This is a genomic window from Janthinobacterium longum, from assembly GCF_051380735.1.
In the GTDB taxonomy this organism is placed as follows: Bacteria; Pseudomonadota; Gammaproteobacteria; order Burkholderiales; family Burkholderiaceae_D; genus Janthinobacterium.
The window spans coordinates 1-57437 of record NZ_JBNYXQ010000003.1 but is presented as its reverse complement, the minus strand read 5'-3'; the positions used below and the strand labels follow the sequence as shown (position 1 = coordinate 57437).

Sequence of the window (57437 nt, the reverse complement as noted above, 5' to 3'; positions counted from 1 at the left end):
GTCAGCCCTCAAAGCTGCTAACTCAGAAGCTTGCGCTAACGGGCGAGGGGGCCTGACCCCGGCCGTTGCTTGCTTTACCAATGGTCTGCCCCCCCCCGGCCGTTACGCTGCCTGGCCAAACCTGAAACTGGAAACCGCCAGCGCGCCAAAAAAATCATCCTCGTGGTACACCACCTGTGCTATCTCGTGCTCGGCCGCGCCCAGCGCCACCATCAAGGGCAGCAGATGGTCTTCGCGCGGATGGGCCTGACGCGCGGCGGGAGCCTGGTCCCAGGCCAGCAATTGCGCCAGCCGTTCGGCCGGCGGCAAGGCCATGGCGTGGCGCAGCCAGGCGTCGAACTGCTGCGAGGCAACCGCGCCTGCCGGGCCGAACTGGCGCAGATTATGGTAAGACAAGCCGCTACCCAGTATCAGCACGCCCTGCTGGCGCAGGCTGGCCAGGGCGCGCCCCACCTCGACGTGGGTCAGCACGTCGTAGCCGTGCTTCAGCGACAGTTGCACCAGAGGCATGTCGGCTTGCGGGTAGATCGGGAACAGGGCGCTGAAAGTGCCATGATCAAAACCACGTTCATGGTCGAGGCGGGCCGGGTGGCCGGCAGCGTCGAGCAGGGTTTTCACCTGCGCCGCCAGTTCGGGCGCGCCGGGCGCCGGATACCGGATCTGATAGGTGTGCGCCGGAAAGCCCGAGTAATCGTAGATCATGCCGGGCTGAGGGCTGGCCGAGACCAGAAATTGCGGTCCTTCCCAGTGCGCCGTCACCACCAGCACGGCTTTGGGACGTGTGCCGAGCTGGCGCGGAATATCCTGCAGCGACGCTTCGAGCACATCGTAGCACCCGCCGAACTGATCTTTCATGAACGGCCACGGGCCGCCGCCGTGCGACAAAAAATAAGTGGGGAAAGCAGGGCTGGTCATGGCGGCTCCGATAACAGTGGCAGGGACAGGCTCTCACTATAGTCATGCGCCGGAAGTTGATCAAGACGCCAAATATTGATATATCATTGCCGTTTTGTTGATGATGGATGCCGATGGATACCTTGCGCAGCATGCGCGTGTTTCGCGCCGTGGTGGAACTGGACAGTTTCGTGCGCGCCAGCGAGCGCCTAGGGCTCTCGCCGGCGATGGTCAGCAAGCACGTGATGCACCTGGAACGCCACCTTGACGCGCGCCTGCTGAACCGCAGCAGCCGCCACCTGAGCCTGACGGAAATCGGCAAGGTGTATTTCGAGCAGTGCCGCGAGATGCTGGACAATCTCGACGAAGTGGAAGCGACCGTCGGCCGCACGACAGTGGTGCCGCGCGGCATGCTGCGCCTGAGCGCGCCCGTCTGGTTCGCCAACCCCATCTTTACGCGCACCCTGGCCGCCTACCGCGAGCGCTTTCCGGAAGTCACCTTCGATATCGACCTCAGCGGCCGGGTGGTGAACCTGGTGGAAGAGGGTTTCGACCTGGCCCTGCGCGTCGGCCAGGCGCCATCGCCGGCCCTGATCGCCCGGCCGGTCGGCAAGGTGGTATTTTACCTGGTGGCGGCGCCGGCCTATCTGGCCCGTGCTGGCACGCCGCGCCTGCCGCTGGAGCTGGCCGCGCACGCCATGATCAGTTATTCGTTGATGGCGAGCGGCAATGAACTGCGCTTCGACGGGCCGCAGGGCAGCGTCAGCGTCAAATTCCAGCCGGTCTTGCAATCGAATAATGAAAGCCTGCTGCATGCGGCCGCGCTCGACGCCATGGGTATCGCACTGCTGCCGTCGTGGCAGGCCGATGCCGACCTGGCGGCCGGCCGCCTGGTGCGCCTGTTCGATGATTACCCCCTGATCGGCGGCAAGGTGCATGCCGTCTACACCAGCCGCCGCTACCTATCGTCCAAGGTGCGCACCTTTATCGATTTCCTGGCGGATGAAGGAGGCCTTGGTGATTAAGCACGCTTTATTCCCGATACCGTTGCTTTCCGTGCTTTCCGTGCTGTCCATGCCGGCGCTGGCACAGCAGGCACCGCAGGATGGTGCGCCTGCCACTCTTGCCGCGCCGGCCACCTCGGGCGAGTTGTCGGCCGAAGTGGGCGAACATGGCCAGCGCAGCGGGCATGCCAGCGTGGCACGCGACCAGCAGGGCTGGTCGCTCGATGCCGCGCTGGACCTGGTGCGCAATGGTAACTACCGCGATGGCAGCGTGTTTCTTGAACGGGGTGCCAGCCTCGGCGCGGAATGGAAGTCGCGCCAGGGCCGCTTCGGCTTCAGCGCCGATAAAGTCGAACAGGAAACCCGCTACCCTGCGCCGTTCAGCACGTTCAAGGCACAGGCCTGGCCGCTGGCCGCCTGGCCGGACGACCGCTACCGCTACGACGTGGCGCGCGCCAGTACTTTCGTGCAGCGCTATATCGGCAATATCGAGCTGGGCGTGGAAGCGACCTTGCGCGAAAAACGCGCGCAAGCCATTTATGCGGGCGACACCGGCAGCGATGTATCGTCGTACCGCAGCCGCCAGTTGCAACTGGCGCCGCGCCTGCGCCACTATGGCAAGCTGGGCACGGTCGGCACCGATACTGAACTGGGCGTCGACCTGATGCAATGGGAGCGCCGCACGGCGCGTTCGAACGAAGACAGCGCCAGCGACCTGACGCGCCGCCAGCATGCACGCGCGCTGCTGCTGCGCGAAGAACTGGCGTTTGGCGGCGTGCATGCGCCGCGCCTGCTGCTGGGCCTGCGCCGGGAACAGTTTCACCTCGACCCGTCGGACTTGCCGGCCGGTGGCAGCGACTGGGAAAACCAGCGTGCCTGGGACCTGCAGGGCAGCTTTCTGCTGCGTCCCGATACCAGCGTGTATGCCAAGACCGCGCGCAGCTACCGTATCGATGACGATGGCTATACCAGCGCCGGCTACCGGCCGCTGGCGGGGCAGTTGCGCTACCAGCGAGAAGTGGGGGTGAACTGGACCGGCAAGGACCGCAGCGCATCGCTGCGCCTGTTCAGCGAACGCCTGCTGACCAGTATCGTGTTCGACCAGAGCCTGGTGGAGCTGAACCAGCAGGGCTTTGCGGGCAACCTGGAACCGGCCCGGCGCGACGGCATGGCCATCGAGGCGAGCATGGTGCTGTCGCCGGCCTGGCGCGTCGAGGGCCAGCTGCAGCAGGCGCATGCGCGCTATGAAAACTATCCGTACGACGGCGCCGACATCGCACTGGTGCCCAAGACCCTGGCCGCCGCCCGGCTGTACTGGACGCCACCAGGGCGCAGCAGTGCCGACCTGGGCGTGCAGTGGCTGCGTGCCCTGCGCTATGGCAATGACTTCGACAACAGCTGCCTGGCGCAGGTGCCGGCGTTTGCCACGGTGGATGGCCACTATGGCTACAAGGCCGGCGCCTGGCAGCTGGAACTGTCGGTCAGCAACCTGACCGACCGCCGCCATTATGGCGATGCGCGCTCTTGCCGCTCGAGCATTTACCAGAACGATACGCGCCAGTTGCGCCTGTCGGCACGCTACCAGTTCTGACGCTGGCGTGCAGCGGGGCTTAAATGGGGCTTAATTGGGGCTCAAGCAGCATGGCGTACTGGCTGCTGCCGGCCTTTTTTGACAGCTGCCCTCGATGCAGGCGCGCAAAAAATGGTAACCTCGCACTGTTCACGACCACTATGATGAAGGATTTGACTATGCGTTTCCCGCGCTTCCTGCGTTCCCTGCTGCGCCCGGTGCTTGCCGCCACTTTCCTGCTCGCTGCCACCGGTGGCGCCATGGCTGCCGATACGGGCTTTACCACGCTGGCCACGCCGCAGCGTACCGACACCGGCAAGAAAGTGGAAGTGGTCGAGTATTTCATGTACTCGTGCCCGCACTGCAATGCGCTCGATCCGCTGATGCACGACTGGGTCAAGAAGCAGGGCGACAAGATCGCTTTCCGCCGCATCCACCTGGCCTTCTCGGGTCCGAAAGACCCGCAGGCGCATGCCTACGTCACGCTCGAAGCGATGGGCGTGCTGGAGCAGTACCACGACAAGATCTTCCGCACCATCCACGTCGAGCGCAACCGCCTGATGACCGACGGCGCGATTCTCGACCTGCTGGTCAAGAACGGCATCGACAAGGCAAAATACCTGGAAATGTTCAACTCCTTCGGCGTCCAGACCAAGCTCAAACGCAACGAGCAGCTGATCGCCGCCAGCAAGATCGACAGTGCGCCGACCATCGTCATCGACGGCCGTTTCGTGACCTCGCCGGCGCAGCTGTCGCGTCCCGGCCAGTCCGAGCCACAAACCCAGCAGGCGACCTTGCGCGTGATGGATGAACTGGTGGCGCGCGTGCTGAAAGAGCGCGGTACTGTGCCTGCGCCGGCGAAGAAGTAAGCGCCATGAAACAGCTGCCCTGGATCTTGTGCGTAGCCGCGCTGGCGCTTGTCGCCTGGCTGGCGCTGGCTGTCGTCAATGTGGAAAACCAGCGCAACGCACTGGCCAGCAAGGCCTGTGCCGAAGCCGACGTGCAGTGCCTGGCCGCTGCCCATACGCGCGCACACTGGTGGCAGCACCTCACTTATGCGCTCACGCATGTGCGGCCTTGACCGTAACAGCAACACCCCACCAGCCCGCCCAGTGCGGGCTTTTTAACATTCTGGAGCAATCATGAAAGAAGTCATCCTGATCACCGGCAGCAGCCGCGGTATCGGCGCGGCGACGGCCTTGCTGGCGGCACGCCAGGGCTACGCCGTCTGCATCAACTATGTACGCGACAAGGAAGCGGCCGAACTGCTGTGTGCGCGCATCAACGGCGAGGGCGGCCAGGCAATCGCGGTGCAGGCCGATGTCGGCCATGAAGCGGACGTGGAACGGCTGTTTGGCGAGGTCGATGCGCGCTTGGGCACGATCACCGCGCTGGTCAACAATGTCGGCGTGCTGGAGCAGAAGTGCCGGCTGGTCGACATGTCGGTGCAGCGCATGGAGCGCGTGCTGCGTACCAATGTGATCAGTTACTTCCTGTGCAGCCAGCAGGCGGTGCGGCGCATGTCAACCGCAACGGGCGGGCAGGGTGGTCGTATCGTGAATGTGTCGTCGGTGGCCGCGCGCCTCGGTGGCAGCGCCGAATACGTCGACTATGCGGCCTCGAAAGGCGCGATTGACACCTTGACCGTCGGCCTGGCGAAAGAGGTGGCGCTCGATGGCATCCGCGTCAACGGCGTGCGCCCTGGCCTGATCTACACCGAGATCCATGCCTCGGGTGGCGAGGCGGGCCGGGTCGACCGCCTGGCCTCCGGCGTGCCGATGCAGCGCGGCGGCCAGAGCGAGGAAGTGGCGGACGCCATCCTGTACCTGCTCAGCCCTGCCGCCAGTTATGTGACGGGGGTGTTGCTGGACGTGTCCGGCGGCCGCTAGACTGCCTTTGAGTGCGGCGTGATCACCACCGTGCAGGTGGTGCCGGCGACCAGCACCTGGCCCTTGGGCTGCTGGTCGATATGGATGCGCACCGGCACGCGCTGGGCCAGGCGTACCCAGTTGAAGGTGGGGTTCACGTCGGCCAGCAGTTCGCGGCCGGTGGCGGCGTCGCGGTCGGTAATGCCGCGCGCGACGCTTTCGATATGGCCGTGCAGGGTGCCGCCGCTCATCAGCCGCATTTCCGCCTGGTCGTCCTGCGCCAGCATGGCCAGTTTGGTCTCTTCAAAATAACCGACCACGTAATACGAGGCGCTGTCGATCACTGCCAGCTTGGGTGCGCCGACGGCGGCAAAGTCACCGGTATGCACGTTCAAGTTGGTGACGTAGCCATCGACCGGGGCGCGCACGGTGGTGCGCTCGAGGTTCAGTTGCGCCAGCGTGCGTGCGGCCAGTGCGCCCTGCACCTGCGAGGTGGCCGAGCTGGCGGCAAACGCCGCCGTTTCGCGGCTTTCGGTCGAGATGATGCTGGCGTCCAGGCTGGCGCGGCGCTGTGCTTCCTTGCTGCGGCGGCCCTGTTCCGTGCGCTGCGCGGCCAGGGTGGCGTCGGCCTGCGCCAGCGCGCTGGCATAGCGCTGCTTGTCGACGACGAACAGCACGTCACCCTTGTGCACGACCTGGTTGTCGCGCACCAGCACCTGCGTCACGGTGCCGGCCACGTCGGCGCTGATATTGATCACGTCGGCCTTGATGCGGCCGTCGCGTGTCCACGGCGACTCCATGTAGCGGTCCCAGACAGTCTTGCCGATCCAGAGTGCGGCGGCGAGCAGCAGCAGCGTGATTGCGTAGCGGGTCAGTTTGGTTACCATCGAGGTACCCCTTCTTTGATCAGGTTGAACAGTTTTTTTTATTTGTACAGCGATAAAGACAGCGCGCCAAAGATGGCGATGAAAATGCACAGCCGCGCCAGCGACGGATGCCACACCATCCGGTACACGCCCAGCCAGCCGAACAGGCGGTCAAGCACGGTTTGCAGCGCGATGCTGAGGATAAACAGGGGCAGCAGGGTGGGCAGCAATACCCCGAACAGGGCGAATTCACGCGGCATGGGAGTCTCCGGCGGCAGGCGCCATATGGTCGAGTAAAGAGGTGTACAGCGAGTGCAGGTCGGCCAGCGCCGTTTGCAGTCGCACGTGGCGTTCGGCGCCGGCGCCACTTTGCGCTTCACGCACGCAGGCGCCGGCTTGCAGGGTCGCATTGATGGCCACCTGCAGATCGGCATCGTGGCGCGTGCGCAGCCAGGCGGCGATGCTGGCTACGCAGCGGCCCAGTGCACGGGTGGCGGCGCCCGGCGCTTTGGACGTGGCAACGAGTTCGCGCACTTCGATCACCGAGTGGCCGATCTCCAGCAGGGTCAGTGCCTCTCGCACGACGGCGCGTGTTTCTTCGCCCGGCGCCGGGCCGGCCGCCGCATTGAGCTGGCTCAGCAGGTCGCGCATGCGATTGTCGAAACGGTGCTTGTTGGCGGACCCTTGCGCCAGGCGCGTGGTGCAGGCACGTAGCGTTTCGCGCCACAGGGCCGGCCCCACATGGTCCTTGTGACCCATGGTGTGCTCTGGCAGGATGACGGCAAATACCAGGCCGGCCAGCGCCAGGCCGACGATCAGCGCCATGCTTGTATTGAGAAACGCGGCGCCGTCGACATGCATCAGATTGGTCGGCGCCATCTGGGTGATGAAGGTGCCCACGCCCAGCCCGATGCCGAGTTTGGCCGGATTGCTCATCAAATACAGGGCGACGGCCAGGAAGGGCGCAAAGCTCAGCACCAGCATCGGAAAGCCGTCGCCATGCACCAGCACGAAGTACACGCAGACCAGCGACAGCGGCAGGGCGATGAAAAACCCCGTCAGCACCTGGCGTATCATCGCGATCGGGCGCGGCGACGACGAAGCCAGCGCGCAGAACACCGCTGCCATCAGCATGGCCGTGCTGGCCGAGGGCCAGGCCAGGAACCAGGCGCCCAGCGCCAGCAGGGCCAGACTGATGGCCGCGCGCGCGCCGCTGGCAATCACCAGCGCTGGCGGGGTTTTCGGCGCATACGCTTGCGCCGTGCTGACGTCGAGCGGCGTGTCGTGGACCAGGCTGAAATACACCTCGTGATAGCGGCTCATGTCGCGTGCAAAGCGTTCCAGCAGCTCGCAGACGGTATCGAAATCGATGCGCTGGGCATGCTCGATGCTGGCCTTGTCGATCTGCACGCGGGCCTGCGCCAGCGCCGCCTGCAGATGCAGCTGCATGGTATCGAGCGAGTCCTGCGACGGCCGCGAGTGCAGCGCTTCGGCAATGATGTCGAGCAGCGGGGCGCAGGCCTCGACGATCTGCGTCTGGCCATCGCGCTGCAGCCGCTCGAACAGGCGGTGAAAGGTATAGAAGGTGGTCAGCGCCGTCATGAAGGTGGCATTGAAGGCGCGCAGTTTGCGGTTTTGCGCGCGTACATGGCTGACCGCGTCGCTCACTTCGAACAGCGCCGCCGAGCGGCCCAGTTCCAGCGCGGCGACATCGGCCGCAAAGCGCAGGTGCGTCACTTCCACCTCGGCGGCCGACAGTTTTTGCTGCAGCACGTCCTGGCAAAAGCCGAGGAATTTTTCGTAGCGCGCCTCGACCGCACGCATCACCTGCGTGCCCTGGTGGCGCGGCAGCAGCACGCTGGACACCACCGCCGAGCAGATAATGCCCAGGCTCACTTCAGCCACGCGGGTAACGGCCAGCGCAAACACCTGCATCGGCTGCTCGATGGCCGGCAGCACGATCATGCAGGCGGTATAGCCGGACAGCACATACACATACGACTGGGCGTTGCGGTGCAGTGCTGCGCCGCTCGTGCACAGGCCCACCCACAGTGCCAGGCCGGCAAACAGCAGCACCGGCTGCTGCGGGAAAAAGCCGATCAGGCACAACGCCGCAGTGCAGCCAAGCAGGGTGCCGCACAGGCGGTAAAAGCTTTTTTCCAGCACCATGCCGCTGCTGGGCATGGCCAGGATGATGGTAGTGGTCATGGCCGTGCTGGGCGAGTCGAGGCCCAGCCGGTAGGCCAGCCACAGCGCGCAGAAGGCGGCCATCAGGTTCTTGGCGACATAGATCCAGCGTTCGCCTTCGGTCACGCGCCAGTCTTGCAGTGCTTGCACCAGCCAACGTGCGGCCCGTGGCAGGGGGCCTGTATGTGAGGGTACTGTGGCTGGCGTCATCGATAGCGTTGTTAGTCCGGGTGGTTGAGATTGTTCAGGTTGCGCAACTGGCGCGCATACAGTTTGTCGAGCACCTGCAGTTCTTCCGCAGTAAAACCTTCATACAACGACGAGGTTTCGGCGTACACATCCGGCAGCGCCGTTTCGATCAGGGCGCGGCCCTTGTCGGTCAGCGAAATCATCACCGAGCGGCGGTCGCCGGGGCGCGTGCCGCGATGGATCAGGCCGCGCGTTTCCAGGTCGTTGCAGACGCGCGTCAGGTTGGCCGGCTTTTCATGGCAGGCCATGCCCAGCACGGCGGCGCTCGAGGTTTCGTCTTCGGTGCCATACAACACGGCCAGCACCATATAGCTGGCGTCGACCAGATCGTGCTTTTTCAACGCCGCATTGGTCAGGTCCTTCATGCCTTTCTGGATGTGATACGTCATGCGCAGCAAGCGCATCAGTTCCAGGGGGAACGCCGGCATGCGCGTGCGGATATGCTGCAGCCGCTTCGAGGTGGCATCAAATGCTGTCATGTCGTGTACCTTTGCGTATGAATAAAGCGCTGATTGTATCTTGCCGTGTTATGGCAACGCTAATATTTTGGCCTGCGTTCGCCAGGCTCAGATTCCGCCTCCCAGTGCATTCATCAGGGAAACATAGAGATCGAGTTCGCTGGCGCCGTTCTGTGCCTGCTGCTGTTGTTCCGCCAGCAGCGCCACTTGCGTGTTGAGCATATTGATGGCGTCGCTCATGCCAGCCTTGTAGGCCTGCTCGGCCAGGTCGCGCGCCCGTTGCGCCGTGGCCAGTGCCTGCTGCGTCAGTTCGTGCTGCTTGCGCAGCGACTGCGCTTTCGTCACCGCATTGGCGACGTCCATCATGGCGTTGATCACGGTGGCGTTGTACTGCTCGACGGCGCCGTCATACACTGCCGTCTGGCTGCCCAGCTGGGCGCGCAAGCGGGCGCCGGCAAAGATCGGCAGGCTCAGTGCGGGCGAGGCGCCGCGCAGCTGCGAATTGGCGTCCAGGAAATGGCTGAAACCGAATGCCTGGAAACCGGCAAACGCCACCAGATTCACGTTCGGATAAAACTCTGCCTTGGCCGCATCGATGCGTTTGGCGGCCGCTTCCACGCGCCAGCGCTGGGCGGCGATATCGGGACGGCGGCCGATCAGCTCGGCCGGCAGGGCTGCGGGAATCGCCAGCGGATGCTCCAGCCGCAGCACCGGGCGCGTGAGCGCGATTCCTGCCGACGGACCCTTGCCCGACAGCGCGGCCAGCTGGTTGCGCAGCAGCGCCAGCGCTTCATTGGTCTGTTCCAGCTGGCGCCGGCCGGCAGGCAAGGTGGTTTTGATCTGTTCCACATCGACGTCGGTACCGATGCCGGCCTGGCGGCGGCGCTGGGTAATGTCGAGGATGCGTGCGCGCTGCGCCAGGCTGTTTTGTATCACGTCCTGCAAAGTAAATTCATACGACAGCTGGATGTAGGTGCGCACCAGCGCCGTTTCCAGCGCCAGGCGCGCCATCTGTGATTCGGCCGACGCCAGTTGCACGTCGCCGAGAGCGGCCGCCAGTGCGGCGCGGTTGCGGCCCCACAGGTCCAGGTCATACGAGGCGGTGACGGTGGCCTGGTTGCGCCACGCGTAGTTGCCGGCCAGCGGCGCTGGCGTGCTGCCATGCTGCGAATACAGTTCGCGGTTGATCGACACGCTCGTATCAAGCTGCGGGCGGGTTTTGTCTTCGGCCGCGCCGGCCAGCGCTTCGGCCTGGCGCACGCGCGCCTGGGCGCCGCGCAGGGTCGGGCTGTCGGCCAGTGCCTGTTCCATCAGGCGATCGAGTTGCGGGTCCTGCAATGCTTGCCACCACTGGGCGCGCGGCCAGTCTATGGTGGCGCTGGCGCCGTCATTCGTCCTGCCGCCGTCCAGCGCGTGGGCATCGGCCAGCGTCGCCTGCGGCGCAATATGGCCCATGTCGGCGCAAGCGGCAAGGGCAAGGGCCAGGCTGGCGGCGAGCAGACGGCGGGGCAGGAACATGCGCAGAACTCCAGGGAAAATAATCGGTAACAAGGTAAAACTCGCCGCGGTGAGCTTGCCAGGAGTGGCCTGGGCATGCTGCGCCGCAACGACGGTGGTACTAAAAACCGGCTGGGCGATTTTTATTTGACGACATGGTGACGGGTCTGCGCGATATCGAAATCGGCTTCCGTCTGTGGAATTTCGCCAGCCTTGCGGGCGGCGTAGAACTCGCTCATGACCTGTTCGTGCGTTACGGTGCTGGCGGCGGTAACAGGGGTTTTCGGATAGTCGACTTCGCTGGTGGCGATTTCGCCGGCGTTGCGGGCGCGGATATATTCGGCTGTGACCTCGGCGCGCGTCTGTTGCGTGCTGGTGGCTGGCGCTGTGCTCTGGGCAAAAGCCGACGAGGCGGCAAGAACGAGCAATGCTGCTGCGATTGATTTGACTTGCATGATGAACTCCTGTTTGGGCATGGCTGGGTGGATGGGCCGGATCGCCACGTACCGGTCGGCTCGGCGGCACGGCGCGGGTGGGGCCTTGCTGCCGATAAAACATGTTTCTGGATCAGAAGCGTGCTTACTTGAATGAACTATATCACTGAATAGTACATTTGTGAAATATTATTTTCAAATCTGGCGCGTCGCAGCCGTGCGACGTTCTTGTGAAGGGTGGAGTACAGTAATATTTTATTAACAGGAGAACAGCATGAGCGCAAGCAGCCTCGATCCAGACAACCTGCCCGGCCTGCCGGACCGCGTGCTTGGCACGGGCCACGGCAAGGGCGCACTGGGCCCCAGCGACAGTTCCGACAGCGGCAGCGATGTGCAGGGCATACCCGGCCAGGACCAGGAAAGCCTGGACAGCGACAGCGATGCCGCGGGCACCGGTGAACGCGCCGGCGTGGAACCTGAAAACGCGGCACCAGACGGCGGCGATATCGATGTCGATCACATCGAGCGCATGGTACCTGACCGTGCCGTTGACGACGTCGAAGGCGAAGAAGACCCCGACCGTCCTGACTGAGCGTAAAATGGCGGCTAGTCCGTTCACCAGAAAGTCGCAGCGATGACGCAAGACAAGCAAGAGAAACAGAAAACCTTGATGTCGATGTACCGCGAGACGCGGCCGCGCGAGTTTATCGGCGAGAAAAGCACCACCAACCACCTGGCGTGGAGCTTGCTCGTTGTGTTGGTGGCGTTGGCCTTCTGGCTGGCGCTGGCGCTGGCGGCGGCAGAAAACCAGCGCTACGCCCTGCAGACGAAAGCCTGCCAGGACCGCGTGTTTCCCACTGAAATTGACACGGCTTGCCTGAAACAGATCAGGTCGCGTGAGCATTCGTGGCAGCACATAGGGCATGCGCTAGTGCATTTGGGTAGCTAATGCAGGAACGTAAAAAAATGGGCGTCGACCCGGCTAATGCCGTTCAGTTAGCGCCCATACGCTGCCAGTAAACCTGCAAAACGGATTAAAGCCCAAGTCGCCCGCAAAGGTGTACCGGGTCAAGCGGGTCCGAAAAATGTCGAGGGCAAGGCGCAGCGACGACGACAGTACGCTAGTACGGCTAGGAGCTGCAACGCCGCCATCGGCATTTTCTCGGGCCCGCGTCTCCGGCCCGCCTTTGTTATGTTTTTTAGCCTTTCAATGCCTCGGACAGCTTAAATGAACGGCATTACACCGGTCTGCCGCCCGTTTTTTCAAGGCTTTACTTTCTTATTTGGCCCGCGACGGCCCTTCCCACAGATTGATATGCCCTTCGCGCGCCTGCACATCGATTGCGCGCAGCTCTTCTTCCGTAAAGCCCAGCTGCTGCAGCGCCGCCACGTTTTCACGGATCTGCGCGCTGCTGCTCGCACCGATCAGGGTGGTGGTGACGCGCGGATCGCGCAGCACCCAGGCCAGCGCCATCTGCGCCAGGCTCTGGCCGCGGGCTGCCGCGATCTGGTTCAGGCCGCGCACCCTGGCCAGGTTTTCCGCGCTCAGGTGTTCCTTGGTCATCGAGCCGCCGCCGGGGCGGTTGATGCGCGCATCCTGCGGCACGCCGTCCAGGTATTTGTCGCTCAGCAGGCCTTGCGCCAGCGCCGTGAAGGTGATGCAGCCCATGCCTTCCTGTTCAAGCGTGTCGAGCAGGCCGTCGTCCTCGATCCAGCGGTTGAGCATGTTGTACGACGGCTGGTGGATCAGACACGGCACTTTCCAGTCGCGCAGCAGGGCCGCCGCTTCGGCCGTTTTTTGCGGCGAATACGAGGACAGGCCCACATACAGCGCCTTGCCCTGCTGCACGGCGGTGGCCAGCGCGCCCATGGCTTCTTCCAGCGGCGTGTCGGGATCGAAACGGTGCGAATAGAAGATGTCGACATAGTCCAGGCCCATGCGCTTGAGGCTCTGGTCCAGGCTGGCCAGCACGTATTTGCGCGAGCCGCCGCCCTGGCCGTAAGGGCCGGGCCACATGTCCCAGCCGGCCTTGGTGGAAATGATCAGCTCATCACGGTACGGCAGAAAGTCGTCGCGCAGCAGCTTGCCGAAATTGCTTTCCGCGCTGCCGTAAGGCGGACCGTAATTGTTGGCCAGGTCGAAATGGGTAATGCCGAGGTCAAATGCGGTACGCAGCATGTCGCGCTGGACGGCCAGGCTGGTGCTGTCGCCGAAGTTGTGCCACAGGCCCAGCGACAGCAGCGGCAGTTTCAGTCCACTGCGCCCGCAGGTACGATATTGCATCTGTTCATAACGGTTCTCGGCGGCGTGATAGGTCATGGTGTCTCCTCTGGTAATGAAGCGCTTATTCTCGCGCAAATCGGCCAAGCGTGCGCACTCGTTTCCAGCCTTACAATGGTTCTTTTCCTGACCACGGAGCCACGCCATGGAAGTCGAACTCAAACTCCTGCTTGACCCGCAGCACGCCGCGCGGGTGCGCGAGCATCGCTTGCTGGCGCAATATGCGACGCAGCAACCAAGGCTGCTGTCCATGCACGACGTCTATGTCGATACGCCTGATTTGCAGCTGTGCCGCCACCATGCCGGCCTGCGCGTGCGTCACATCGATGGTGCCTGGGTGCAGACACTGAAAGCGGGCGGCAGCGTGAGTGGCGGCCTGCACAGCCGTCATGAATGGGAGAGCGAGGTAGCGGGCCCGGTACCGGAACTCGATGCGCTCGACGCACTGACAGGTCGCAAGCAGCCGGTGCGCGCGCTGCTGCGCAAGGACGCCATCCGCGCCAATCTTCACACGGTATTTACTACGCGCATCGAGCGCACGGTGTGGCAACTGGCCACGCCTCAGGGGGATTTGGTTGAGTGCGTGCTGGATCAGGGCGTGATCGAACACGGCGACAATAGCGTGCCGGTGAGCGAGATCGAACTGGAACTCAAATCGGGCCGTCCGGCCGCCCTGTTCGAGATCGCGCTGGCGCTGCAGCCCGAGGTGCCGCTGTGGATAGGCCAGACCAGCAAGGCCGAACGCGGTTATCGCCTTGCTGCCGGGTTGCCGGTGAAAGCCGTCAAGGCGCAGCCACTTGTGCTGGGCGATGTGCTGTCGGTGCAGCAGGGTTTCCAGGCGATTGCCGCCAATTGCCTGGAACAGGTCAGCGCCAACCAGGACGGCGTGGCAAGCAGCGAGGATGTGGAAAGCCTGCACCAGATGCGCGTCGGTTTGCGCCGGCTGCGCTCGGCCTTGTCGCTGTTCAAGCCGCTGCTGGCCTTGCCCGAAGACCTGCAGGCCGACCTGGACTGGCTGGCGCTCAAACTGGGCGCCGCGCGCGACTGGGATGTGCTGGCCCTGGACACGCTGGCGCCGTGCCAGGGCGAACTTGATGCCGACATCCTGTCGCCCTTGACCGGGGCGGCGCGCGAGCAAGCCCGCACCGCCCATGCGCTGGCGGCCGAAGCGCTGGCCGATACACGCTACACGCGGCTGATGCTGGGATTGCAGCACTGGTTGCTGGCGTGTGGCTGGCGCGAGGGAAGCACGCCGCGCCAGCGCCGCGCACTGGATGGGCCGCTGCTGCGTTTTGCGCGCGTAGCCCTGCAGCGGCGCCAGCGCCGCCTGCGCAAGCGCGGCAAGCTGCTGTTCAAAGGCACGCCCGATGAACGCCACCAAATCAGGATAGCGGCCAAGAAGGCGCGCTATGCGGCTGAATTTTTTGCCTCGCTGTTCAAGGCCGGCAAGGTGCGTGCGTACGTGCAAGCGCTTTCAAAGCTGCAGGACGTGCTGGGCATGCTCAATGACCTGCAGGTGGCCGACACCTTGCTGAATACGCTGGCGAGCCAGCAGCCGCAGGTGCAATCGCAGGCGGCTTTCGTGCGCGGCTATCTGGCGGCGCGCGCCCAAGAACGGCTGGGCGACGCGCGCGGCATGGAGCAGGCCTGGCGGCGCTTCAAGGCGGCGCGCCTGCCAGGCTGAATCGGACTACGATTATTGCAGCTTGCTGTTCTGGCAGCCCGAGCTTGAGCATTCGCGGAAGCGGTCTTGCAGGAATTGTGCGCGCTTGATGGTGGTGCTGGTGGCGCAATCGAGGTTCACATAGAAGCCGGAGCTGTCTTTTTTCGAGCAGCTCTGGTTGCGCTCGTTGATCCACGACAGCTGGCCCGACTTCAGGGTCTGCTTGCCATTGGCGTCGAGCTTGGCGGCCAGTTTCTTGTAGTTGTCGTTCAGTTCCTTGTCCGCTTCCTGGTACACCTTGTTCAGGCAATACAGGCCGTCGAAATCGTTGCGCGGCGTATCGCAGGCGGAGTTGGCAAAGGCGGAGCCGGAAGCACACAGCATCAGGGCAAGCATGAGTTTTTTCATGGCGTTCTTTCGTAAGAGGAGGGTGACTGCAGCGAGCAAAGCTGGCTCTTGCGCATCCTATAATATTTCCCGGTTGCACAGTGTACGTTAGGCCATATTCAATAGGCCAGCTGGCCCGGCACGCTCACTTCGATCTCGGTACCGGCACCAGGCCGGCTGCTGACGGTCAGGGTCGCGCCGATGCTGTCGGCGCGCTCGCGCATGCCGACCAGGCCCCAGTGACCGGGCCGCCCCGCTTGCGCCACGGCTTCATCGAGGCCGCAACCGTCGTCGCGCACGCGCAAGGCAAACGCCTGCCCGGCGTAATCGAGCTCCAGCACGATATTTGCCGCTTCGGCATAGCGCGAGGCGTTGAACAGCGCTTCACGCGCGATCGCGTAGATTTCATCATGCACGCAGGGCAGCAAGCGTCGGCAAATACCGCTCACGCGCACCGTGAATGTGTGGGCGCGATGCTCGGACAGGCCCTTGCCGAATTGCTGCAGCGCCAGCGGCAGTTCGTCGGGCGGCGCGACGGCGCGCAAGTCCATGATCTGGTCGCGCCCTTCGATCAGCAACTGGTCGGCCAGGTTCAGGGTGCCGTCCAGGCGCGCCCGTTCGCGCGTGCCCTGCGGCAGCATGTGCGCATGCGCGTGAAACGACAGGATCAGCCCCTGCACGCTCTGCAGCAGGGTGTCATGCAGCGAGCGGGCGATGCGCGAGCGCTCGGCCAGGCGTTCCTGCAAGCGCTCCTGCAGCCGTTCGTGCATGCCGCGCTTCAGGCGGCGGATGCGCAGCACATAGAGTCCATACAGCAGCAGCGCGCCGCCCAGCGCCAGCAGCACCTTGAACCACGGCGTTTGCACGAAAGTGGGCGCGATCACGATATCGAGCGTTGCGCCTTGCGTGTTCCAGACGCCGTCTTCGTTGGCCGCCGTCACCGCGAAGCGGTAGCTGCCTGGCGCCAGGTTGGTGTAATACGCCTCGCGCCGGCCCACCGGCTCCTGCCAGCCGGTGTCCACGCCGGTGAGGCGGTAGCGCAGGCGCACGCGCTCCGGCATCGACAGGCTCAGCGCCGTAAAACCGATCTGCAGGTTGCGGCTGCCCTGTGGCAGTTGCAGCGGCTTGCCTGCGTCGGGCCGATAGGGTGCGCCGTCGGCCAGCACGGTAACGATCTGCACCGGCGGGGGCAGGGGGTTGCGGCGGATATGCGCCGGGTCGATGGTGGCGATGGTGGCGGCGGTAGAAAACCACAGCTTGCCGTCAAGCGAGCGTACCAGCGTGGGCAGGGGGCGCAACTGGGCGGCATGGCCCTGCAGGCCGTCGAGCGCGTCGAAGCGCTCGAATTCCACGGCCGTGGCGGTGTCGGCCAGCCAGGCGGCCACGCTGCTTGCCGTGAGGTGATAGATGGCGTCGGCGCCGTGCAGCCACAGGTCGCCACCAGGCAGGCGCAGCATGCCCGACACGCCTCGAAAGGACTCGCCGCGTGCACCGCGCAGGCTGTGAAAGCGGCCGCCGCGGTACAGCGCGACGCCGTGCTCGCCGCCGGTCCACATGGCGTCGCCATCGCGGTACAGCTGCAGCACGGCGCCCACTTGCAGGCCGTCGCGCGCCCCCAGCCGTTTGACGGCGCCGTCGTGCTGGCCGTCGCCAATCAGGCTGATGCTGTTGTCGGCGTGGCCGAGCCAGACGGTGCCTTGCCCATCCATCGCCATGGTCGTGGCCTGCGCCGTGGGCAGGCCGGACATGCCGCCATTCCTGATCCAAATTCCTTTCGTGCGGCGAAACAGCCCGCCACCCGAAAACGAGGCCCACAAGTCGCCCGCGCGGTCCTGCTGCAGCGCCTGCGGATCGAGGCCGGTGACACCAGGCGGCAGGGCGACGCGGGTAAAACCGCCATTGACGGCGCGGTGATGCAGGCCCAGTTCATTGCCCAGCCATAAAGTGCCGTCGGCTGCCCAGTGGCTGGCCGCCAGATGTTCCTTCAACTCGACCTTTTTCACGCCATCGGCCGTAAAACTGCGGATGTCGCCCACGTAGTCGCCGATCCAGACATCGCTGTTCGGCCCCGGCAGCATGCCCGGATGATCGAAGGGCACGTCGACCGGCAAGGTCTTCAGGCGGTTCGGCCGCAAGCGGTCCAGCCCGGCCGAGGTACCGAACCACAGATTGCCTTCGCGGTCCTGGAAGCTCGATTGCGGCAGCGGGCCGCTGATGCCGTTCTGCCGCGTCAATCGCTGCGCCGGCAGGCTGGGCCCGCCCGGCACGAACTTGCGCTCGATGCCGTCGGGTTTGAACAGCCACATGGTGCCGTCGCGGTCGAAACGCATGCCGTTGCCGAGGGCGTCGGGCTGCAACGGCCCTTTGCCTGGCGGCTCGCTGGTGCGCACGCGATAATAATGATCCTGGTTGTCGACCGCCCAGATGGCGCCGTCTGGCGCCTCGGCCATGCTGGTGAGCATGGTGCGCGGCCAGGCGTGCGAAAAACGCGCCTGGCCCGGCTTGCGAAAAAACACACCATACATGGTGCCCATCCACTGCGTGCCGTCGCGGCCGAACAGCACCTGATACACGCGCCGCGTCGGCAGCCCGACGTTCTCGCCTTGCGCTTCGAAGCGCTGCGCCCCCGGCGCCAGCCGCGCCGCACCGTCGCGCGTGCCGACCCAGATAGCGCCGTCCGGTGCCCGCTCGATATGCAGCACCGCGCCCGTCGGCAGCCCTTCCGCCTGGCCATAGTTGCGCGCACCCTCCGGGCGAAACACCGTCACGCCACCCAGCCGGTAGCCGATCCAGATGGCGCCGTCCGGTGCGATCGCCAGCCCCAGCACATTCGACGACGGCAGCCGGTGGCCATACACGCTGTCGGTACGCTCGAAACGCACGCCGTCATAGCGGTACAAGCCGGTAGCGGTGGCGATCCACAGCCAGCCGTCCTTGCCCTGGGCGAACTTCAGCACATCGACCGGCGCACCCTGCACGGCGCCCCAGGCGCTATGGGTGTAGTCGGACAGCAGCGGCGCGGGCTGGGCTGCGGCACAGAACAGATGCAGCGCCGCCAGAGGGATGGCAAGCAGGCAGCGCAGGCGATAAAGCAGGGAAGGGCGCAGCATGGACGGGCGCCGTAGCGCAAAGCGGTTGAACGCGAGATTATAGACGAGTAAAAAGATGCTGGCGCCTTGCCATTGCCGGGCATGCAGGGACTTGTTCGCATTTCCAGAACGCAATATCATGCACGTATGACAAGGCACGTGGCCTTGTGTCACTGCCTACCGTTGAAGGAACCGACATGACGCTTTTCTGGACCATCTGGGCCTGCGTGGTTGTCGCCATGCTGTTGCTGGCGAGCGTCATCGAAATCAGCGGCGCACGCAGCGGTTTCCTGGGCGCGAACGGGTTTATCCTGTTTACCTGTGGCTGCATGACGGTACTGACCAGCCCCATTTTGTTTATCGTTACCTGGATATGGGTCGATCTGCTTACGGCCTTTATCGTATGGGGCACAGGCGCCGCCGTCTATGCAGCCCTGTTTTACGGCATGCTGCGGTTGATCGACAAGCTGTTGCGCAAGCCTTCCTGACGCCGATGGACTACTTGCGCCGGCCAGCTCCGCTGATCCGGGTGCTGGCCTGCCTGGCGCGTATTTGTCTGTAACTTTCAAGGATGATCAATCAATGAAACTGCCAACACTCTCACCATCCCGACTACAGCGTGCATGGCAATGCGCGGCCCGGTGTGACGCCACGCTAACGTCGGAAGACTGGCTGCGGGCATTCTGGTATGAATCTGGCTGGCTGGACGGCATTGCGATGGCGAAATATGACAACGGCGCCGGAGACCATGTCTTCGGCTTCTTCGGCGCGGACGGGAAAGCGGTGCTCAAAGGATTTGATCACGAATCAGGCGTCAGCCCCCATGCACGCGAAGAGTACGGCATCTGGCCCGGAATCTACGATGGCCTGCCGCCGGACCTGCTGCGTTTGCTGCAGGATGAAGCAGTTGAATGCGAGCACGTGACGTTTTGCTGCTGGAGCGTCGACGGCCTATCCTGGCAGGCCGGACGCGCGCTTATCCCTGAACACATGGATGACGGCTCCGCCTGGCTGCTGGGCATGGTGCAGATGAACGCGCAAGAGTTTATTGAGTGGGCAAAATCCTACTATGAAGAAAATTTTGACCGGATCGGAGAAAGCGGCGTCTGCGCGCAATTTGATGCTGGAGGCGGTGGCGTTGCCTGAGGCTTTCCTGGATTAAAAAGAAGTCTGTACAACAGAAACTGAACGGTTGATGCTCTACCATACGCCTGAGAAATTTTGACCTTCCCTGGCTACAAGCTGACAAAAATTTTGAGGTCTCAATGCGTTCTATATCTGTTGCTTCCCAGCTGGGCGAAGTCAAAATTGTCGATGAGCCTGATTACACCTTTGATTCTGCGGACAATGCTCGGCGGTATATGCAGGAAATGGACCTGAAATCGGGATATACGCCCACATCCGTTCATGGAGTATTTCTGAACGGCACCTCCGTCGTCGTTTTCAGTGCGCCAGGAGGATGCAGCACCGTCCATAAAAATTCTGCACTGGTGCTCGGTTCAAAGCTCTTTTTGGCAGTTGGCGACAGTGTCGTGTGCTTTGATTTAACCGACCTTAAGCTTATGTGGGTGACTGTGGTAGACCAGGCGACCTGCTTTGGTATTTACTACGAACCGAAACGAGGGCATTTAATTTCGCACGGAGAGTTGGGCGTTGCTCGTCTCGACGAAAATGGGAAGATATTATGGAGCAGTTCTGGTGCTGATATATTTTCGGAAGGTTTCAAGCTTGAAGAAGAATATATTGTAGTGACCGATTTCAATCATCGCAACTACCGCCTTGACTATGAAACCGGCGTCTCGGTTTGATGTGCGAAGGTTCTGGGCGGTTGGCTTGCTGTCGTCGCCCTGTTCTTGAGTGTCTGTTTGCTCGGCCATTTCGAGCGTACGGCCGAGCAATGTATGTACCGCAAGGAAACCGCGACGCCGCCCTCGACATTTTTCAGGCTCAGTCGGCCGGGAGCCTGGGCTCGCGACTTGGGCATTGACGTACGTTGCTGGTTTGCCGATGAATCAGGAAAACGCCCTGGCTGATCATCGAGCAGCAGTTTCAGGACATGAGCAGAAAGCCATGTGCTGCTGATGTCTGGCCATAGAAAGGATACTCTTGAAGACGAATGCGATTGTTGTCAGTGACAGTGCAGAACCTGATTTTGAACGCGTCATTGCTCAAGGTTTGGATGAGTTCAACGAACAGGTCGCAGGCTTGAGTGACCGGCGCCCCCTGAACATCATAGTAAGAGATGCCGACAGCAACGAAGTGCTGGGCGGAGCTGTTGGACGAACTTCTCTTGGCCTTGCTTTTCTGGATCGGTTTCACCTGCCGAGCCAGATGCGTGGCTCCGGTTTGGGAACGAAAATTCTTGAGGCATTTGAAGACGAAGCACGCCAGCGAGGTTGCAGTTCGGCGGTGCTTTACACCATCAGCTTCCAGGCGCCTGGCTTTTACGAGAAAAATGGGTGGACAAGTTTTGGTGAAATACGTTCAGAACGGGAAGGCATTAGCCGCGTATTCATGTCCAAGAAACTATAGCAGTATGGCTTCCGCTTTCGGCGACAGTACCGGCCAGTAGCGACGGCACGAAATTTCAATACCCGGAGACATTGAACATGAAATTCGACTGGCATGGTGGAGAAATTTCCCGCGCAACGGAAATCGATTCCGCGTACAGGAACACGCAAAATGTTCGCCGTTTCCTCTGCCACCAGTGCGGACCAGATTTCAAGTTCGACCGTGAATTCATGGCGTGGGTGCGCAATGGCAATGCGAAGAACATGGGCGACGTGGCGGACGAGTGGATGCGTCGTGTAAAGCGAACCTGATTTCGGCCCGGGCCAAAAGCAGACCATCCGAGCAACAGACGGCTGATGCATTGTGCGAAGGAAGTGATGGGCCGGTTATTTTTGGACCATCTGGAATCGCATTCCCCAGAGAATGCGAAGGCGGCGGAATTGTCTGACATTCTGTATGCAGTTGGACGCGACAACGACATGGAATACCTGGTCGCCACGCTGTCAGCTAAGAGCGACTGGTTCTTGTTCCTGCTTCCCTATGCGCTTCGGGTCATATCGTTCAGCACACAGGCTCGGCATGTTATGCATTTGCTTGTGCACCGTTTTGGAGGATGACTTTGCGCTGCGCACTGCCGCCCCAAATTGGCACCGTGCATCATCCCGTTTTCGTTGCGTCCGGATGCGGCTGCTTATATCAATTATTTGAAGTTAACGGTGTAAAATATAAAATAACTTCATTTATATGAATTTATAAGAAATTTTAATTGGTTTAAATATACTTAAATGCTAAAATAGTGAAGTTACTTCTCATTAAGCCAGATAACTTCATTATGTTAGATTTTACATTCGCTACGCCCACCGAATTGTGCATGGAGATAGCGCGGCGGCTCAAAGCACAACGCATGCGCCTGGAACTGTCTCAGCCCGAACTGGCGCAGCGCGCGGGTGTTGCTTTGGGCACGGTGTCAGGTTTTGAAAAGACGGGGAAGGCCACGCTCGAAACGTCGTTGCGCCTTGTTGTCGCCTTGGGCCTGACAAAAGAACTCGAATCGCTCTTTTTACAGAAGCCTGCGTCAATCAAGGAACTGGAAGAGGCCAGCAGGCCGGCTCGGCAACGTGTCCCCCGGAAAAATAAAAGGGTGTCATGAAAAAGCTCAACGTCAATTTTTGCGGATGGGGTCAACACTGGCAGCTCGGCACGCTTGCGCACGAAGGCCGTGCTCTCCTGTTCGAATACTCCGAGGAAGCACTGCAGCGGGGTATCGAACTGTCGCCAATTTACCTGAAACTGCGCAAAGTAGCCTATTCGGATTTTCCGAACAGCCAAGATAAACTTGCCGGGGTTGATTGCCGATTCCTTGCCTGACGGCTGGGGTCGGCTCCTCATGGACCGATGTTTCCAAAAGGATGGGCGCGACCCGGCCGGCATTTCACCGTTGGAACGACTGGCGTTCATCAATGATCGTGCGATGGGTGCGCTGATATTTACCCCGCCCGACGCGTTGAGCCATGATCCGGAATATCAGGAATTGCGCGTACTGGCCGAAGGCGCGCAGGCGGTACTGGCAGGCCAGGATACGGCAACCCTGGAACAGCTGGCACTGACTGGCGGCTCGCCGCACGGCGCACGGCCAAAGGTTCTGGTTCAGCACCACGCAGTTACGGGACAGGTCAGTACCGACCGCGCTGCGCCTGGCGCGCCATGGCTGGTGAAATTCCAGGCCCAAGGTGAAGCCAAGGAAGTCTGTGCTATCGAGACGTTGTACGCCAGCATGGCGCGGAAGTGCGCGCTGGACATGCCCGCCACGAAATACTTCGACCTGACCCCGAAGTTGGCTGGCTTCGGAATCGAACGCTTTGATCGTCAACGCGGCATGCGGGTACCGACCCTGAGCCTGGCTGCTTTGTTAGACGACAATTTCCGCTTGCCGACACGAGACTATACGGTGTTTTTGAAAGCGACAAGAACCCTGAGCCGGGACGAGCGTCAGGTGAAAAAGGCTTTCGAACGATGCGTATTCAATGTCGTCTTCCACAACCGTGACGACCACACCAGGAATTTCGCCTACGTGATGAACGAATCGATGCAGTGGGAGCTGGCGCCGTGTTACGACCTGACGTACAACGTCGGCGTTGGCGGTGAGCACCAGATGACGGTCAGTGGGGAAGGTCGTCACCCGGGACGCCAACACCTGCTCAAGCTGGCGGCCGCAGCCGACCTGCCTGAGACATGGGCTCGCCAAACGATTGAACGCATCACGACCGTGGCGGGCCAGTTCGCCACTGATGCGAAGGGGAGCGGCATCAAGGTCGCCACGCGGACCAGCATCAACAACGCCATCGAAGCGAACCGGAAGAGAATGGTTTAATACGATTCTTTATTGCTGCGAAGCAACTAGGCGTGAAGAGCTGACGGCCTGGTCTGCGCTGCATGCTGTCGCCCTTGCCCTGGTTGACGCTGGTCAGTGCTCGTTGACGTCATAGGCAAACGTGGCATTGAACTTCTGCGTCATCGTTGCCTCTCGCTAATTAACGCTACCGGATCGGTCTTGCCTGCAGCATTGACACACAACACCTTTCCATTGCTCCATCTCACCCCTGCGCACCGGTCATACCAGGATAGTTGCCGACTGCTGCGCTGAATTCATTAATGAACAAGCGCACCTTGGATGGCAAATGCTGGCGGTCGCGGTAGCACAAGAAAAAATCCAGCGGTTCCGACACTGCCTGGGCGCCATCTTTATAGCCATCCTCGCCACCGGCAAATAACTGCACCAGCTGGCCGGCATCGATGAATGGCTGCGCGACAAAGGCGCCTAGACGGGCGATGCCGCCACCGTCGCAGCAAATGCGCGCCAGCGCGTCGACATCGCTGCTGACCAGGCTCGGCTCGATAACTGCCTCGACCCGCTCGCCGCCGCGCAGAAACGGCCAGCTCATCACCCTGCCGTCAATGGCCATCCGATATCCCAGGCATTTGTGCCGCGCCAGCTCTTCCGGCAGGATCGGCGTGCCATGCGCTGCCAGATAAGCCGGCGCGGCGCAATACACGATCGGCGCGGTGGCGATGCGCCGCGCTACCAGACCCGGCTCCAGCATTTGCCGGTAGCGGATACTGGCGTCGATGTTCTCGAGTTGGAAATCGACAGGCCGGTCTACCAACAGCAATTCCACCAGCAGGCGTGGGTAGCGCTCGATGAATTCACGTATCCACGGCGCCAGCACATGGCGCCCGAAGGTGACCACGCAAGCGAGCTTGAGGCGCCCCTGCGGCTCGCCGCGCGCGGCGCCGATCTCGGCGTGCGCCTCGTCCAGGCCCATGAGCAGAGGCCGCACTCGGGTGTAGTAGCGCTCGCCCTCATCTGTCAGCGATAGCGAGCGCGTGCTACGGCGCAGCAGGCGCGTGCCTACCTCTTCTTCCAGGCGCGCGATGGCCTGGCTGGCCGCAGCCGCGCTGATGCCCAATTGGCGGGCACCACTGGCGATGCTGCCACCGTCGACGGCTTTAACGAAAGCCTCTATACAGCGCAGTGATGGCATATAAACTTCGAATAGTTTGGTCAGTCATAATATTGTATTTAAACTGTCCGAGCAAGGCACCGTCTTCCGCCAGGTCCGCTCCACGCCTACCATGGGGACTCACACACCTCACAAAGGACAGTCCCCATGAGCATTCTTAACTACCCAGTAGGCCCCATCAAAGCAGAGGCCGCCTTCACCTCCGATTTCCCCGTCGCTGCCCAAGTCGAGATTCAGAAGCTGGTTAACATGCAGGAAATCGAGCGGCGCAGCATGGATGTGCGCCCCGGCATGCGTCACAAGTATATGCCGCTCGGCTACGACCGCGTGACCGGCGCCCTGCTCACCGGCGGCCGCTATCTGTTCGACACTTGGGAGAACGTGCTTGATTACAACCGCTTCACCAGCGAGGAACTGGAGTTCGAGCCGGGCGTAAAATTCTGGGACCGTCCGTTCTTCATCAACGTCGACCGCCACATCTGGCGTGTAGCCGGCGCGCATGACTTTACACCGCTGGCCAGCTCCCACCACGTCAACCGCTTCGAGCGTTTCAGCGTTGAAGGCGACAATGTCGAGCAGGTGCTCAAGCAAGCCTGGCCTGCCATACGCGATCAGGCCGAGGCGAGCGGATTGTCCAGCGCATGGCTGATGTTCCAGCCAGAAGAACGCCAGGTGGCCATCGTCACCGTTGCTGCTAAGCATGAAGCGGCGGATCCGGCCGAAGGCGTCAACCTGGCCCTCAACGCCCTGCAAGGCCAGCCGTCGCTGGCCGAGCTGCTTCCGTCGGGACTCAAACTGGTCAAGTTGTTCGACCGGACGAATCCTATCCTGGCGCTGTGGTTGCCCCAGTCGCGTCTGCTCGGTGGCGATCCATCCGCCCATCCGGTCTCGCCACCGCTGCCGGCGCCGACCGTCGCGCCTCAGCGTTGAACAAGGCACACGAGAGCCGTACTGCCTGATGCAGGCGTTGTATCAAATCAGGCAATTCCCGCGAGCAGACCCGCACGCCTGAATACACGGTATCAAGCATTTCTAGTGTTTATGCTCCTTCACCGGCCCGCCGCGGATCGGATCGCCGGTAGTGCCTGACCGCATCCGCTAATCCGACATCAACCCCGCAAGTTGATGGTTGCGACCTCGCCAGTTCCAGCAGGCTCACCCTGGCAGCCGGTCGGATTATGGGTAAAAAAGAAACTTCCGGCTCGCTATTTTCAATCTTGCAAGCTTTCAGCCATAAAAAAAGAAGCCAGTGCCAAAGGCAGTGACTTCTTTTTCCATTAACTCGGGCTTACGTTGACAGCAACAGTGCTTACGCAAAGTTCCCGGCAACGAATTCCCAGTTCACCAGGCCCCAGAACGTTTCCACGTATTTGGCGCGCAGGTTGCGGTAGTCGATGTAGTAAGCATGCTCCCACACGTCGCAGGTCAGCAGCGGCTTGTCGCCGGTGGTCAATGGGCAGCCGGCGTTCGAGGTATTGACGATGTCAACCGAGCCGTCGGCTTTTTGTACCAGCCAGGTCCAGCCGGAACCGAAGTTGCCGACGCAGGACTTGGTGAATTCTTCCTTGAATTTGTCGAACGACGACCATTTTGCGTTGATCGCGTCAGCCACGGCACCGGTAGGTGCGCCGCCGCCGGCTGGCTTCATGCCGTTCCAGTAGAAGGTGTGGTTCCATACTTGGGCTGCATTGTTGAAGATGCCGCCCGACGATTTCTTGATGATTTCTTCCAGCGACAGGTTCTCGAACTCGGTACCCTTGATCAGGTTGTTCAAGTTGGTGACATACGCCTGGTGGTGCTTGGCATAGTGGTATTCCAGCGTTTCTTTCGAAATGTGCGGCGCCAGGGCGTCCATTGCGTACGGCAGTGGTGGCAGGGTATGTTCCATGTGATGTCCTTTATGGTGGTTGTTCGAAGGTATCCGGCCGGAGCCGGACAGTCGAGCCGGTTATTCTTGCTGAACGAACCACCATTGTAAAGCGGATGCGCCTTTGCTGCTGCCGGCGAGGCGGTAAACGTGCGTCAGCGTACCCGGCGCGTGGTTTCGCGCACAACAAGTTCGAGGGGCGGAACGGCTGCCTGCACGGCTTCGCCATTGATCAGGCCCAGCAGCGATTCGGTGGCAATGCGGCCGATGTCGTAGAGCGGCTGGCGGATGGTGGTCAAAGGCGGCGTGGTGTAGGACGAACCAGGCAGGTCATCGAAGCCCACCAGCGAAATATCGTCGGGCACGCGGATGCCCTTGCGGTACAGGCACAGGCGCACGCCATAGGCAGACAGATCGTTGGCGGCAAACACGGCCGTGAATTGCTGCTGCGTGTCGAACAGGTGGTTGACCGCCAGCATGCCGCTCGCTTCGTGAAAATCGCCTTCTGCCATCAGTTTCGGGTCGAGCGCGATATCGGCTTCGCGCAACGCTCTTTCGTAGCCTGTCAGGCGTTCGCAAGCATCGCTGTTGTTGGCCGGGCCCGACACAAACGCGATGCGGCGGTGGCCCAGTTCGATCAGGTGGCGTACTGCCAGCCACGCGCCGTATTCGTTATCGAGCTTGAAGCTGATCGCATTGTGCGCGACGATCTGGCGGCCGGTCGAGACGATCGGGCGTTGCTGGGCAAAATCGAGTACGCTCTGGTCCGAAATGCGACCCGACAGCAGGATGATGCCGTCGACCTTGCGCGCCAGCAGCAGGCGGATACGATCCGCTTCTTCCTGCGCATTCCAGTGGCCGCTGACGATCACCGAGGCGTAGCCGGTGCCCTTCAGACCATCGTCGACGCCGCGCAGGCTCTCGTCGAAGAACGGACTGGAGATATCCTGCACCACGATGCCTATCGTCATCGAGCGGCCTTTTTTCAGGCCCTGCGCCATCTGGTTGGGGGCAAACTTCATGTGCGCGATCGCCGCCAGCACGGCGTCGCGCTTGTCGTCCGAGACCCTGGCCGTGCCGTTCAGGATGCGCGAAACGGTGCTGGGCGACACGCCGGCCTGGCGCGCCACGTCGAGCAAGGTGGAGGGAGGGGCGGCGTGGTAGGTGTCGTTCAAGGTCATTCCTGGATCAAAGATGCCGGCTTTCAGTGCTCTGAAAACCTTTTCAGCGAAAGATTACCATAAACCTGCGACCGGATTGCGGTCGGCATCTTGAAAACGTTTTCATAAAAAACCACAGTACCGATTGGCGCTGTTTTTTTGCAGCTTTTCATAGGGCGGGCGGGAGTGCCGGCGTCGCACTTGGCATTGAGCTTAAAATAATTGACAACTTTTTCGGTTGACTTCATTTTCTTTGCGGTGTTAAATGGATGCATGTTGTGAAAACGTTTTCAAGATAGAAGACGCTCAATAAACGGAGACGAAATAATGAAGTCAATCACCCTTGGCGTGGCCGCCCTGGCCGCGTCACTGTCGGCCACCTGCGCCATCGCGGCTGCCCCCGCAGCCCAGGCGGCTGCTGTGCCCGCGCTGGCACCCGCCACCATCACCGTCGCCTCGTTTCCCGACCTGGACCGCGCCGTGAAAACCGCCTTGCCGCTGTGGGAAAAACTGTACCCGCAAGTGAAGGTCAAGCTGGTCAGCCTGCAGATCGACGACCATCACAACTCGATGACGACGGCGCTTGCGGCCGGCGCGCGCCTGCCTGATGTAATGGCGATCGATTTTCGCTATGTGGGCAGCTTTGCCGAATCGAAAGGCATGGAAGACCTGTTGCAGCCGCCGTACGGGGCAGGACAGTACCGCAGCCAGTTCGTGCCGTTCACGTTTGTGCAGGCGACCAGTTCGCGAGGCACCCTGGGCGCCATGCCGGCCGACCTGGGGCCGGGCACGCTGTTCTACCGCAAGGACCTGATGGACAAGGCCGGCATCAAGGAAGCGGACCTGACGCAGTCGTGGGAGTCATATATTGCCGCAGGCAAGAAACTCAAGGCCGCCACCGGCACCTATCTGCTGGCCGGCGCCAGCGACCTGGCCGATATCTATATCCGCGCCAATTTGAAGGACGGCGAAGGCATTTATTTTGGCGACAAGGGCCAGGTACTGGTCGACTCGCCCCGTTTCGTCAGGGCCTTCGAGCTTGCCAAGGCGGCACGCGTGGCCGGCATCGATGCGCGCACCGTGGCCTGGACCGGCGAGTGGGCCGAAGGTTTCAAGCGCGACAAGGTGGCCAGCCAGATGATGGGTTCGTGGCTCAGCGGCCACCTGGCCAAGTGGCTGGCGCCTGCGTCGTCCGGCCAGTGGCGCGCGGCCAGCCTGCCGGCCGGCGCGCTGGCCTCCTACGGCGGCTCGTTCTACGGCATTCCGAAAAAAGCGGCGAATAAAACCCAGGCCTGGGAGTTCATCAAATTTCTAACGGTCAACAAGGATATCCAGCTGCATTCCCTGAAAGAGATCGGCGCCTTTCCGGCCCTCAAAGCAGCCTACCTTGATCCGATGATGGACGAACCGCAAGCGTATTTCGGCGGCCAGAAAACACGCTTGCTGGCGCGCGAGACGGCGGCCAAAATCCCCGTGATCCGGGTCGACAAGTTCGACGCCGTGGCGCGCGACATCGTCAACATGGAACTGGAAAGCGTGCTGGCGCAGAACAAGGATATCAAGACCGCGCTGGCCGACGCCAAGGCCCTGATCACGCACCGCGCGCGCCGCTAGGAAACCGCCATGAGCCTGCCTACTTCATCGGCCATGCCGGCGCACAATGCGCCGTCAGCGGCGCGGCCCGTGCATAAACGCTTCAACATGAAAAAGTGGGCGCCGTATATTTTCATCAGCCCCTTCTTTATTCTGTTCGCCATTTTCAGCCTGTTTCCGCTGCTGTTTTCCATCTACCTGTCGTTCAACCAGTGGGAAGCGGCCAGCGGTGTCGAGGCGATGGAGTGGGTCGGGCTGGACAACTACAAATACGCGCTGAGCGATCCGTGGTTTTTGCGCTCGCTGGGCAATACCGTGTGGCTGGCGCTGGCCTCCGGCGTGCCGCAGCATCTTGTGGCGATTCCGCTGGCGGCCTTTATCCACAACAGCTTCAAGCGCTCGCGCAACCTGGTGATCGGCATCTACTTTTTACCGTTCATTACCTCCAGCGTGGCCATTGCCATGGTGTTCAACACCCTGTTCTCGCGCGACTATGGCCAGATCAATGTGCTGATTCAATGGTGCGCCAGTTTGCCGCTGATCGGTGGTTTGTTCCCTGCCGAATCGATCGACTGGCTGGGCAGCTCGCTGTTCATCAAGCCAGCCGTCGCCTTTGTGATTTTCTGGCGCTATCTTGGCTGGAACCTGGTGCTGTACCTGTCGGCGCTGCAGGTGATACCGAAGGACCTGTACGAGGCGGCCACCATCGACGGCGCCTCGAAACGCCAGCAGTTCTGGTACATCACCTTGCCGCAGCTCAAACCCATGATCTACCTGGCCGTGACGCTCACCATCATGGGCAATCTGCAGTTGTTCGAGGAGCCCTTCGTGCTGGTGGCCGAATCGAGTGGCGTCAGCCAGTCGGTGATGACGACCGCCATCTTTGTCTACAAGACGGCGTTTTCCTCGGGCGACTTCGGCACGGCGTCGGCGATCTCCTGGCTGCTGTTTTTGATTATCGCCAGCACCACCTGGGTCAATAACCGCATCTTCAGCCGCAATGAACGCAAAGAGGCAAACCGATGAGCGCTACAGTCCATTCTGCCGCCACCAGTGCGCGCTGGTCGGCCTATGCCATGGTGGGTATCGGCGCCATGATCATGATCGCGCCGTTCTACTTCATGTTCGTGTTCGCCACGCATACCAGCGCCGAGATCTACAGCCTGCCGCCGCCGCGCTGGTTCGGCACGGCGCTGCTGAACAACCTGGACCTGCTGCAGCAGCGCCTGCCGTTCTGGCGCAATATCGGCATCAGCCTGTACGTGGCCCTGATGACCACCGCGCTGACCCTGTTTTTCTGTTCGCTGGCCGGCTATGCGTTTGCCATGTACGAGTTCCGCTTCAAGCGCCCGCTGTTCACGCTGGTGATGGCGTCGATGATCATTCCGTCGTTCATGAACATGATCCCGACCTTCATGCTGATGGATTTCCTCGGCTGGCTGGACCAGCCGCGCGCTCTGTACGTGCCCGGTGCGGCCGGCGCGCTGGGCATCTTCCTGATGCGCCAGTATATCGGCACGGCGATTCCGAAAGACCTGATCGAGGCGGCGCGCATCGACGGTTGCGGCGAATTCGCCATCTACTGGCGCGTGGTGCTGCCGCTGATCGGGCCGGCCATGGGCACCCTGGGCCTGATCACGTTTATCAATTCGTGGAACAACTTCATCACGCCGCTGGTGGTGATGCGCTCGGTCGAGAACTACACCATACCGCTCGCGCTGCGCAGCATGCAGGCGCCGAACAACACGGAGTGGGGCGCCCTGATGACGGGTGCGGCGATCGCCGTGCTGCCATTGCTGCTGATGTTCTTTGTCGCTTCAAAACGCCTGATCGAAGGCCTTACCCAGGGCGCCGTCAAAGGCTGATCCACACCTTCCACCACCACCAACAAGACACCAACGACCATGCATAACGACGACTTCGATACTACCTTCGACACCAACTTTCCTGCCACCTTTACCTGGGGCGTGGCCACCAGCGCCTACCAGATCGAGGGCGCTGCCGCCATCGATGGCCGCGGGCCGTCGATCTGGGATACCTTCAGCCACACCGAGGGCAAGATCACCGACGGCAGCAATGGCGACGTCGCTTGCGACCATTACCACCGCTATGCCGATGACGTCGAGCTGATCGCCAACCTGGGCGTCAATGCCTACCGTTTTTCGATGTCCTGGTCGCGCGTGCAGCCAACAGGTTCGGGTGCCTGGAACGAGGCCGGCTTCGATTTCTATGCACGCCTGCTCGATGCGCTGGCCACAAAAGGGCTAGACGCCCACCTGACCCTGTACCACTGGGATTTGCCGCAAGCCCTGCAGGACGAAGGCGGCTGGCTCAATCGCGCTACCTGCTACCACTTTGCCGCCTACGCCGCTGAAGTGGCGCGCCGCTTCGGCCACCGCGTGACCAGCATCGCCACCCATAACGAGCCATGGTGCACGGCGGTGCTGGGCCACGGCACGGGCCAGTTCGCGCCGGGCATGGCCGACCCTGCCGCCGCGGTGCAGGTATCGCACCATCTGCTGCTGTCGCACGGTCTGGCGATGCAGGCGATGCGCGCCGTGGCGCCGTCGGCAAAACTGGGCATCGTGCTCAATCAATGGACGGCCACGCCGGCCACCGACAGCGCCCGTGACAAGGAACTCGCCGAACTCGAATATGCGCGCTCGGTGCAGTGGTATATGGACGCCATTTTCAAGGGCCGCTATCCGGCACTGGCCCTGAAACACGTCGATGCTTCAGCTTTGTCGATCTTTGAAAACGATTTCATAGATATCAAGCAGCCCATCGATTTCCTCGGCGTGAACTATTACACGCGTGCTTTTGTCAGCGGCGAGACGCCGCCGCGCAAGCCCGAATGCAAGCTGGGCGTCAACGACATGGGCTGGGAAACCTATCCGCAGGGGCTGACGGAACTGCTGGTCGGCCTGCACCGCGAATACCCGCTGCCGCCGGTCTACATCACCGAAAACGGCATGGCAGTGGCCGACAAGCTCGATGGCGGCGCAGTCCATGACCAGCCGCGCATCGAGTATGTGCAGCTGCACCTGGACGCCTTGCGCGCCGTGATCGCCCAGGGTATCGATGTGCGCGGCTATTTTTACTGGAGCCTGATGGACAACTTCGAGTGGAATTCGGGCTATGCCAAGCGCTTCGGCATGGTGTATGTCGATTACGCCACCCAGCAGCGCAGCCTGAAAGACAGCGCCCTGTGGTACCGCGACTTTATCGCCGCCCAGCGCGCGCTGCATGCAGATGCGCCGCAGCTGGCGACGGCAGGAGGGCGCTGAGATGGCCGCCATCTCGCTGCGCGGCATCCGCAAGACGTATGGCGACGGCCCGGAAATCGTCAAGGGCCTCGACCTCGATATCCATGACGGCGAATTCATGGTCTTCGTCGGGCCGTCCGGCTGTGGCAAGTCGACCCTGCTGCGCATGATCGCCGGACTGGAAGACATCAGCGCGGGCCAGCTGCGCATCGGCGACCTGCTGGCCAACGACGTGCCGCCGGCCGAACGGGGCATCGCCATGGTGTTCCAGAGCTATGCGCTGTACCCGCACATGACGGCGCGCGAGAACATGGGTTTTGCGCTCAAGCTCGCTGGCAAGCCGGACGCCGAAGTGCGCGCCGCCGTTGGCAAGGTGGCCGAGATTTTGCAGATCACGCACCTGCTCGAGCGCAAACCGAAGGCGCTGTCGGGCGGCGAGCGCCAGCGCGTGGCGATCGGCCGCTCCATCGTGCGCCAGCCCAAGGTGTTCCTGTTCGACGAACCGCTGTCTAACCTCGATGCCTCGCTGCGCGTGCAGACCCGCATCGAGCTGGCCAAGCTGCACCAGGAACTGGGCACGACCATGATCTACGTGACGCATGACCAGGTCGAAGCGATGACCCTGGGTGACCGCGTGGCCGTATTCCACGGCGGCCACCTGGAGCAGGTGGGCGCGCCCCTGGAACTGTACCGCCATCCGGCCAGCCAGTTCGTGGCCGGCTTTATCGGCGCGCTGCGCATGAACTTTTTGCCATGCGCTGCGGTGCCGGCCTTGGCCGCGCAGCTGGGCGGCGAGCCTGGCATGCTGGTCGGCATCCGTCCCGAGCATCTGCGCCTGGTATCACAAGGCGAAGGCTATGGTGCCAACGTCACGCTGATCGAGCAGCTGGGTGACGCCCAGATCATCCACGCCATGCTCGACAACAGCGCGCATGCGCTGGCGATCAAGCTGCATGGCGAGACGCAGCACGCACTGGCGCCGGGCAGCCGCATCGGCTTTGCGCCGGAAGAGGGACACGCCTTTCTGTTCGATGCCGGTGGCCGTGCCGTGGCCAGGCATTGAAGCGACGGAGGCATCATGAATTCAAGCTGAGTAGCGGCGTTGAAAAGCAAGGCCATGGCCGCAGAGCCATGCCATCATTATCCAACCAGTGGCAGGTAGAGGAGACACATCATGAAACAACCAGTACGTAACACCATCGCCAGCAGCCTGGCCCACGTCACATTTGCCCAGCTGATCCTGCTGGGCAGCGGCGCCGCCATGGCGCAGCAGGCCGATACGGCTGCACCAGCACCAGCACCAGACGCAGCGGCAACGGATGGCGCTGCGGCGGCGCCGATGGACCGCATCGTCGTCACGGCCACGCGTCGCAACACCTTTGTGCAGGACACGCCGCTGGCCGTCACCGCCTTCAACCAGGACACCCTGCAGAACAACCAGGTCAAGGACCTTGCTTCGCTGGCCACCATGGTGCCCAGCCTGGTGGTTGAACAGCATGGCGACTCGGGCGGCGTACACGTCTATATGCGCGGCGTCGGTTCGGCCAACCATACCGAACTGGGCGACCCGGCCGTGGCGTTCTATGTCGACGGCGTGTATTCGCCACGGCCGCAAGGCGCCACCGCGCTGATGTACGACTTGTCGCACGTCGAGGTGGCGCGTGGTCCGCAGGGCACGCTGAACGGCCGCAATTCCACCGCCGGCGCCGTCAATCTGGTGTCGGCCGCGCCGAACACGACCAAATTCATGGGCTCGGCCGGCATCACCGTTGGCGACTACCGTCACCTGCAGACGCAGGGCATGCTCAATATCCCGCTTTCCGACGACGTGGCGCTGCGCATCGCTGCCATCAAGGACAGCCACGATGGTACGGTCGATTTCCGCCGCGGCTCGAACGTGATGCCGGGTGCGGCCAAGTATGGCGCCGGCGACCAGATGGGCGTGCGCGCCTCGCTGCTGTGGAAGATCACGCCGCACTTGCGCGGCACGTTTATCGCCGACTACTTCCTCGACCAGGGTTCCGGCAATGTCTACCTGGCGGCCGAACCGAAAGCGGGTGAAAAACTGCGCTCGGCCCTGATCGACACGCCGGGCACGCTCGATCAATCGATCCTGACTTACAAGGGCAAGCTCAATTACAAGCCGACCGACTCGCTCGACTTTGCTTACCTGGGCAGCTGGAGCCGCTACAAGCGCCAGAACAGCAACGACGCCGACGCCGGCCTGTTCCCAGGTTTCAAGTCGGAAAACCGCACCGACTGGGCGCAGTTCGACAGCTATTCGCACGAGCTGCAGGCGCGTTCGGACGACGAGGCGCCGTTCCAGTGGGTGGCCGGCCTGTTCCTGTTCAATGAGAAGAACAAGGTGCGCTTCGATATCGACCGCAGCCAGATCTCGCAGGCCGCAGTGCAGCAGGATATCGCCAACGGCGCCGTGATTTTCGTGCAGCCGACCGTCGGCCAGTATGCTTCGTCGATGTCTTTCATCCAGGGCAATCGCCAGCTGAAATCGAAAGCCGTGTTCGGCCAGGTCAGCCAGCAAGTGACGGACCAGATCAAGCTGACGGCCGGCGCGCGCTACACCAAAGACCATAAATTCGATATCGGCGGCCAGAACTGGGCCTGCCCGAACTGGCCCGCCAACACGCCGCTGGGCACCACCGTGCTGACGCCGGACCAACTGGCGCAGCTGGTCAAGCCCGGCACGGGCCTGGCCAACACGCACAATATCGGACCGGGTGGCGCGATCACGGCAGCGTCCTGCGGCAATACACCGGGCGACAACACGGCGGACCTGAAATATGGCCAGGCAACCTGGCTGGGCCGCATCGAGTACAAGCTGCGGCCCGATATCTTGCTGTTCGGTTCGGTGACCACCGGCTTCCACTCGCCGGCCATCGGCGACGGTGGCGCCACCACCAAGCCTGAAAAATTGACCAGTTATGAAATCGGTTTCAAATCCGATTTGCTCAATCGCCAGCTGACCCTGAACCTCGACGCCTTTTTGATGAAATACAAGGACAAGCTCGAATCGCAAGTGGTCAACAGCGTACTGGCCAACTTCAATGCGGCGGGCGCCACCGTCAAGGGCCTGGAAGCGGAGTGGGTCTGGCGGCCGACTGCGGTTGATCGCCTGACCGGCAACGCCACCTGGCTGAAAGCCGTGTACGACGATTTTCTGTCGTGCGACGTCGATGCGGCGCGCGCCAATGGCCAGGCTTGCGGCAGCACCGCACCGCTGGTGAACGTGGGCGGCAGCACCATGAAGCACGCGCCGAAGTTCTCCACCACGGTGCAGTACGAGCATGACTTTGCAGTCGCCGGCGGCCAGCTGACGCCGCGCGCGTCGGTGCATTACGAAACCATGAGCTATGTCGGCGCCGGCGCGTTCAACGGCGACGTGCCGGGCCACGCCGGCGTCAAGCGCCAGCAAGCCTATACCACGCTGGACCTGAGCCTGCGCTACCAGCCGGCCAACAAGGCTTACACGGTCGAAGCGTTCGTGCAGAACGCCACCGACAAGGCGGTCAAGCTCGATGTCAATGAAATCTGCACCGATGTGGGCATGCCATGCCAGCCGACGCAGCAGATCTACGGCGCCTTTTACAACGCGCCGCGCACGTTTGGTGCACGGGTATCGATGAAGTTTTAAGCAGCAGGGCTGTAAGGTCTCAGTAGCATGTTTTGGCCGGGTGGCGACACCCGGCCTTTTTTATTCCATTACCGTCTGCACGCTGGCGATGCCGACCTCGGCGCTGCCATCGGCCAGGCGCAGGTGCAAGTGCTGGCGTGCCTGCAATTGCGCTGGCGAACGCACGATATGGCCTTTTTCGTCGCGCACGATGGCGTAGCCGCGTTCCAGGGTGCGCTGCGGGTTCAGCAGTTCCAGCTGCGCGGCCAGGGCGCCGAGCTGATGGCGCCGCCGCGTCAGCAGTTGTTCCATCGCTGCGCCGCTTCTGCGCTGCGCTTCCTGCAGCCGCGCGCGCGGCACCGTCACGTCGGGGCGCAGCGCGGCCCAGCGGTGGCGCAAGCGGTCCAGTGCATACATCGACTGGTTCAGCGGCGCGCGCGCGGCGTGCGTCATGGCGGTCGACAGGGCCAGCAGCTGCAAGCGCTGTTGCTGCAGCTGCGCTTTCGGGTTGAGCAGGCGGCGGCTGTGGCGGTCCAGCGTTTGCGCCGCGTCGTCCAGGCGGCGGCGCATGGCGCGGCGCAAATCGTTGGTGTCGGCACGCAGCGAGGCCAGCCAGTCGGCGCGCGGCGTGGCGGCCAGTTCGGCGGCGGCCGTCGGCGTGGCGGCGCGCAGGTCGGCTGCGAAGTCGGCTATCGTGAAGTCGGTCTCGTGGCCGACGCCGCTGATCACCGGCATGCTGCAACCTGCGATTGCATGGGCGACGCCTTCGTCGTTGAACGACCATAAATCCTCGATGCTGCCGCCACCGCGGCATACCAGCAGCACGTCGCATTCGGCGCGCTGCGAGGCGGTGCGGATGGCATGGGCGATTTTTTCCGGCGCCTGCTGGCCCTGTACCGGCGTCGGATACAGGATGATGGCGACATGTGGCGCGCGCCGCTGCAAGGCTGTCAGCACATCGCGCAGGGCCGCTGCCTGGGGGCTGGTGACGATACCGATGGTGCGCGCGAACATCGGGATGGCGCGCTTGCGTTCGGCATCGAACAGGCCTTGTGCCGACAGTTTGTCTTTCAGGCGCTGGAAGGCTTCGTACAGGGCGCCCACGCCGGCGCGGCGGATCGCCTCCACATTGATCTGGTAGTCGCCGCGCGCACCGTACAGGGTGACCAGCGCGCGCACTTCGACCTTGTCGCCTTCGCGCGGGGTGAAACCGGCGTACTGGGCGCGGCCACGGAACATCACGGCGCGCACCTGGGCGGCGTCATCCTTGAGGGTGAAATACCAGTGGCCGGAACTGGCACGCGTGAAGTTGGAGATCTCGCCCGCGATCCAGGTCAGTGGAAACGAGCGCTCGAGCAGACGCGCAACGGCCTGGTTCAGGGCTGTCACGGTCAGTACGGGCGGGGCTGCAAAGCCGCTGTCTACAGCAGTGTCGTTCATCATGTCGGGCGTTCCACGGTGGGAAGAAGGGTAGCTGTCCACATATTATCGGCGAGGTCATGCTTATGTCATATATCAGGCAAAACAACAAGTTTTATTTCCAAGTCATTGATTTGATGATGGTTTTACCGATGCCTGATTTGCGTGCAGCAGGAAAAAGTCCTTATGGATCAAGCACATCAGCAATACCGGGGGCACTTACGCACAAAGTTATCCACTGAAATTGTGCGGAACTATTTGCTGGGGATAAACACCCCTGCGGTAGCGTAAAAACGCTGCTGCCGTATTTTTGACCATGGACCTTAAATCATTATAAATCAAGGACTTGCGATAGCATACATGGCCTTGCGCACAATCTTATCCACAAAAAATGTGCAGAACTTGTACAAGCTGGCTATTTTATCCACCGGCGCACGCTGCCCTGCCCCTGCCTGCTTTTTGCGCACTGTAAGAATAGTCTTACAAAACAAGGACATAAAAACCGCGCTGCCTGCTTGCGCACAATCTTATCCACAGAATATGGGGAGAACCGTGTAAATTGTTTCCATGTATATGGCGTTTTTTTGACATTGCACAGGGGTAATTGGCTGCTCTATTTTTAAGCATTGGTAAAAATCCCTTTAAAATCAAGGTGCTTGCGTGGAGTCAAGACGCTTGCTCACAATCTTATCCACATTTTTTGTGCGGAACTGCCTGGGTTGTGGAAAACCGCAGCGTGCGGCCCTTTTCAGCCCCCGAAAAGCTGGCTTTCCTGCTGCTGCCTGAATTTTAATCAGTGACATAAAAACGATATAAATCAATGTACTTGGGGCCTAACCGTGCGCTTGCGCACAATCTTGTCCACAGATTGTGTGCAGAACTTATTGGCGGCAGTTTGTCCTTTTTTGATGACTGTTGCCACATTTTTGTGCATTGACAAGTTTTCCTTTAAAATCAATGACTTGATCTTCGTTCGTGGGTTTGCGCACAATCTTGTCCACAGTAATTGTGCAGAACTTTGGTTTTGTGATGTATTTGACATTGACTCCCTGTGAATAGCTGCTATGCCTTTAATTTGCGCATGGTGGCAATCATCAATGAAATCAATGACTTGTCATTCGTTGAGGCCGCTTGCGCACAATCTTATCCACACAAACTGTGCAAAACCCGAGCAGTTGTCCGGCACTGCGCTTCGCTGGTCGCTGGTACGATGCGGCGAGCGCCCCTTGCCGCCAGCGCTGCAACGCGCTACATTGCGCCATTCGTCGCAGGCGTTTCGCCTTTCATTATTACGGGAGTTCCTTTTGCTCGCACTATTCCAAGCCGCCGGCTGGCCCATCTGGCTGTTGTTGATCGCTTCCATCGTCGCGCTGGCCCTGATCATCGAGCGATTACTGTACCTGCGCCGTCCGCGCATCCTGCCGCGCAAGCTGTTCGATGAAGTGGTGCAGGTGTATCGCAGCGGCAAGATCACCCCTGACACGATAGCCAAGCTGGAAGCCAATTCGCCGCTGGGCGTGGTGCTGGCCGCCGCGCTGCGCAATGTCGATGCACCGCGCGAGGTGATGAAGGAATCGATCGAAGAGGCCGGCAGCGGCGTGGCGCACACGCTGGAACGCTTCCTCACCACCCTTGGCACGATTGCAACCCTGGCGCCGCTGATGGGCCTGTTCGGCACGGTGATCGGCATGATCGAGATTTTTGCTTCGCCCGGCGCCACCGCCTCGAATGCGGCCTTGTCGCACGGTATTTCCGTAGCTCTGTATAACACCGCCTTCGGCCTGGCCATCGCCATGCCGGCGCTGATCTTCTACCGCCACTTCCGCGCCCTGGTCGACAGTTTTGTCATCGACATGGAGCAGCAAGCGGTCAAGTTCGTCGACCTCGTACACAGTGGCCGCCAATGAACTTTCGTAAAGGCAAGGGGAGGGAAGACCCCGAAATCAATCTGATTCCGTTTATCGACGTGCTGCTGGTGATCCTGATCTTTTTGATGGTCAGTACCACTTACAGCAAATTTACGGAACTGCAGATCACCTTGCCGACGGCCAACGCCGAGCAGGCCAGGGACAAGCCGCAGCAGATCGACGTCACCATCGACGCCAAGGGCAATTACACGGTCAACCTGCAGCCGGTGTCGTTCCGCGACGTGGCCGGCCTGGCCGACGCGCTGCAGGATGCCGCCAAGGCCGCCAACGGCGGCAAGCCGCCCGCGCAAACGCCGGTGGTGGTGGTCAATGCCGACCAGCTTGCCATGCACCAGATGGTGATCCATGTGATGGAAGCGGCGCGCCTGGCCGGCTATGAAAAGCTGACGTTTGCGGCCCAGGCTGGCGGCAACAAGTAGGCCGCATGCTGGAAACCACCATTACCCGCGCCTGGCTGCGCCGCGGCCCGCTGGCCTGCGCGCTTTGGCCCGTTTCGCTGCTGTTCGGCGCCTTGGGTTCGCTGCGGCGCGCCCTGTACCGCAGCCATATCCTGAAATCGCAACGCCTGCCCGTGCCCGTCGTGGTGGTCGGGAATATTTTTATTGGCGGCACCGGCAAGACGCCGCTGACGATCTGGCTGGTGCAGGCCTTGCGCGAAGCTGGCATGCGTCCGGGCGTGATTTCGCGCGGCCATGGCAGCGCCGACCGTTCACCGCGCGCCGTCAGCGCCAGCTCGACCCCGCAGCAGGTCGGCGACGAGCCGCTGCTGATCTTCCAGCATGGCGGCTGCCCGGTGATGGTGGGGCGCGACCGCGCCGGGGCGGGCCGGGCGCTGCTGGCGGCGCATCCCGAGGTCGACGTGCTGGTGACCGACGACGGCCTGCAGCATTACGCCTTGCAGCGCGACGTGGAGATCGTGCTGTTCGACGGCCGTGGCGTGGGCAACGGCTGGCTGCTGCCGGCCGGCCCCTTGCGCGAGCCGCCGCGCCGGCGCCGCGACGTAACGGTGATCAATGCAGCCGAGATCGCACCGGCACTGGTGGCCACCGTGGCACCGGGCAAGGGCCTGGTGGTGCAGATGCGCCTGGCCGGCGGCGTGGCCGAACGGCTGCTCGACCGCCGCGAACAACTGCCGCTGGCACAGCTGGCAAACAATAACCAGCGCATCGTGGCGGCGGCCGGCATCGGCAATCCGCAGCGCTTTTTCAGCATGCTGCGCGGCGCCGGTTTGCGTTTTGACGAGCTGGCCTTGCCCGACCATCATGATTTCCTCGACCAGCCCTTTGCCGCGCTCGACACGGATGTGATCTTGATCACCGAGAAGGATGCAGTAAAATGTGCGCAAATTGAATATCTCAAAGATGACCCGAGACTGTGGGTTGTCCCGGTCAGCGCGCAAATAGACAGCGCGCTGGCCCAACAAATTGTGGAGAAATGTCGTGGACGCTCGACTGCTTGATATCCTGGTCTGCCCTGTTTGCAAGGGCCCGCTTGAACACGATAAAAAGGCGCAGGAACTGATCTGCCGCCCCGACCGCCTTGCCTATCCCATCCGTGACGGCATCCCCATCATGTGGGCCGACGAAGCGCGCACCCTGCAAGACGCCGTGGAATAAACGATGTCCTTCGTCGTCATCATCCCGGCCCGCCTGGCCTCGACACGGCTGCCCAACAAGCCGTTGGCCGATCTTGGCGGCAAGCCGATGGTGGTGCGCGTGGCCGAGCAGGCGCTGTTGTCGGGCGCCTCGCGCGTGATCGTCGCCACCGACCATGAAGACATCCGCGCCGCCTGCGCCGCGCATGGGGTGGAGGCGTGCATGACGCGTGGCGACCATCCGTCGGGCACCGACCGCATCGCCGAAGTGGCACAGGTGCTGCGCTTGCCGATGGACGCCGTGGTGGTCAACCTGCAGGGCGACGAACCGCTGATCGAGCCAGGCCTGCTGGCTGCCTGCGCCGCGCAGATACGCCCCGGCGTGCCGATGGCCACCTGCGCCCATCGCCTGCACGACGTGGCCGATGCGTTCAACCCGAACGTGGTGAAAGTGGTGCTCGACAAGGCCGGCCGTGCGCTGTATTTTTCGCGCGCCACCATCCCCTGGCACCGCGACGGTTTTGCACGCTCGCGCGAGGCCTTGCCACCCGATTACGCGCCGCTGCGCCATATCGGCTTGTATGCCTACAGCAATGCCTTTTTGCAGGCTTATCCCGCGCTCGAAGCGTCGCCGCTGGAACAGATCGAAGCGCTGGAGCAATTGCGCGTGCTGTGGCATGGCCATGCGATCGCCGTGCATGTGACGGACGCTGCACCGGCAGCCGGCGTCGACACGCCGGAAGACCTGGCGCGCGTGCAGGCCCACTATCGTTCTGCTTGAGTTGTGTTCGAGTGCTACCCGCAAATGGACAGGCGTGCAAATATAATTTGTGTGTTTGTGCCAAATACCACATTTTCAAACGCCAGCCTTTCATAATTGCTGGCTTTGATCAATCGGCCGATGCCAGATCGACACCAAACTGGCGTTCCGGCGATTTTTTGTGGTAAGTTTCGTGGGGAAAGATAGTCAATACTGCACCATCTAAAAATAATTACACGTACCCATCCAAAATCTGTTTTTTAGGAACTTCAATGCGTCTCATACTGTTAGGAGCACCCGGTGCCGGCAAGGGCACCCAGGCTAACTTCATCAAAGAAAAATACAATATTCCGCAAATCTCCACGGGCGACATGTTGCGCGCGGCGATCAAGGCCGGCACCGAACTGGGCCTGGCTGCGAAAAAAGTCATGGATGCGGGCGGCCTGGTGTCGGACGACATCATGATCGGCCTGGTCAAGAACCGGCTGCAGGACGCCGATTGCGCCAATGGCTATCTGTTCGACGGCTTCCCGCGCACCATCGCGCAGGCAGACGCCATGAAAGACGCCGGCATCAATGTCGACTACGTGCTGGAAATCGATGTACCGGACGAGTCCATCATCGAGCGCATGGATGGCCGCCGCAGCCATCCCGGTTCGGGCCGTGTCTACCACATCAAGTTCAACCCGCCGAAGGTAGAAGGCGTCGATGACGTCACCGGCGAAGCGTTGATACAGCGCGACGACGACAAGGCGGAAACCGTCAAGAAACGCCTGGACGTGTATCACAACCAGACCAAGGTCCTGCTCGGCTATTACAACGACTGGGCGCAGTCTGGCCTGCCCGGTGCACCTAAATACCGCCGCATCGCCGGCGTCGGCCCGGTCGAGCAGATACGCGACAGCGCATTTGCCGCCCTGGCGGAATAAGGCAGCACAAAAAGCGGACACGATTGTCCGCTTTTTTTATCGGCATTGCGTTGCTGCCATCGCGTTTCAGCAGTGTTTTTTTGCAGTTCGTGTTTTCCTGGCTGCGGGTCTTGCCCGCAGCTGTAGGCAATAACGAAGTATAAAAACAGAAGGAGACGATATGGCAGCCAGTCTGTGGTTTGCGGTGGCCTGCGGCGTGGTCGCAGTTATTTACGGTTTGCTCTCGCGCAGCTGGATCTTGCGCCAGGACCCGGGCAATGCGCGCATGCAGGAAATTGCGCTGGCCATTGAGCAGGGCGCAGCCGCCTACCTGGCGCGCCAGTACCGCACCATCGCCATCGTCGGGATGGTCCTGCTGATCGCCATCTATGCCTTGCTGGGCGTGCACACGGCCCTCGGTTTCCTGATCGGCGCCGTGCTGTCGGGCGCCTGCGGCTTTATCGGCATGAACGTTTCGGTGCGCGCCAATGTGCGCACGGCGCAGGCGGCCACCCTGGGCCTGAACCAGGCCCTGAACGTGGCTTTCAAGGGCGGTGCGATCACCGGCATGCTGGTGGTCGGCCTGGGGCTGCTGGGCGTGACCCTGTTCTACTGGCTGCTGGCGTCGACCGGCGCGGCCGGCCTGTCGCAGCATGACCTGATCAAGCCCCTGATCGGCCTGGCCTTTGGCGCCTCGCTGATCTCCATCTTCGCGCGCCTGGGCGGCGGCATCTTTACCAAGGGCGCCGACGTGGGGGCGGACCTGGTCGGCAAGGTCGAGGCGGGCATACCCGAAGACGATCCGCGCAACCCGGCCGTGATTGCCGACAACGTCGGCGACAATGTGGGCGACTGCGCCGGCATGGCGGCCGACCTGTTCGAAACCTATGTGGTGACCCTGATCGCCACCATGCTGCTGGGCGCCTTGCTGCTGGGCGAGGCGAGCAGCACGGCCATCGTCTATCCGCTGCTGCTGGGGGCGGTGTCTATCCTGGCCTCGATCGTCGGCTGCTCGATGGTGAAAACTGCGCCGGGCAAGAAAATCATGTCGGCCCTGTACACCGGCTTGTGGTGGGCGGCCGGGCTGTCGCTGGTGGGCTTTGCGGTCGTCACGTGGCAGCTGTGGCCCGACGACGCGATGCGCTACAAGATGATGGGCGCGGCCGTGGTCGGCATCGTACTGACTGGCTTGATGGTCTACATCACCGAATACTACACGGGCACCGATTTCAAGCCGGTGCGCCATATTGCCGAAGCGTCGACCACCGGCCACGGCACCAATATTATTGCCGGCCTGGGCGTATCGATGAAGTCGACCGCCTACCCGGTGCTGGCTGTCTGCGTGGCGATCCTGGTGTCGTACCAGCTGGGTGGCCTGTACGGGATTGCGATCGCGGCCACCGCCATGCTGTCGATGGCCGGTATTATCGTCGCGCTTGACGCCTACGGCCCGATCACCGACAACGCGGGCGGCATCGCCGAGATGGCTGGCCTGCCCGATTCGGTACGCGCGATTACCGACCCGCTGGACGCTGTCGGCAATACCACCAAGGCGGTGACCAAGGGCTATGCCATCGGCTCGGCCGGCCTGGCCGCGCTGGTGCTGTTTGCCGACTACACGCATGCGCTCGAATCGGTGGGCCAGCACATCACCTTCGATTTGTCGAATCCGATGGTGATCGTCGGCCTGTTTATCGGCGGCCTGATTCCGTATCTGTTCGGTGCGATGGCGATGGAAGCGGTAGGGCGCGCGGCCGGCGCCGTGGTGGTCGAAGTGCGGCGCCAGTTCCGCGATATCAAGGGCATCATGGAAGGCACTGCCAGGCCCGAATACGACAAGGCGGTCGACATGCTGACGGCCTCGGCGATCCGCGAAATGATCATTCCGTCCTTGTTGCCGGTGGTGGTGCCCATCGTGGTCGGCATGCTGCTGGGGCCGGCCGCCCTGGGTGGCCTGTTGATGGGCACGATCGTGACGGGCCTGTTCGTGGCCATTTCCATGACCACCGGCGGTGGCGCCTGGGACAATGCCAAGAAATACATCGAGGATGGCCATTTCGGCGGCAAAGGGTCCGAGGCGCACAAGGCGGCCGTCACCGGCGATACCGTCGGCGACCCGTACAAGGATACGGCGGGGCCGGCCGTCAATCCCTTGATCAAGATTATCAATATCGTCGCGCTGCTGCTGGTGCCACTGCTGCCGGCCACCGGCTGGCTGGCAGTCGTGGTGCCCAACTAGCCTAAAAACGCGAGGTCAGGCCGACGAACATGCGCCGTCCCGGCACATAGTAGTTAACCTGGCCGTCGGCCATCGGGCCTTTTTTGAACAGGTTTTCCACGCCGCCGCGCACCGTCCAGTGGGGCGTGGCCTTGTACGACACCACCGCATCGACGATGGTGTAGGCCTTGTTGGCCAGCGTACCGGCGTCGAGCTCCTTGCCCGTGTACTGGGCCGACACTTCGCCGAACAGCTGGTCATTGACTTGCCAGCCGAGCGCCGAATACCACGACAGTTTCGGCGTCGACAGCAGGTTGGCGCCGGTGGTGAGGTTTTTCGCTTCGCGCATATAGGTGAGGTTGTTGCGCCAGCTGAGGTTTTTCGTGATGGCCAGCGTGGCCGTGCCTTCCAGGCCGCTGGTGCGCGCCTTCTGGATATTGGTCATCCGCGTCCACCAGATGCCCTGGAACTTGCCCAGCGGCGCGTAGTCGATCTTGTTCCTGAAGTCGGTGTGGAAATACGTCAGGCCGAACTCCCAGCCATGCTGGTCGTATGCCACGCCGATCTCGCCGGCGGTGCTGGTTTCCGGTTTCAGATCGGCATTGCCGGCCATATAGCAGGTGCCGCTGACATAGCCCAGCGGGCGCAGGCTGGTGCAGCCGCGTCCGCCCGAATTGGTGGCGGCCGACGGCGAGTTTTCTTTCAGGCTAGGTGCACGGAAACCCTGCGACACGCCGCCCTTGATGGTCCAGGCCGGAGCCGGGTGGTAGACCAGGTACAGGCGCGGGCTGTAATGGTTGCCGAACTTGCCGTGATGGTCGAGCCGCAAGCCGGCCGTGGCCGTCAGGTCTTCGCGCAGGAACAACTGGTCTTCCGCAAACAGCGCCGACGTGGTGCCCGACAGCGACGCGCCCGTGACCGGATTGCCCAGGTAGTCCACTGGAATCGTGCCGATGGTGTCGGTGTTGGTCAGTTCCTGGTGTTTCCACTGGCCGCCCATCACCAGCAACTGCTCGACGCCCCAGCCCAGGCGTTTTTCAAGGGTGGCGTCAAGTGTGCTGTCCTTCGATTTTGCGATCACGCCGGTGACTTGGTTGTCGTAGTCGTTGTGGTACAGATTGACCCTTGCCTTGCCGAACTCCAGCTTGCCTTCATAGCCGAGGCTGATGCTCTTGCGTATCAGCTTGCTGGCGCCCCAGGCATAGAACAGCGGCTCGCCGTCGGCGTCCAGCGCGGGCGAATCGGACGCTTGCTGGCGGCCATAGCTGGCGTCCAGCGACAGGCTGTGCTGCTTGTTCAGCGCCCAGTTCAGCTGGCCCGTGATGCTCTGGTTGCGCTCGCCGCCGATGCCGCCTGCGTTGCGCATGATTTTTTCATCGGCATCCTGCTTCGACTGCGACACGCCCAGGCGCATGCCGATGGTGTCCGACAACGGGCCGGCCAGGTTCAGGCCCAGCTGCTGCGCCGCGCCGCGGCCGCTGTCCTGCGGCTCCGTATGGTTCGCGGTGGCCGAACCATGCCATTTGCCCGGTACCTTGCGGGTAATGATATTGATCACGCCGCCCATCGCATCCGAACCGTACAGCGACGACATCGGCCCGCGCACTACCTCGATGCGCTCGATCATCTCGGGTGCAATCCAGTTCAGGTCCTGGCGGCCCAGGTCTGGCCGATAGGCGGTGTCGGCAGAACTGCCCATGCGCTTGCCGTCGACCAGGATCAGCGTGTATTTGTCGGGCAGGCCGCGCAGCTTGATTTTCGATTCTTCGCCGACCGGGCTGGTGCCGCCCGTCACGCCCGGAATGCGGCGCAGCAGGGTATTGAGGTCATGTACGGGCTGGCGTTCGATTTCCTCGCGCGTGATGACGCTGATGCTGGCCGGCGCATCCTTGATATCGATCGCCGTGCCCGAGGCGGTAACCACCACCGTGGCCAGGCCAGGGTCGGCAGCGGCCGGCGTGCTTTCGGCCCAGGCACTGCTGACGGCCAGCGACAGCAAGCAGGGTAACAAGGCAGGCATGGCGGGAAACAGGGTACTGCGTTTGAACATATGAAACTTTCCAGGAAAAGTTGATTCCTGGCTGCCTGCGGGTGGCTTGGAGAGGGTAGAGTCGCCGCATTTATTTAATGCGAATAAGAATCGTTCTTATTGTAATGCCAAGCTGGCAAGAAAGAAAGTGCCTGGCTGAATAAAAAACACCGTCCCCGATTATTTGGCACATGCTGCTTGCCGTCGCACGGCCCAGGCCCGCGCCGGCAATCGTAAAAAAGCGCTACTGTGGCTGGTGGCTGGTGGCTGGTATCTGCTGTGCCGCAGTCCAATAATGCAGGCATGTCGCTTGCGGGAGCACCTCATGAAACGGTTGACATTACTGTTATTGTTCGTCGGCAGCAGCGCCTGGGCTGCTGCGCAGCAGGCCGGCAGTGTTGCCGCGCCCGCCCAAACGCTGCCGGTCTGCCGCCTTGATGCGCAAGACCCCACCCGGCTCGCTGTCGAGCCATGCGCCACCGCCCCGCCAATAGTGCCGCGCCGCGCCGTGCCGCAAGTGATCGGCCGCATGCCGGCCATGCAGGCGCCGCCGCCAGTGTTGCGCCCTCAAACCATGCCGCCCGCCACGCACGCGCCGGTGCCGGGCGCGCCGCTGCCGGTCAATTCCTGCGACAGCGGCGGTTGCCGCGATGCGTCCGGCATGCGCCACGATGGCGGTGTCGGCAACGCCACGCTCGATGCGAAGGGGCGCGTCTGCCATCGCAACGGCGCCTTCCTGCAATGTTTTTGACCTGAGCCGGCAAGTGGTTGCCGTCGCCAGCAGAAACTGGCTACAATTGGCGGCGATATGACGTTTACGTAAACGTCAATCGCGTCAATTGCGTCAGCCAGTATTCATTCAGTTGGCCGATTACACACAACAGGAGACTTCATGCAAATTCAGGACAATGTATTCATTATCACCGGCGGTGCTTCGGGCCTCGGCGCGGCCACGGCGCGCATGCTCACTCAAGCCGGCGGCAAGGTCGTGCTGGCCGACCTGCAGGTCGAAGCAGGCGAGGCGCTGGCGGCCGAACTCGGTGGCCTGTTCGTGCAGTGCGACGTGACGTCGGAGCAAGACGGCCTGGCGGTGGTGGCGGCAGCAACCAAGCTGGGCACCTTGCGCGGCCTGGTCAACTGCGCCGGCGTGGCGCCGGCCGTGAAAACCGTCGGCAAGGATGGCCCGCATCCGCTGGCCCTGTTCCAGAAGGTGGTCAATATCAACCTGGTGGGCACCTTCAATATGTGCCGCCTGGCGGCCGACGCCATGGGCAAGCTGGACGCGACCGGCGACGGCGAGCGCGGCATTATCATCAATACGGCTTCGGTGGCGGCCTTTGACGGCCAGATCGGCCAGGCCGCGTACGCTTCGTCCAAGGCGGCGGTAGTGGGCTTGACCCTGCCGATGGCGCGCGACCTGTCGCGCAGCGGCATCCGCGTGATGACCGTGGCGCCCGGCATTTTCGAAACCCCGATGCTGCTCGGCATGCCGGCAGAAGTGCAGGATGCGCTGGGCAAGATGGTGCCGTTCCCTTCGCGCCTGGGCAAGCCGGGCGAGTATGCGCAGCTGGTAAAAGCCATCGTTGAAAACGTCATGCTTAATGGCGAAACTATTCGTCTCGACGGTGCGATACGCATGCAGCCAAAATAAACCGTATGCCTTGGCAGGGCCCGGTGTTGTAGGATACCCGCTGTATTGCAATCGGAGTATCCATGAACAGTTTCAAGCCGCTGCCCTTGCGCCTTGCCTTGCTGGGCGCCATGTGCGCCGGCCCTGGGTTTGCCGAGGTACCGCAAAAGGCGCCTGAAATCGCCACCGCCTATGCGGAAAAGCCGGGCTGGACGGCGCACAAATTCATGGTGGCGGCTGCCAATCCGCTGGCGGCCGATGCCGGCTACCGCATGCTGAAACAAGGCGGCAGCGCAATCGACGCGGCCATCGCCACGCAGCTGGTACTGACGCTGGTCGAGCCGCAATCGTCGGGCATCGGCGGCGGTGCCTTTTTGCTGTACGCCGATGGCCGTCAAGTGCAGGCATTTGACGGCCGCGAAACGGCGCCCGCTGCCGCCGACGAAACCCTGTTCCAGAATCCCGACGGCAGCCCCGTGTCGCGCAGCACCGGCGTGGTCGGTGGGCGTTCCGTGTGCTGCGCATGCTGGAGCTGGCGCACAGGGAACACGGCAAGCTGGCCTGGGCTACCCTGTTCGGCCCCGCCATCAAGCTGTCGCAGGACGGTTTTCCAGTCAGCCAGCGCCTGAACGGCCTGCTGAAATGGGACCAGGCCCTGAAACGCGACCCGGTCGCCGCCAGCTACTTCTATGACAAGACTGGCCAGCCCTGGCCGGTTGGCCATGTGCTGAAGAACCCGGAGCTGGCGCGCACCCTGCGCGAGGTCGCCGCTGACGGCGCCTACGCGTTTTACAACGGCCGCATCGCGCGCGACATCGCCGCCAAGGTGGCCGCGCACCCCACCAATCCGGGCAAGCTGACGGCGCACGATATCGCCGCCTACCGCGCAAAAGTGCGCGAGCCCGTCTGCAACGACTACAACGCCTGGACCGTCTGCGGCATGCCACCGCCGTCGTCGGGCGGCATCGCGATTGCGCAGATGCTGGGCATGCTGGAGGTGAAAGACATCAGCCGCTTTCCACCCGTTGACGGCGTGCCCGATGCGCGCGCCATTCATTTATTTGCCGAAGCGGGTCGCCTGGCGTATGCCGACCGCAACCGCTATGTGGCCGATACCGACTTCGTGCCGCTGCCGGGCGCGGGCATCGCCTCCTTGCTCGACAAGACTTACCTGGCCCAGCGCGCGGCCCCATCGCCAACCGGGTCGAAGCGGGCAAGCGCCCGCGCAGCGCCATGTCGCCGACGCTGGTGTTTGAAAAAGGCACGCAGAAACTGGTGCTGGCCACCGGCTCTCCAGGCGGCTCGTCCATCATCAATTACGTGGCCAAGGTATTGGTCGGCACCATGGACTGGGGCCTGAACGTACAGCAGGCGATCAGCCTGCCGAACTTCGGCAGCCGCAACGGCCGCACCGAGCTGGAACAGGGCCGCATCCCGGCCGCCCAAGTCGATGCGCTGCGCGCGATGGGCCACGAGGTGCGCGCAAGCGAACAAAATTCCGGCCTGCAGGGCAGCATGCGCCTGAACGCGCACGGCCGCGACTTCTGGTTTGGCGGCGCCGATCCGCGCCGTGAAGGCATGGCGCGGGGCGACTGACATAATAAGAAGTTCCACAAAGCATCTTTAGCCTGCTAATCTGCGGCATGGGAACGGAAAACAAAAAAACAGGCTTGATTCTGAGCGGCGGCGGGGCGCGCGCGGCCTACCAGGTGGGGGTATTGCAATCGATATCGGCGATCCTGCTGGAAGCGGGCTGGGCGCCCGAGCGCAATCCCTTCGACATTATTTGCGGCACCTCGGCCGGCGCCATCAACGCCACCGCGCTGGCCTGCCGCGCCGACCACTTCGGCGAGGGCGTGCAAAAGCTGCTCGACGTGTGGCAGCATATCGAGGTCGAGCAGGTGTATCGCGCCGATTCGCTGGGCGTGATCCGCTCGGGCGCACGCTGGCTCTCCTTGTTGTCGTTCGGCTGGCTGTTGCGCCAATGGCACGCTACGCCACCGACTTCGCTGCTCGACAATACACCGCTGGTCAGCCTGCTGCACCGCATGCTCGACCTGCCGCGCCTGGACGCGGCGCTGGCCGATGGCCGCCTGCATGCGCTGGCCGTCACCGCTTCGTCGTATTCGGGCAGCCGGCACATGACGTTCTACCAGACCGGCGCCGAGATCGCGCCGTGGGTGCGTACCCAGCGGCTGGCGCTGCAGGAGCAGATCGGCGTCGAGCACCTGCTGGCGTCAGCCGCGATACCGTTCATCTTTCCCGCCGTGCCGCTGTATATCGGCGGCCAGCGCGAGTATTGCGGCGACGGTTCGATGCGCCAGCTGGCGCCGATTTCGCCGGCCATCCACCTGGGCGCGAACAAGGTGCTGGTGGTGGGCGCCGGGCGTATGACCGAGCCGGCGCCGAACAAGGCCGAATCGGCGCGCTATCCGAGCCTGGCGCAGATCGCCGGCCATGCGCTGTCGTCGATCTTCCTTGACGGCCTGGCGGTCGACATCGAACGCCTGAACCGCATCAACCTGACGTTGTCGGTGCTGCCGCCAGAATTGCTGGACAAAACTCCCTTGCGGCCGGTGGAGTTGCTGGTGATCGCGCCGTCCGATCGCCTCGACGCCATCGCCAGCCGCCATATCGGCAGCTTGCCGCGGCCGATACGCACCATGTTGTCGGGCATAGGCGCCGCTGAAGCCAGGGGCGCGGCGCTGGCCTCGTATTTGTTGTTCGAATCGACGTATACTAACGAGCTGATTCGTCTTGGACAGCGCGACACGCAGGCCCGCAAAGACGATGTACTGGCGTTTTTCGCCGCCTGACGCGCTGTTGCCGCGTTTTTTCTGACTGGACGATCGTGCGGGTATTTCGACGGGTTTGTGCTGTAGCGTGGTGTTTGAGCTTGCTGGTGGGCGCCTGGGCGCAGGCAGCGCCGGCGCGCACCTTGCGCTTCGACCAGCTCAGCGTCGAAAACGGCCTGGCGCAGGAGTCGGTACTGGCGATCGCCCAGGATGCGCAGGGTTTTATGTGGTTCGGCAGCCAGTCCGGTCTGAGCCGCTTCGACGGCTACCGGGTGGTGGTCTACAAGAATATCGAAGGCGACGCCACCAGCCTGACCGACAACTGGGTCGGCGTGCTGCATGTCGACCGCGATGGCCAATTGTGGGTCGGCACCGACAATGGCCTGGACCGTTTCGATTCGGCCAGCGGAACCTTTGTCCACTACCGCATCGAGGGCAAGCGCAAGCGCGGCAACGGCAGCGAGCATATCAACGCCATCGTCGACGATGGCGCGCAGGGTTTCTGGATCGCCACCGCCGACGGCCTGCAGCATTTCGACCGACGCACCGGCGCCTTTCGCAGCTGGCACCATGAAGCAAACAACCCCGACAGCCTGGTCGACAATGAAATCAAGAGCCTGGCGCTGGATGCCCAGGGCCGGCTGTGGATAGGCACGGTGACCGGACTGGACATGCTGGCGCCGGGCAGCTCGCGCTTCGAGCACTTTGTGATCGATCCATCGCCGGGTTCGAAATACAATCTGATCCATGCGCTGATGGTCGACCGCGAGCAGAACCTGTGGATCGGCACGCGCGCCGGCGCCGAACGCTGGCGCCTGGGTGCCAAGGGCCAGCCGCCCGTCCTGCGCCAGCGGCTGGGGCCGCAGCAGGGTTTTTCGGCCCTGCGCATATCGAGCCTGTACCAGGACGTCGACGGCACCGTCTGGCTGGGCAGCAATGCCGACGGCCTGCTGCGCTGGCAGCGCGACAGCGACACCTTTTTGCAGTTCCGGCACCAGACGGGCGACAAGCTCAGCGTGGCCGACAACCAGCTCGCCTCGCTGTTCCGCGACCGCGCCGGCACCTTGTGGGTCGGTACCTGGTACAACGGCGTGAGCCGGGTCGACCTGGGCAGCGGCGGTTTTTCGCGCATGGTGCGCGCGCCCGACGACATGGCCGCGCTGGCCGATAAAAAAGTGCGCGCGCTGGCCGACGCCGGCAACGGCAAGCTGTGGCTGGCCACCAGCCGCGGCCTGAAACTGTATGACACGCGCGACGGCGCCACCGAGCTGTTCGATCTCAGGTCCAAGCCCGGCATGTCGCGCGACGAGCAGGTCACGACCCTGTATGCGCGCGGCGACGGCGCGCTGTGGGTGGGTGGCAGTTCGGGCCTGCACCGGTTTGACCTGGCCACGCGGCGTTTTTCCACCACCCGCTTCGGCGTTGGCGACCCGAACAGCGACACCATCCGCAATGTGGCCGGCGAGCGCAGTGGCATGCTGTGGGTCTCGACGCGCGGCGGCGTGCACCATTTCGACCCGGCCAGCGGCAAATTTACCACCTACCGCCACGATCCGGCCAATCCCGACAGCTTGTCAGACAATACCGTGCGCCCGGTGCTGGAAGACCGCCAGGGCCGCATCTGGATCGGCACCTTCCACGGCCTGGACCTGTTCGACCGCAGCAAAGGCACGTTCCGCCATTTCCGCCACGATGCGAAGGACGCGGCCAGCCTCAGTCACGACGAAGTGCATTACCTGCATGAAGACCGGCACGGCGTGCTGTGGGTCGGCACGGCCAATGGCCTGAACCGCATGGATGTCGACCAGCAGGGCAATATCCGCTTTCGCCGCTTCCTGCGCAAGGATGGCATGGCCGACGATGCGATTGCCAGCATCCTCGGCGACGACCGCGACCAGCTGTGGCTGAGCACCAATAGCGGCATCACCCGGCTCGACACGCGCAGCGGGCAGTTTCGCAATTACGACAGCGCCGACGGCACCGCCGAGGGTTCCTACTTCGACGGCGCCGCAATGCGCGCCGATGACGGCACCATGTACTTCGGCGGCTTCAACGGCATGACGGCGTTCCTGCCGGCCGATATCCACGACAACCGCGTGCCGCCGCTGGTGGCCATCACCGAGCTGCAAGTGTTCAACAAGCCGGTGGCGGTGGGGCGCGGCGAGTTTGCCCACCTGCTCCACACGGCCATCAACCACGCGCGCAGCTTGAGCCTGACCAGCCGCGACAGCGTGTTTTCGCTGGAGTTTTCAGCCCTGCATTTCGCCGCGCCGCAGCGCAATATGTTCGCCTACCGGCTCGAAGGCTTCGACCAGGACTGGGTCATGACGGACGCCGGCCGGCGCTTTGCCACCTACACCAATCTCGATCCGGGCGAGTATGTATTCCGCGTCAAGGCGGCCAACAAGGACGGCATCTGGAACGAAGCCGGCACCACCCTGGCGATCACCATCCTGCCGCCGATGTGGAAGACGTGGTGGTTCCGCAGCCTGGCCCTGGCGCTGCTGCTGGGCCTCATCTACGGCGCCTATCGCCAGCGCATGCGCACCGTGCGGCTCCAGCAGGCCCGGCTGGAAAAACTGGTCAGCGCACGCACCGCTGAAGTATCGCAAAAAAACCGCGAACTGCAAGGCAAGGAGATCGAGGTGCGGGCCCAGGCCGACGAGCTGGCGCTGGCCAACGCCAGCCTGACGCAGAACGAGGAAAGCCTGCGCCTGGCCAAGCGCAAGGCGGAAGACGCGACGCGTCAGAAATCGGAGTTTCTGGCCAATATGAGCCACGAGATGCGCACCCCGCTGGCCGGCGTGATCGGCATGCTGGGCTTTGCCTTGCGCGACAGCGCGCTGCATCCGGCGACGCGCGAACAGATCCTGCGCGGCCAGGCCAATGCCCAGTCGCTGCTGGCGATCATCAATGACCTGCTCGATTTCTCCAAAATCGAAGCGGGCAAGCTGTCGATGGAAAACATCGACTTCGCGCTCGGTGCGGCGATAGAAAACGTGACCAGCCTGTTCGAAGAGCAGGCGGCCGCGCGCAGCATCGGTTTTGACATCGAGCTGGCACCCGATTTGCCCGAGTTCGTGGTGGGTGATCCGACGCGCTTGCGCCAGGTGCTGGTCAACCTGGTCGGCAACGCCTTCAAGTTCACCCAGCGTGGCGCTGTGCGTGTGCGCGTCGAGCGCAGCGCCCTGGCGCCGGCGGGCGATGGCGTGCGCCAGGTCAACCTGATCCGCTTTATTGTCAGCGACAGTGGCATCGGCATCGAAGCCGACGCGATGGAACGCCTGTTCCAGAAATTCGAGCAGGCCGACGCCAGCACCACGCGCCGCTACGGCGGCACGGGGCTGGGCCTGGCGATTTGCCGCCAGCTGGTCGAGCTGATGGGGGGCGAAATCGCCGTCGCCAGCGCGACAGGGCAGGGCAGCACCTTTATGTTCACGGTGCCACTGGCCGACGGCGTGGCGCCGCCTTTGGCGCCGCAGCTGGTGCTGGCACCGCACAGCCACCAGTTGCGCGTGCTGTGCGCCGAAGATTTTCCGACCAATCAGATCATTATCCGCGTGATGCTTGAAGACCTCGGACACCGGGTCGAGGTGGTGGCCAACGGTGCGCTGGCAGTGGCCGCCTGCACGCAAACGCGCTACGACCTGGTGCTGATGGACGGGCGCATGCCCGAGATGGACGGCGCCACAGCCACGCGGCTGATACGCGCCGGCGGCCTGCCGGACCAGCCGGTCTGCGACCAGCACGTGATGATCGTCGCGCTGACGGCCAACGCCAGCGAGGAAGACCGCAGCCGCTACCTGGGCGCCGGCATGGATGATTTCCTCAGCAAACCGATCGACGAGACGGCGCTGCACTGCCTGCTGAGGCGCGCGATCGAGCGCCAGCTGGCGCGCGGCCATCTGCTGCCGCGCCTGCCCGCCGAGCCGCCCCGCCTGCTGGCGCGCGGCCAGGCCGAACTCGATGCGCTGTTTGGCGTGGCGCCGGCCGCCTCCGGGCCGGCGACGGGGCAGGGCGCACGCAACGAGGATTTGCAGCGCCGCCTGCGCAGCGCCTTTGCACTGGACCTGGCCGGCCGGCTGGCCGAACTCGATGCGGCCATGGCCGCGCGCGACAGCGATGGCGCCGGGCGATTGCTGCATGGCTTCAAGGGCAGCGCCGCCTATCTCGACGAAGCCGCCTTGCACCTGCTGTGCACCGAACTGGAAGAGGCGGCCGATGGCGGTCACTGGGCGCGCATGGCGCTGGAACTGCCGCGCCTGCACGCCTTGCTGGCCGAGATCGCCGCCAGGTGAGGCCGATATATAAAAAGCAATTCATGCGGTGGCGGCGGCGAAGTTCGGTAGAATAAGGCCGGGGCGCGTTGCAGGCGCCAGCGAAGGAGGCGGCAATGAAAGTACTGGTGGTCGATGATGATGTGGTCTCGCGCATGGTGTTGATGCACCTGATCGACAGTTGCGGCGTGCACGATATCGTGGAAGCGGAGGATGGTGCCGCCGCCTGGGAGCAGCTCGAAGGCGGCCTGCGCCCGACCCTGTGTTTCTGCGATTTGCGCATGCCGCGCCTGTCCGGCATGGAGCTGCTGCAAAAAGTGCGCGCCGACAGCGCGCTCGACGCCATGCCGCTGGTGCTGGTGTCGTCCGCCAATGACCAGGACACCGTGCGTGACGCAGTGCGGGCCGGCGCCGCCGGCTATATCGTCAAGCCCTTCCAGCAGGAGCAGGTGCGCCAGCATCTCGATGCCTGTTTCGCTGCCGGTGGCACGCCGCCGGCCGAAGCACCTGGCCTGACCCTGCAGCGGCTGGGCGTCGATGCCGAACGCCTGCTGGCCTACCTGGCCGGCTTCCAGGAGCAGGCCGCAGCCAGTGCCAGCCATATCGAAGCGTTGCTGGCACGCGGCGAGCCGTCCCAGGCGCGCCAGCAGATCGAACGCCTGCACCTGGGCTGCACCACGCTGGGCCTGCATGGCGCGGCCGACGCCCTGGTCGCCGTGCTGCAGGCGCCGGCGCTCGACGACGCAGCGCTGCAGTCGGCACTGGCCACGCTGGCGCGCAGCGCCGCCTGGCAAGTGCGCCTGCTGACTTATACTGGAAAATCGTAGCGCTTGAGCAAGTATGGGGTCTTTACATCGTATAAGGGGAAATTGTAGGCAACAGTGGTTGTAGACACGGCAAAGTCCTGCCTCGCCGCACCTGCTAAACCGGCAAATGATCATTCTATTTAGATATTGCTGCACTGCCGCCCCTTTAGGTGCAATAATTCTTTGCATTGTCACTTTTTTAAACTGTGTACTGGGGGGCTATGAGAAACAAGTTTGGATTGAGTCGTGATATACCCGCTGACGTGAAGCGATTGGTTAGGAAAAAATGTGGATTCGGCTGTGTAATATGTGGACTCGGAATTGTTCAATATGAGCATGTTGATCCTGAGTATCATAATGCCAAAGCGCATACTGTAGATGGCATCGCTCTTTTGTGCCCGCAGTGTCATACGAAGGTCACAACGAAGCAGTGGTCTAAAGCGCGCGTACTTCTCGCAATGAAAAGTCCAAAATGTTTGCAAGTTGGTTATACACGCGAGTTTTGGGATTTTTGTGAAGGTTTTCCTGAATTGCACTTCGGTGGAATGATCCTAAAAAATTGTCCGGTTCCGATACAGGTACAGGGTTATCCGGTTTTTAGTATCCGTCGGCCAGAAACAGAAGGTGAACCATTTTTAATATCTGGTACTTTTACAGACTCAGCTGGGGTAGTATCTCTTCAGGTTAAAGACAACGAATGGATTGCTAGATCTAATCATTGGGACGTCCAAGTGGTCGGCCCTAGAATTACAATTCGAGAAGCTAAAGGAGTTATTAATTTGGCGCTCAGGGTTGATCCCACCTCGTTATACACAACTGTTGAGCGCCCCCATTTCACGTAGGGTGCGTATTGTTTGCGCCGCCACATGAACATCCTTCAAACCAAGCCAGATCGTCTTGACGCCCGGTTCGCCATCGCCCTTGCGGGCGAGGAAGCCGCCAATGCAGGCCACTTGGCGCAGAACCTCGTTCAAGCGGGGTTTGTCTGGCGGTGTCTTTTTGCGCAGCAGGTAGGCTGCTTGAATCTCATCGGGGTCGAAGAAAAGTTCCGCATCCAAATCCGGACAGGTCCTGCCC

General features: G+C 62.4%; 52 protein-coding genes and 1 pseudogene. 37 read left to right on the top strand and 16 right to left on the bottom strand.

Features of this window, described 5'->3' with window-relative positions; all coding sequences use genetic code 11:
- Positions 1–102: 102 nt before the first annotated feature.
- Positions 103–915, bottom strand: coding sequence for a DODA-type extradiol aromatic ring-opening family dioxygenase (locus tag ACQ4WM_RS11065; protein WP_436546730.1), 813 nt, complete (start codon positions 913–915; stop codon positions 103–105).
- A 113-nt stretch (positions 916–1028) separates the two neighbouring features.
- On the opposite strand from ACQ4WM_RS11065, the gene ACQ4WM_RS11060 reads away from it, so the two are divergent.
- The 5 genes from ACQ4WM_RS11060 (at position 1029) to ACQ4WM_RS11040 (ending at position 5357) form a co-directional block, all read left to right on the top strand.
- Positions 1029–1919, top strand: a complete 891-nt coding sequence (locus tag ACQ4WM_RS11060; RefSeq protein ID WP_436546729.1) for a LysR family transcriptional regulator — start codon at positions 1029–1031, stop codon at positions 1917–1919.
- The gene (locus ACQ4WM_RS11055; RefSeq protein WP_436546728.1) at positions 1912–3489 is read left to right on the top strand and encodes a TonB-dependent receptor; all 1578 of its coding nucleotides are present in this window, start codon (positions 1912–1914) and stop codon (positions 3487–3489) included. Before ACQ4WM_RS11060 ends, ACQ4WM_RS11055 begins: the two co-directional genes overlap by 8 nt.
- A 158-nt stretch (positions 3490–3647) precedes the next feature.
- On the top strand, positions 3648–4337 hold the full coding sequence (locus ACQ4WM_RS11050; RefSeq protein ID WP_436546727.1) for a thiol:disulfide interchange protein DsbA/DsbL: 690 nt from the start codon (positions 3648–3650) through the stop codon (positions 4335–4337).
- Positions 4338–4342: 5 nt separating this feature from the next.
- Complete coding sequence (locus ACQ4WM_RS11045; protein ID WP_436546726.1) at positions 4343–4549, top strand: hypothetical protein; 207 nt, start codon at positions 4343–4345, stop codon at positions 4547–4549.
- Between the two features lie 61 nt (positions 4550–4610).
- Positions 4611–5357, top strand: a complete 747-nt coding sequence (locus tag ACQ4WM_RS11040) for an SDR family oxidoreductase (RefSeq protein WP_436546725.1) — start codon at positions 4611–4613, stop codon at positions 5355–5357.
- Here the strand turns inward: ACQ4WM_RS11040 and ACQ4WM_RS11035 are convergent.
- From ACQ4WM_RS11035 to ACQ4WM_RS11010, 6 genes are all read right to left on the bottom strand, one after another.
- A complete protein-coding gene (locus ACQ4WM_RS11035) occupies positions 5354–6223 on the bottom strand; it encodes an efflux RND transporter periplasmic adaptor subunit (protein ID WP_436546724.1) in 870 nt (289 codons plus the stop codon). The two genes, ACQ4WM_RS11040 and ACQ4WM_RS11035, sit on opposite strands and share 4 nt — an antisense overlap.
- Before the next feature lie 38 nt (positions 6224–6261).
- The gene (locus ACQ4WM_RS11030; RefSeq protein ID WP_436546723.1) at positions 6262–6462 is read right to left on the bottom strand and encodes a DUF1656 domain-containing protein; all 201 of its coding nucleotides are present in this window, start codon (positions 6460–6462) and stop codon (positions 6262–6264) included.
- A complete protein-coding gene (locus tag ACQ4WM_RS11025; protein ID WP_436546722.1) occupies positions 6452–8539 on the bottom strand; it encodes an FUSC family protein in 2088 nt (695 codons plus the stop codon). Before ACQ4WM_RS11025 ends, ACQ4WM_RS11030 begins: the two co-directional genes overlap by 11 nt.
- 71 nt (positions 8540–8610) lie before the next feature.
- A complete protein-coding gene (locus tag ACQ4WM_RS11020) occupies positions 8611–9117 on the bottom strand; it encodes a MarR family winged helix-turn-helix transcriptional regulator (protein WP_436546721.1) in 507 nt (168 codons plus the stop codon).
- A gap of 87 nt (positions 9118–9204) precedes the next feature.
- Complete coding sequence (locus ACQ4WM_RS11015) at positions 9205–10614, bottom strand: efflux transporter outer membrane subunit (protein WP_436546720.1); 1410 nt, start codon at positions 10612–10614, stop codon at positions 9205–9207.
- A gap of 122 nt (positions 10615–10736) precedes the next feature.
- The gene (locus tag ACQ4WM_RS11010) at positions 10737–11048 is read right to left on the bottom strand and encodes a DUF4148 domain-containing protein (RefSeq protein ID WP_436546719.1); all 312 of its coding nucleotides are present in this window, start codon (positions 11046–11048) and stop codon (positions 10737–10739) included.
- A 253-nt stretch (positions 11049–11301) separates the two neighbouring features.
- Between ACQ4WM_RS11010 and ACQ4WM_RS11005 the strand changes: the two genes are divergently transcribed.
- Together ACQ4WM_RS11005 and ACQ4WM_RS11000 are read left to right on the top strand one after the other, a co-directional pair.
- A complete protein-coding gene (locus ACQ4WM_RS11005) occupies positions 11302–11619 on the top strand; it encodes a hypothetical protein (RefSeq protein WP_436546718.1) in 318 nt (105 codons plus the stop codon).
- A 42-nt stretch (positions 11620–11661) separates the two neighbouring features.
- Entirely contained in the window at positions 11662–11976 is a 315-nt protein-coding gene (locus tag ACQ4WM_RS11000) for a hypothetical protein (RefSeq protein WP_436546717.1), read from the top strand.
- Between the two features lie 330 nt (positions 11977–12306).
- Here the strand turns inward: ACQ4WM_RS11000 and mgrA are convergent, their stop codons facing one another.
- Positions 12307–13347, bottom strand: a complete 1041-nt coding sequence (gene mgrA, locus ACQ4WM_RS10995; RefSeq protein ID WP_436546716.1) for an L-glyceraldehyde 3-phosphate reductase — start codon at positions 13345–13347, stop codon at positions 12307–12309.
- 106 nt (positions 13348–13453) lie between these two features.
- On the opposite strand from mgrA, the gene ACQ4WM_RS10990 reads away from it, so the two are divergent.
- Entirely contained in the window at positions 13454–14992 is a 1539-nt protein-coding gene (locus tag ACQ4WM_RS10990) for a CYTH and CHAD domain-containing protein (RefSeq protein ID WP_436546715.1), read from the top strand.
- Positions 14993–15004: 12 nt separating this feature from the next.
- Here ACQ4WM_RS10990 and ACQ4WM_RS10985 read toward each other — a convergent pair whose 3' ends face one another.
- Both ACQ4WM_RS10985 and ACQ4WM_RS10980 read right to left on the bottom strand, forming a co-directional pair.
- A complete protein-coding gene (locus ACQ4WM_RS10985) occupies positions 15005–15379 on the bottom strand; it encodes a lysozyme inhibitor LprI family protein (protein WP_436546714.1) in 375 nt (124 codons plus the stop codon).
- 98 nt (positions 15380–15477) lie between these two features.
- Complete coding sequence (locus tag ACQ4WM_RS10980; RefSeq protein ID WP_436546713.1) at positions 15478–18468, bottom strand: sensor histidine kinase; 2991 nt, start codon at positions 18466–18468, stop codon at positions 15478–15480.
- Between the two features lie 176 nt (positions 18469–18644).
- Here ACQ4WM_RS10980 and ACQ4WM_RS10975 point away from each other — a divergent pair, with 176 nt between their 5' ends.
- The 8 genes from ACQ4WM_RS10975 to ACQ4WM_RS10940 all read left to right on the top strand — a co-directional run bounded on the left by ACQ4WM_RS10975 (position 18645) and on the right by ACQ4WM_RS10940 (position 23329).
- On the top strand, positions 18645–18935 hold the full coding sequence (locus ACQ4WM_RS10975; RefSeq protein WP_436546712.1) for a hypothetical protein: 291 nt from the start codon (positions 18645–18647) through the stop codon (positions 18933–18935).
- 94 nt (positions 18936–19029) lie between these two features.
- Positions 19030–19593 (top strand): hypothetical protein, encoded by a 564-nt coding sequence (locus ACQ4WM_RS10970; protein ID WP_436546711.1) that lies wholly within the window; start codon positions 19030–19032, stop codon positions 19591–19593.
- Positions 19594–19712: 119 nt separating this feature from the next.
- Entirely contained in the window at positions 19713–20255 is a 543-nt protein-coding gene (locus tag ACQ4WM_RS10965) for a hypothetical protein (protein WP_436546710.1), read from the top strand.
- 298 nt (positions 20256–20553) lie between these two features.
- A complete protein-coding gene (locus tag ACQ4WM_RS10960; protein WP_436546709.1) occupies positions 20554–20979 on the top strand; it encodes a GNAT family N-acetyltransferase in 426 nt (141 codons plus the stop codon).
- Positions 20980–21056: 77 nt separating this feature from the next.
- Positions 21057–21269 carry a DUF6434 domain-containing protein gene (locus ACQ4WM_RS10955; RefSeq protein ID WP_436546708.1) on the top strand — a complete coding sequence of 71 codons (213 nt, stop codon included), beginning with the start codon at positions 21057–21059 and terminating at the stop codon, positions 21267–21269.
- A gap of 485 nt (positions 21270–21754) precedes the next feature.
- Positions 21755–22108 carry a helix-turn-helix domain-containing protein gene (locus ACQ4WM_RS10950; protein ID WP_436546707.1) on the top strand — a complete coding sequence of 118 codons (354 nt, stop codon included), beginning with the start codon at positions 21755–21757 and terminating at the stop codon, positions 22106–22108.
- Positions 22105–22326 carry a hypothetical protein gene (locus ACQ4WM_RS10945; RefSeq protein WP_436546706.1) on the top strand — a complete coding sequence of 74 codons (222 nt, stop codon included), beginning with the start codon at positions 22105–22107 and terminating at the stop codon, positions 22324–22326. The genes ACQ4WM_RS10950 and ACQ4WM_RS10945 overlap by 4 nt, the downstream gene beginning before the upstream one ends.
- 19 nt (positions 22327–22345) lie before the next feature.
- Positions 22346–23329 (top strand): type II toxin-antitoxin system HipA family toxin, encoded by a 984-nt coding sequence (locus ACQ4WM_RS10940; protein WP_436546705.1) that lies wholly within the window; start codon positions 22346–22348, stop codon positions 23327–23329.
- A gap of 223 nt (positions 23330–23552) precedes the next feature.
- Here ACQ4WM_RS10940 and ACQ4WM_RS10935 read toward each other — a convergent pair whose 3' ends face one another.
- Positions 23553–24500, bottom strand: coding sequence for a LysR family transcriptional regulator (locus ACQ4WM_RS10935; protein WP_436546704.1), 948 nt, complete (start codon positions 24498–24500; stop codon positions 23553–23555).
- 126 nt (positions 24501–24626) lie between these two features.
- On the opposite strand from ACQ4WM_RS10935, the gene ACQ4WM_RS10930 reads away from it, so the two are divergent.
- A complete protein-coding gene (locus tag ACQ4WM_RS10930; RefSeq protein ID WP_436546703.1) occupies positions 24627–25409 on the top strand; it encodes a hypothetical protein in 783 nt (260 codons plus the stop codon).
- 379 nt (positions 25410–25788) lie between these two features.
- Here the strand turns inward: ACQ4WM_RS10930 and sodB are convergent, their stop codons facing one another.
- Both sodB and ACQ4WM_RS10920 read right to left on the bottom strand, forming a co-directional pair.
- Entirely contained in the window at positions 25789–26367 is a 579-nt protein-coding gene (gene sodB / locus ACQ4WM_RS10925) for a superoxide dismutase [Fe] (protein WP_065306773.1), read from the bottom strand.
- A 134-nt stretch (positions 26368–26501) separates the two neighbouring features.
- Positions 26502–27521, bottom strand: a complete 1020-nt coding sequence (locus ACQ4WM_RS10920) for a LacI family DNA-binding transcriptional regulator (protein WP_436546702.1) — start codon at positions 27519–27521, stop codon at positions 26502–26504.
- A 312-nt stretch (positions 27522–27833) separates the two neighbouring features.
- Between ACQ4WM_RS10920 and ACQ4WM_RS10915 the strand changes: the two genes are divergently transcribed.
- The 6 genes from ACQ4WM_RS10915 (at position 27834) to ACQ4WM_RS10890 (ending at position 36017) form a co-directional block, all read left to right on the top strand.
- Positions 27834–29120 carry an ABC transporter substrate-binding protein gene (locus ACQ4WM_RS10915; protein WP_436546701.1) on the top strand — a complete coding sequence of 429 codons (1287 nt, stop codon included), beginning with the start codon at positions 27834–27836 and terminating at the stop codon, positions 29118–29120.
- Between the two features lie 9 nt (positions 29121–29129).
- Positions 29130–30125, top strand: coding sequence for a carbohydrate ABC transporter permease (locus ACQ4WM_RS10910; protein ID WP_436546700.1), 996 nt, complete (start codon positions 29130–29132; stop codon positions 30123–30125).
- Positions 30122–30964 carry a carbohydrate ABC transporter permease gene (locus tag ACQ4WM_RS10905; protein WP_436546699.1) on the top strand — a complete coding sequence of 281 codons (843 nt, stop codon included), beginning with the start codon at positions 30122–30124 and terminating at the stop codon, positions 30962–30964. Before ACQ4WM_RS10910 ends, ACQ4WM_RS10905 begins: the two co-directional genes overlap by 4 nt.
- A 39-nt stretch (positions 30965–31003) precedes the next feature.
- Entirely contained in the window at positions 31004–32386 is a 1383-nt protein-coding gene (locus tag ACQ4WM_RS10900) for a GH1 family beta-glucosidase (RefSeq protein WP_436546698.1), read from the top strand.
- A gap of 1 nt (position 32387) precedes the next feature.
- Positions 32388–33428 (top strand): ABC transporter ATP-binding protein, encoded by a 1041-nt coding sequence (locus tag ACQ4WM_RS10895; RefSeq protein WP_436546697.1) that lies wholly within the window; start codon positions 32388–32390, stop codon positions 33426–33428.
- Positions 33429–33539: 111 nt separating this feature from the next.
- Positions 33540–36017, top strand: a complete 2478-nt coding sequence (locus tag ACQ4WM_RS10890) for a TonB-dependent receptor (protein ID WP_436546696.1) — start codon at positions 33540–33542, stop codon at positions 36015–36017.
- A gap of 60 nt (positions 36018–36077) precedes the next feature.
- On the opposite strand, the gene xseA is transcribed toward ACQ4WM_RS10890, so the two are convergent.
- A complete protein-coding gene (gene xseA / locus ACQ4WM_RS10885) occupies positions 36078–37439 on the bottom strand; it encodes an exodeoxyribonuclease VII large subunit (RefSeq protein ID WP_436546695.1) in 1362 nt (453 codons plus the stop codon).
- A gap of 1280 nt (positions 37440–38719) precedes the next feature.
- Between xseA and ACQ4WM_RS10880 the strand changes: the two genes are divergently transcribed.
- The 7 genes from ACQ4WM_RS10880 to ACQ4WM_RS10850 all read left to right on the top strand — a co-directional run bounded on the left by ACQ4WM_RS10880 (position 38720) and on the right by ACQ4WM_RS10850 (position 44844).
- Positions 38720–39322: a MotA/TolQ/ExbB proton channel family protein gene (locus tag ACQ4WM_RS10880; RefSeq protein WP_436546694.1), complete on the top strand. Its 603-nt coding sequence runs from the start codon at positions 38720–38722 to the stop codon at positions 39320–39322.
- Positions 39319–39762 carry an ExbD/TolR family protein gene (locus ACQ4WM_RS10875; RefSeq protein ID WP_436546693.1) on the top strand — a complete coding sequence of 148 codons (444 nt, stop codon included), beginning with the start codon at positions 39319–39321 and terminating at the stop codon, positions 39760–39762. Before ACQ4WM_RS10880 ends, ACQ4WM_RS10875 begins: the two co-directional genes overlap by 4 nt.
- 5 nt (positions 39763–39767) lie before the next feature.
- A complete protein-coding gene (lpxK, locus tag ACQ4WM_RS10870; RefSeq protein ID WP_436546692.1) occupies positions 39768–40802 on the top strand; it encodes a tetraacyldisaccharide 4'-kinase in 1035 nt (344 codons plus the stop codon).
- Positions 40783–40959 (top strand): Trm112 family protein, encoded by a 177-nt coding sequence (locus ACQ4WM_RS10865; protein WP_082988760.1) that lies wholly within the window; start codon positions 40783–40785, stop codon positions 40957–40959. The genes lpxK and ACQ4WM_RS10865 overlap by 20 nt, the downstream gene beginning before the upstream one ends.
- A gap of 3 nt (positions 40960–40962) precedes the next feature.
- A complete protein-coding gene (kdsB, locus tag ACQ4WM_RS10860) occupies positions 40963–41718 on the top strand; it encodes a 3-deoxy-manno-octulosonate cytidylyltransferase (protein ID WP_436546691.1) in 756 nt (251 codons plus the stop codon).
- 251 nt (positions 41719–41969) lie between these two features.
- Positions 41970–42626 carry an adenylate kinase gene (gene adk, locus ACQ4WM_RS10855; protein ID WP_436546690.1) on the top strand — a complete coding sequence of 219 codons (657 nt, stop codon included), beginning with the start codon at positions 41970–41972 and terminating at the stop codon, positions 42624–42626.
- Positions 42627–42786: 160 nt separating this feature from the next.
- Positions 42787–44844, top strand: coding sequence for a sodium-translocating pyrophosphatase (locus tag ACQ4WM_RS10850; protein ID WP_436546689.1), 2058 nt, complete (start codon positions 42787–42789; stop codon positions 44842–44844).
- Position 44845: 1 nt separating this feature from the next.
- Here ACQ4WM_RS10850 and ACQ4WM_RS10845 read toward each other — a convergent pair whose 3' ends face one another.
- Positions 44846–46873, bottom strand: coding sequence for a TonB-dependent receptor domain-containing protein (locus tag ACQ4WM_RS10845; protein WP_436546688.1), 2028 nt, complete (start codon positions 46871–46873; stop codon positions 44846–44848).
- A 304-nt stretch (positions 46874–47177) separates the two neighbouring features.
- Between ACQ4WM_RS10845 and ACQ4WM_RS10840 the strand changes: the two genes are divergently transcribed.
- The 7 genes and pseudogenes from ACQ4WM_RS10840 to ACQ4WM_RS10810 all read left to right on the top strand — a co-directional run bounded on the left by ACQ4WM_RS10840 (position 47178) and on the right by ACQ4WM_RS10810 (position 57202).
- A complete protein-coding gene (locus ACQ4WM_RS10840) occupies positions 47178–47603 on the top strand; it encodes a hypothetical protein (RefSeq protein WP_436546687.1) in 426 nt (141 codons plus the stop codon).
- A gap of 141 nt (positions 47604–47744) precedes the next feature.
- On the top strand, positions 47745–48503 hold the full coding sequence (locus tag ACQ4WM_RS10835; protein WP_436546686.1) for a 3-hydroxyacyl-CoA dehydrogenase: 759 nt from the start codon (positions 47745–47747) through the stop codon (positions 48501–48503).
- A gap of 62 nt (positions 48504–48565) precedes the next feature.
- Positions 48566–50078: pseudogene (locus ACQ4WM_RS10830) on the top strand (gamma-glutamyltransferase family protein).
- Between the two features lie 47 nt (positions 50079–50125).
- Positions 50126–51298, top strand: coding sequence for a patatin-like phospholipase family protein (locus tag ACQ4WM_RS10825; RefSeq protein ID WP_436546685.1), 1173 nt, complete (start codon positions 50126–50128; stop codon positions 51296–51298).
- Positions 51299–51372: 74 nt separating this feature from the next.
- Complete coding sequence (locus tag ACQ4WM_RS10820) at positions 51373–55575, top strand: hybrid sensor histidine kinase/response regulator (protein ID WP_436546684.1); 4203 nt, start codon at positions 51373–51375, stop codon at positions 55573–55575.
- Between the two features lie 95 nt (positions 55576–55670).
- Positions 55671–56381 carry a response regulator gene (locus tag ACQ4WM_RS10815; RefSeq protein WP_436546683.1) on the top strand — a complete coding sequence of 237 codons (711 nt, stop codon included), beginning with the start codon at positions 55671–55673 and terminating at the stop codon, positions 56379–56381.
- Between the two features lie 200 nt (positions 56382–56581).
- On the top strand, positions 56582–57202 hold the full coding sequence (locus ACQ4WM_RS10810; protein ID WP_436546682.1) for an HNH endonuclease: 621 nt from the start codon (positions 56582–56584) through the stop codon (positions 57200–57202).
- Here the strand turns inward: ACQ4WM_RS10810 and ACQ4WM_RS10805 are convergent.
- A partial coding sequence (locus tag ACQ4WM_RS10805) for an IS4 family transposase (RefSeq protein ID WP_436546681.1) occupies positions 57167–57437 on the bottom strand: 271 nt, incomplete at its 5' end. The genes ACQ4WM_RS10810 and ACQ4WM_RS10805 overlap by 36 nt on opposite strands.

Bases quoted from the DNA above. Each gene is read 5' to 3' on its own strand.
- ACQ4WM_RS11065 (WP_436546730.1), bottom strand. From the start codon at position 915: ATGACCAGCCCTGCTTTCCCCACTTATTTTTTGTCGCACGGCGGCGGC.
- ACQ4WM_RS11060 (WP_436546729.1), top strand. From the start codon at position 1,029: ATGGATACCTTGCGCAGCATGCGCGTGTTTCGCGCCGTGGTGGAACTG.
- ACQ4WM_RS11050 (WP_436546727.1), top strand. From the start codon at position 3,648: ATGCGTTTCCCGCGCTTCCTGCGTTCCCTGCTGCGCCCGGTGCTTGCC.
- ACQ4WM_RS11045 (WP_436546726.1), top strand. From the start codon at position 4,343: ATGAAACAGCTGCCCTGGATCTTGTGCGTAGCCGCGCTGGCGCTTGTC.
- ACQ4WM_RS11040 (WP_436546725.1), top strand. From the start codon at position 4,611: ATGAAAGAAGTCATCCTGATCACCGGCAGCAGCCGCGGTATCGGCGCG.
- ACQ4WM_RS11035 (WP_436546724.1), bottom strand. From the start codon at position 6,223: ATGGTAACCAAACTGACCCGCTACGCAATCACGCTGCTGCTGCTCGCC.
- ACQ4WM_RS11030 (WP_436546723.1), bottom strand. From the start codon at position 6,462: ATGCCGCGTGAATTCGCCCTGTTCGGGGTATTGCTGCCCACCCTGCTG.
- ACQ4WM_RS11020 (WP_436546721.1), bottom strand. From the start codon at position 9,117: ATGACAGCATTTGATGCCACCTCGAAGCGGCTGCAGCATATCCGCACG.
- ACQ4WM_RS11015 (WP_436546720.1), bottom strand. From the start codon at position 10,614: ATGTTCCTGCCCCGCCGTCTGCTCGCCGCCAGCCTGGCCCTTGCCCTT.
- ACQ4WM_RS11010 (WP_436546719.1), bottom strand. From the start codon at position 11,048: ATGCAAGTCAAATCAATCGCAGCAGCATTGCTCGTTCTTGCCGCCTCG.
- ACQ4WM_RS11005 (WP_436546718.1), top strand. From the start codon at position 11,302: ATGAGCGCAAGCAGCCTCGATCCAGACAACCTGCCCGGCCTGCCGGAC.
- ACQ4WM_RS11000 (WP_436546717.1), top strand. From the start codon at position 11,662: ATGACGCAAGACAAGCAAGAGAAACAGAAAACCTTGATGTCGATGTAC.
- mgrA (WP_436546716.1), bottom strand. From the start codon at position 13,347: ATGACCTATCACGCCGCCGAGAACCGTTATGAACAGATGCAATATCGT.
- ACQ4WM_RS10990 (WP_436546715.1), top strand. From the start codon at position 13,454: ATGGAAGTCGAACTCAAACTCCTGCTTGACCCGCAGCACGCCGCGCGG.
- ACQ4WM_RS10985 (WP_436546714.1), bottom strand. From the start codon at position 15,379: ATGAAAAAACTCATGCTTGCCCTGATGCTGTGTGCTTCCGGCTCCGCC.
- ACQ4WM_RS10980 (WP_436546713.1), bottom strand. From the start codon at position 18,468: ATGCTGCGCCCTTCCCTGCTTTATCGCCTGCGCTGCCTGCTTGCCATC.
- ACQ4WM_RS10975 (WP_436546712.1), top strand. From the start codon at position 18,645: ATGACGCTTTTCTGGACCATCTGGGCCTGCGTGGTTGTCGCCATGCTG.
- ACQ4WM_RS10970 (WP_436546711.1), top strand. From the start codon at position 19,030: ATGAAACTGCCAACACTCTCACCATCCCGACTACAGCGTGCATGGCAA.
- ACQ4WM_RS10965 (WP_436546710.1), top strand. From the start codon at position 19,713: ATGCGTTCTATATCTGTTGCTTCCCAGCTGGGCGAAGTCAAAATTGTC.
- ACQ4WM_RS10955 (WP_436546708.1), top strand. From the start codon at position 21,057: ATGAAATTCGACTGGCATGGTGGAGAAATTTCCCGCGCAACGGAAATC.
- ACQ4WM_RS10945 (WP_436546706.1), top strand. From the start codon at position 22,105: ATGAAAAAGCTCAACGTCAATTTTTGCGGATGGGGTCAACACTGGCAG.
- ACQ4WM_RS10940 (WP_436546705.1), top strand. From the start codon at position 22,346: ATGGACCGATGTTTCCAAAAGGATGGGCGCGACCCGGCCGGCATTTCA.
- ACQ4WM_RS10935 (WP_436546704.1), bottom strand. From the start codon at position 24,500: ATGCCATCACTGCGCTGTATAGAGGCTTTCGTTAAAGCCGTCGACGGT.
- ACQ4WM_RS10930 (WP_436546703.1), top strand. From the start codon at position 24,627: ATGAGCATTCTTAACTACCCAGTAGGCCCCATCAAAGCAGAGGCCGCC.
- sodB (WP_065306773.1), bottom strand. From the start codon at position 26,367: ATGGAACATACCCTGCCACCACTGCCGTACGCAATGGACGCCCTGGCG.
- ACQ4WM_RS10915 (WP_436546701.1), top strand. From the start codon at position 27,834: ATGAAGTCAATCACCCTTGGCGTGGCCGCCCTGGCCGCGTCACTGTCG.
- ACQ4WM_RS10910 (WP_436546700.1), top strand. From the start codon at position 29,130: ATGAGCCTGCCTACTTCATCGGCCATGCCGGCGCACAATGCGCCGTCA.
- ACQ4WM_RS10905 (WP_436546699.1), top strand. From the start codon at position 30,122: ATGAGCGCTACAGTCCATTCTGCCGCCACCAGTGCGCGCTGGTCGGCC.
- ACQ4WM_RS10900 (WP_436546698.1), top strand. From the start codon at position 31,004: ATGCATAACGACGACTTCGATACTACCTTCGACACCAACTTTCCTGCC.
- ACQ4WM_RS10895 (WP_436546697.1), top strand. From the start codon at position 32,388: ATGGCCGCCATCTCGCTGCGCGGCATCCGCAAGACGTATGGCGACGGC.
- ACQ4WM_RS10890 (WP_436546696.1), top strand. From the start codon at position 33,540: ATGAAACAACCAGTACGTAACACCATCGCCAGCAGCCTGGCCCACGTC.
- xseA (WP_436546695.1), bottom strand. From the start codon at position 37,439: ATGATGAACGACACTGCTGTAGACAGCGGCTTTGCAGCCCCGCCCGTA.
- ACQ4WM_RS10875 (WP_436546693.1), top strand. From the start codon at position 39,319: ATGAACTTTCGTAAAGGCAAGGGGAGGGAAGACCCCGAAATCAATCTG.
- lpxK (WP_436546692.1), top strand. From the start codon at position 39,768: ATGCTGGAAACCACCATTACCCGCGCCTGGCTGCGCCGCGGCCCGCTG.
- kdsB (WP_436546691.1), top strand. From the start codon at position 40,963: ATGTCCTTCGTCGTCATCATCCCGGCCCGCCTGGCCTCGACACGGCTG.
- adk (WP_436546690.1), top strand. From the start codon at position 41,970: ATGCGTCTCATACTGTTAGGAGCACCCGGTGCCGGCAAGGGCACCCAG.
- ACQ4WM_RS10850 (WP_436546689.1), top strand. From the start codon at position 42,787: ATGGCAGCCAGTCTGTGGTTTGCGGTGGCCTGCGGCGTGGTCGCAGTT.
- ACQ4WM_RS10845 (WP_436546688.1), bottom strand. From the start codon at position 46,873: ATGTTCAAACGCAGTACCCTGTTTCCCGCCATGCCTGCCTTGTTACCC.
- ACQ4WM_RS10840 (WP_436546687.1), top strand. From the start codon at position 47,178: ATGAAACGGTTGACATTACTGTTATTGTTCGTCGGCAGCAGCGCCTGG.
- ACQ4WM_RS10835 (WP_436546686.1), top strand. From the start codon at position 47,745: ATGCAAATTCAGGACAATGTATTCATTATCACCGGCGGTGCTTCGGGC.
- ACQ4WM_RS10825 (WP_436546685.1), top strand. From the start codon at position 50,126: ATGGGAACGGAAAACAAAAAAACAGGCTTGATTCTGAGCGGCGGCGGG.
- ACQ4WM_RS10815 (WP_436546683.1), top strand. From the start codon at position 55,671: ATGAAAGTACTGGTGGTCGATGATGATGTGGTCTCGCGCATGGTGTTG.
- ACQ4WM_RS10810 (WP_436546682.1), top strand. From the start codon at position 56,582: ATGAGAAACAAGTTTGGATTGAGTCGTGATATACCCGCTGACGTGAAG.